Below are 54,487 nucleotides of genomic sequence, written 5' to 3'. Positions count from 1 at the left end.
ACCGACATATACGCCGCCGCCGCGCACAGCGGCATCAGACCCGGCACCCTCCGCCAGCGCCTCCGACGCGGCACGCTCACCCACCACGGCTACGACCGCCACGGCCGCGCCCTCATCGACCTCAACGAACTCGTCACCACCCCGACCAACGAGCAGCACACCGACGCTGCTTGACCACCGCCCCGACCTGCTGTAACACTTGGCCCACGTTCAGCGTGTCCACGCACCGCTGACACAAGGCCCCAGCCAATCACCGGCGGGGCCTTTGCCGTTGCAGCTCACGCCACGCGGAAGATCAACAGAACCATCGGGCGAGCGTGAGCCGCCAGCGCAGCCGCCTCCACCCGATCCAGATGCCACCCCCCGCTCTCCACCTGCTCGATCACGTCCGACAGATCAGGTGCAGCGCCTGCCCGCGCACTCTCCAACTCCACCACCACCGAGTACACGCGGCCGCCTCTCGCCCGCCGATCAGCCGCCTCCGACGCTGCCTGCCCTGCCGCTCGCGCACCGAACCGCATCGCCCCTCCTCCGCCTCGCTGAGGCGATCACCGTACGAGAGGAGGCAGGCCATGCCCAGACGTACGGCCTGGCGAGTGTGCTCCGTCCCCGGCTGCCCCGAGTACACCGACCAGGGCGGCAGGTGCGACGGCCACCGGCAGGAAGCCGAGCAGCGGCGCGGCACCGCACGGCAGCGCGGGTACGGGCGCGAGCACGAGCGCCGCTTCCGCCCCGCCGTCCTCGCCCGTGACCCGGTGTGCGTCCTGTGCGGCCAGGCCCGGAGCGTGCACGCCGACCACCACCCGCTGTCCCGCCGCGAGCTGGTCGAGCGCGGCCTCGACCCCGCCGATCCCCGGCACGGGCGCGGACTGTGCGGCCCCTGCCACAGCAGCCAGACCGCACGGCACCAGCCCGGAGGGTGGAACCAGTGAGGATCACAGTCGTCGCAGGCGAGCGGCAGGTAGCCATCCACATCAAGGGCAAGGGTGCCAAGGCACTGGCCCGAGCCGAGGCCGCCGCGGCCCGGCTGCTCACCGTCGGGCCCGAGCCCGAGGAGCGGCCGGCCTTCGGCTACGCCGTCACCTCCGACCACGAGGTGGCAGGTGAGGACACGTGAGCGTGGTGCTCGCCCTCTACCGCACCGATGACCTTCACGAGCATCGCGAGGCACTGTGCGAGTGGCTCAAGGCCAACAACGCCGCCCCCCACACCGTGGCCCTGCGCTGGATCAGCGTCGAGGACGACGGCAGCCAGCGCAGCATCCGCTTCCACACCTTCCGCACCACCGCCACCGGCAGTCGGCTCATAGACCCCGACGATCCCTCTCAGGCGTGGACCGAGGAGCGCACAGCTCCGCTCCGAACCGACCTCCCCAAGGTCGGTCACGGTCTGTGACAGGCCCTGGGGGGTGACCCCATGATCATGATCGACGCCGGACCGCCGGGGAGGTCGCTGCCAGGTCTGACGGGTTCAGAACCACCGGTGATCATGAACTCTCGTCGCGCAACGTGACGGAGTAGCGGCCGCGCAACGCGGCAGAAGAGAGATCAGCATGCCGAAGGGCGGAGCACGCGCACGGTCCGGCCCGGCCCCCGACCCGGACGCGCTGCGCAGGGAGCGGGACGCCGGCGAGTGGACGATCCTGCCGGCCGACGGGCGCGACGGCGAAACGCCGCAGTGGCCGCTGACCGAGGAATCGGTGCGCGAGGACGAACTGTGGGAGCGCCTGTGGCGGATGCCGCAGGCCCTGATGTGGGAGCGCTACGGCCAGCACCTCGAAGTGGCCCTGTATGTCCGCCGCCTGGCCGCGGCCGAGCAGCCGGACGCCGGTGTCAACCTGGGAACGCTGGTGCGACAGATGGCCGACAGCTTGGGGCTGACGACGCCCGGGATGCGGGCGAACCGCTGGCGGATCGACCGCGAGGCGGAACAGGGCCCGCGTCCGGCCGACGCCTCAGCGCCTGCTGCCGCCCCCACCTCGGCGCGGGCCCGGCTGAGATCGGTTTCCGGTGGTCGCGGCTGATGACGGCACCTGGCCGCTGGACTTCCCGACGCTGTACGTGGTGCCGGACTGGATTGCGCAGCACTGCCGGCTGGAGTCGGTGGGCGGTCTGGTGCGAGGGCCGCAGCCGTTCGAGATGTACGACTGGCAGCTGCGGTGCACGGCCCACTTCTACCGGGTGCGCACCGAGGCGCGGATCGGCCAGCTGTCAACGGCGTTCTGCTTCCGTCGTGGCCAGGTTGTCGCCCCGCAGAAGTCGGGCAAGGGCCCGTGGACGGCCGGGATCACGGCTGCCGAGGCGGTCGGCCCGGTGCTGTTCGCCGGGTGGGCCGAGGGCGGCGAGGTGCACGACTGCCGGTCGTACGGCTGTGGGTGCGGCTGGGTGTACGAGTATGAGCCGGGCGAGCCGATGGGCCGGCCGTGGTCGACGCCGCTGATTCAGATCACGGCGACGTCGGAGGACCAGACGGACAACGTCTACCGGCCGCTGCAGGCGATGATCCGCAATGGGCCGCTCGGCGAACTGATGCGGGTGGGCGAACAGTTCATCCGGCTGCCGAACGACGGCCGGATCGACGTCGTCACCAGCAGCGCACAGTCCCGGCTGGGCAACCCGGTGACCTTCGTCATCCAGGACGAGACGGGCATCTGGACCGAGACGAACAAGATGACCAAGGTGGCCACCACGCAGCGCCGCGGCCTGGCGGGCATGAGCGGCCGGTCCTTGGAGACGACGAACGGCTGGGATCCCTCGGAGAACTCGGTGGCGCAGAAGACGGCCGAGACGCAGGCCAAGGACGTCTACCGGTTTCACCGGCTGCCGCCCAAGGGCCTGTCGTACCGGAACAAGGCCGAGCGCCGGAAAATCCACGCCCATGTCTACGAGGGCAGCCGGCACATCGACCTGGACGCCATCGAGGGCGAGGCGGCGGAGTTGCTGGAGAAGGAGCCGGCCGAGGCGGAGCGGTTCTTCGGCAACCGCCTGGTGGCGGGAATGGGCACCTGGCTGCAGCAGGACCGGTGGGATGCGCGCACGCAGGTGCGGGAGCTGCCGGAGCGGGCGCGGGTGGTGCTGGGCTTCGACGGCTCCGACGTGGACGACTGGACGGGCATCCGGGCGGAGACCCTGGACGGCTACCAGTTCACGCCGACGTACGGTCCGGACGCGCGGCTGGCCATCTGGGATCCGCAGGACTGGCAGGGCCAGGTGCCGCGGCTGGAGGTCGACGCCGCGGTGCACGACCTGTTCGAGCGGTATGACGTGGTGCGTATGTACGCGGACCCGCCGTACTGGGAGACCGAGGTGGACACCTGGGCCGACCGGTACGGGGACAAGCGGGTGGTGCGCTGGTACACCCAGCGCGTGGTGCAGATGCACGCGGCGTGCGAGCGGCTGCTGACGGATGTGACGAAAGCGGCGAGCTCCTTCGGGCACGACGGGTGCGAGATCACTTCCCTGCACGTGCGCAACGCCCGCAAGGCGGCCCGGCCGTCGAACCGCTACGTGCTGCGCAAGGCGTCCGTGCTGCAGAAGATCGACCTGGCCGTGTGCTCCGTCCTGGCGCACGAGGCGGCCGGGGATGTGATCGCGGCGGGTGAGGCTAAGGCGAAGCGGCGCCGCGGGCGCGGATTCTGACCGGGAAGGGGGACCGATGCCGGCACCTGCTGTCCAGTCCCCGGAATGGTGGCGTGATCGCCTGTACACGGCGCTGTGCAAGCGCTCGAAGGACACGCAGCGCTTCGACGACTACTACGAGTGCGAGCACCCGCTGCCGTTCCTGCACGAGAAGGCGCGGGACCCGTTCCGGCGGCTGCTGCGCATGTCCCGGGCGAACTACATGGAGCTGGTCGTCGACGCCCTGGTGGGGCGCCTGGAGGTGGCGGGCTTCCAGTCGGATGCGGCTGGCGACGCGGACAAACGGGCGTGGGGACTGTGGCAGGACAACAACCTCGACGGCGGCTCTCAGCTGTGCTTCCTGGAGGCGGCGGTGCGCGGCGAGGCGTACCTGCTGGTGTCCCCGCCGACCGGCCGACGCAAGGAGTTCCGGATCACTCCGGAGCATCCGACGCAGGTCATCACGGAGGCCGTGCCGGGCGAGCCGGGTGAGCTGGCGGCCGCGCTGAAGCTGTGGCTGGACGACTGGACGGCGCGCCTGTGCTGCACGCTGTACCTGCCGGAGCGGATCTACAAGTTCGAGGCGCCGGAGCCGAAGACGGGCGGGAGCCCGCAGTGGGTGCGCCGTCAGGTGGCGGGCGAGGAGTGGGGCGGCCGCAACGCGCTGGGCGAGGTCCCGTTCGGGCAGCTGGCCAACCGGCCGCGGATGCTCAAGCCCGGCGCGTCCGAGCTGCGGTCGGTGACCGGGATCCAGGACCGGATCAACAAGACCATCGCCGACCGGATGATGACGCAGGAGTCCGCCGCCTTCCCGCAGAAGTGGGCCACGGGGATGGAGATCCCCGTGGACGAGCAGGGCCAGGACATCGAGCCGTTCGACGTGGCCGTGAACAAGATCCTGATCGCTGAGGAGGGGACCGCCCGCTTCGGGCAGTTCGCGGCCGCGGACCTCAGCGGCTACCTGAAGGCCAAGGAGGCGGACGTCCAGGACATCGCGGCGATCACCTCGACGCCGCCGCACTACCTGCTGGGCAGCATGGTCAACCTGTCGGCGGAGGCTCTCAAGGCTGCCGAGGCCGGGCTGATCCACAAGATCTACACCCGCAGGCGGTTCCTGGAGGAGGGGCTGGAGCGCACGATGCGGCTGGCCGGGTTCGGGGCGTCGTCGGCGCGGATCGTGTGGAAGTCCCCGGAGTGGCGCACCGAGGGCGAGCTGGTCGACGCCCTGGTGAAGATGTCGACGCTCGGGGTGCCGCGCGAGGTGCTGTGGGAGCGGTGGGGGGCGACGCCGCAGGAGATCGAGCGCTGGCGGCTGCTGAGCGAGGACGCGCTGAGCCGGGCCATCGGCGGGGACCTGGCGGCGGACTACGGCCCCAAGCCCGTCCCGGCCGGTGCGCCGGCCGAGGAGTAGCGGGTGGCGTCGGCGGAGCAGGTGGCGCACGAGCACTACCTGCGCCAGCAGCGGATCGTGCGGCGCTCCGTGGACCGGGCGCAGGGCTTGTGGGGCGGGCTGGATGTCGCCGACCTGGACGGGTCGTGGCAGGCGGTGGCGGGCGGTCTGGTGGCCGCGGTGACGGCCGGGCAGCGGGAGGCGGCGGCGCACGCGGACCCGTACGTGGCGGCGGTGCTCGCCGCCGAGGGCCTGGAGTCCGACCCGGACGGCAGCGTGGACGCCGCGGCGTTCGCAGGTGCGGCGGCCGACGGACGCCCGCTGAAGAGCCTGCTGTACGAACCGGTGATCGAGACGAAATGGCGGCTGCAGGAAGCGGGGCAGTCGGCCGTCGAGTCGCTGCTGGGCGGGCTGGAGAAGCTACTGAGGGCGGCGGCGACGCAGGTGGCGGACGCCGGCCGGACCGCGGCCGGCGCGTCGATCGCCGGGAACCGGACCATAAACGGCTATGTACGGGTGGTCAACCCGCCGGCGTGCGCCAGGTGCATCATCCTGGCCGGGACCGAGTACGGCTGGAACCGCGGCTTTCAGCGCCATCCGCGGTGTGACTGCGTGCACATGCCGACCAAGCTCGTGGCGCGCGGCCGCCATCACCGGGGCGCCTTCGATGCGCGCCGGTACTTCGACTCGCTGAGCGCCGCCGAGCAGAACCGCATCTTCACCGCGTCCGGGGCGCAGGCGGTGCGCGACGGGGCGTCGCTGACGAGCGTGGTCAACGCTCGCCGCGGCATGTACACCGCCAGCGCCTACGGCCGGCGGGTGCGGGCCACCCGGGACTCGGCGACCCGCCGGGGCCAGTGGTACCGGGCCGAGCGTCAGCGGGCCATCCAGCGGGGCCTGGTGCCCCGCTCGGGCCGGGGTTTCCGGCTCACCTCTCCGCGGCTGCTGCCGGAGGAGATCTACGACCTGGCCGGCAGCCGCAGTGAGGCGATCACCTTGCTGCGGCGCTTCGGCTACCTCCACTGACCGCGCGCAACGCGCGGCCGCCATCACCGGTCCCGAAACGGGAGATGCACATGTCCGAATCCAGCACCGAGCAATCCGCCGGGCCCGCCGAGGGCACCGCGCCGGACGACCAGCACCAGGCCGCCACCGGCACCGGCACGGGTCCCGAGCCGACGGTGGCCGAGCGCCTGGCCGCCGCGGAGGCCGACCGCGACAAGTGGCAGACCCTGTCCCGCAAGAACGAGGAGCGGGCGAAGGCCAACGCGGCGAAAGCCAAGCGGTTCGACGACCTCGAAGCGGCGTCCAAGAGCGACTTGGAGCAGGCCACCGACCGCGCCGCGAAGGCCGAGGGCCAGATTTCGGCGCTGACGCAGCGCGTCGTCCGCGCCGAGGTCAAGGCGCTCGCCGCGAAGACGTTTGCGGACCCGTCGGACGCCGCGGCCTTCCTCGACCTCGGCGCGTACATCGACGACGCGGGCGATGTCGACACCAAGGGCATCGAGAAGGCGCTCGCGGACCTGCTCAAGAGCAAGCCGCACCTGGCCCGCGCCGAGGCGGCCCCGTCCTTCGACGGCGGCGCGCGCACGACGGCGGCCAAGCCCACGTCCATGAACGACCTGATCCGCCAGGCGGCGGGCACCTCCTAGTACACGTCCGGCCCGGCGGCCGGCCATTTCCTGGAAAGGCAGGCGACAGCCGTGGCCTACAACAACGTCACCAGCCGCACCGATGCGGCGGCCCTCATCCCCGAGGAAGTCTCCAAGGAGATGCTCGGCAAGGCCGTGGAGGATTCCGCGGCACTGGCCATGTTCAAGCGGATCCCGGTCGCCCGCGGGCAGGTCCGGCTGCCGATCCTCTCGGCCCTGCCGGTGGCCTACTGGGTCGCCGGAGACACCGGCCTGAAGCAGACCACAGAGATCAACTGGAGCAACAAGTTCCTCAACATCGAGGAAATGGCGACGATCGCCCCCTTCCCCGACAACGTCCTGGCGGACACCGACGCGGACCTGTGGGACGAGGCCGAGCCGCTGGTGCGCGAGGCGTTCGGCCGGCTGCTGGACTCCACCATCTTCTTCGGCACCAACGCCCCCTCCAGCTTCCCGACGAACATCATGTCGGCGGCCGCCGCCGCGGGCAACAGCGTCAACGAGGGCTCCACCGCCGCCCAGGGCGGCTTCTTCGGCGACATCGACAACCTCTACGAGAAGGTGGAGGCCGACGGCTTCGAGGTCAACGGCTTCGTCGCCGCCACCTCCGCCAAGTCCAAGCTGCGCCGGGCCCGGGACACCCAGGGCCGCAAGCTCGACGTCGGCCGCACCAGCGGTGACCTGCGCACCCTGGACGGCTACCCGATCCAGTACGCCATGAAGGGCATGTTCCCCCTGGCCGGCGGCGCGGGCGTGGACGGCGTGCGGCTGTTCGCCGGGGACTGGAACGAGTTCGTGATCGGGGTCCGCTCCGACATCACCATGAAGGTGCTGGACCAGGCCGTCATCCAGGACAACACCGGAGCGATCATCTACAACCTCGCCCAGCAGGACATGACCGCCGTGCGCCTGACGTTCCGGGTGGGCTGGCAGGTCTCGAACCGCATCAACAACGAGCAGCCCACCGAGGCCAGCCGCTACCCCGTCGGCGTGCTCAAGACCGTTGGCGCCTGACGCGGAAGGAGGAACGTTCATGGCAGACACCGCCCCCTTCGTCCGGGTCGTCGAGGCCGACGTGCCGTCCGTGGCCACCGCGGGCAACGACGAGGACACCGTGGCCTTCCAGGCCCCGTTCGACTGCACCGTCACGGCGGTGGAGTACGTGCCGGAGGCGGCCGTCACCGGCGCCGACACCAACTCGCGCACCCTGTCCCTGGTGAACAAGGGCCAGGCCGGGTCCGGCACGGCCACGGTGGCCACGCTGGCGCTGACCAGCGGCGTCAACGCCGCGGCCTACAACGAGCGGGCCCTGACGCTGTCCGGCACGGCCGCCAACCTGCTCCTGGCCGCCGGGGACACCGTCCAGTGGCGGTCCGTCCACGTCGGCACCGGCATCACCGACCCGGGCGGCCTCGTCCGCGTCACCCTCTCCCGTAACTAGGAGGTGGCCCTCGTGGCCGCAGCACCGCGCACCAGCAAGCCGGCCGAGCCGGAGACCCCGGACGCACCCGCGGACGACCCGGCGGCCAGGGAGGTCCAGCACGCCACCGACAAGGCGCAGCAACGGGGCTTCTACGGCGTCGAGACCGACCCGACACCCAACGAGCACTACACCGTGGCCGGCGTGATCCAGGGCAGGCCGACCCCGGAGACGGACCCGGAGGCCGCCGAGGCCGCCCGGCGCGCCGCACGGGGACGGTAACGAAAGGAGGCCGCCGTGGCCCTTCCCCCGTTCGCGACGGCGGCCGAACTCGCCGCCGTCACCCAGTCGGAGATCAACGAGGCCACGGCCAACCTCGCCCTGGCCTCCGCCTCGGCCATCATCCGCAAGTGGACGCGGCAGACCATCACCCGCGTGACCGACGACATCGCCACCCTGCGGGTCCTGGACGAGTGCGAACTGGTGCTGCCGCAGCGACCCGTCGTCTCGGTGGCCCGGGTGCGGGTGCACGCCCTGGTCCTGCTGGACTGGGTGCTCTCCGGCGACCGGCTCCTGCGGACGGGCGGCTGGCGGCGCCTGCCGGGCACCACCACCTACCCGGACCCGGGCCTGGTGGAGGTGACCTACACCCACGGCTGGGCCGAGGTGCCCGACGACGTCCGCGCGGTCTGCCTGGACCTGGCCTCGATGTCGGTGACCAACCCCGGCTGGCTGCGCGAGTACGACGTCACGATCGACGACTACCAGCGCCGCAAGGTCTTCGCGTCGGAGTCGCTGGGCTCCGGCACCCTGTCAGCGGCCCACCGCGAAATGCTGGCCCCCTACCGGCGGCGCATCGGCACGGTGGCACTGCGGTGAACGAACTCGACGCAATCCTGGCGGCGGGCCGGGCGGCGGCCGCGGCACTGGCGCGCGAGACGGTGGCGATGTACCGGCCCGGCGCGGACGACTTCGACTGGTCGACGGGCACGACCACACCGGCCGCGTCGACCGCGCTCTACACCGGGCCGGCGCGGGTCAAGCCCTTGTCGGCCGAGGGCCGTGAGGTCGACGCAGGCGAACAGCCGCTGACGCTGCGCCGGTTCACCGTATCCCTGCCCTGGGCCGCCCCGGTACCGCCGCTCCGGCCCCGTCCAGGGGACGTGATCGACGTCCTGGCGTCGCCGGACGCGCGGATGGCGGGCCTGCGGCTGTGGGTGACCGGCGCGGACTACAGCAGTACGGCCACGGCGTGGCGGATCAGCGCGGAGGAGAGGTCATGACGGCAGATGTACGGGAGTTGCAGCGCACGGCGGTGGCGCTGCGGTCGGCGCCGGCGCGGGCGGAGCAGCAGATGACGAGCATCGTCACCCGCGGCGCCCTGAGCATCAAGAAGACGTGGGCCGCGACCGCCGCGGCGACGGCCGGGCGGCACGCGCGGCACTACCCGCGCAGCATCTCCTACGACGTGCTGCCCATCCCGGGCGGCGCGAGCGCGGAGATTGGCCCGGACAAGGCCCGCAAGCAGGGCGCGCTGGGCAACCTGCTCGAATTCGGGTCCGTGCACAACCGGCCGCACAACGACGGCGGCCGGGCCCTGGCCGCCGAGGCGCCGCGGTTCACCGCGCACGTGGTGGCCCTTACTCTCCGGGCGCCGTGGCAGTGACCTCGGTCCCGGACATCGGCCCGCACATCGAGGCGGTGCGGGCGGCGCTGGCGGGCGCGGGGCTGGCGGTGGGGCTGGGCGGAGCCCCATCGCCAGTGCCCTCCACCGGCCGGTACGCGGTCCTGTACCCGGACCCCGGCACCGTCGGGTGCGAGTCGCTGGCCGACCGCCGCACCGACCTCGTCGTCCTCTTCCAGGTCACCTGCGTGGGGCCGACCGCCGAGCAGTGCCTGTGGGTGGCTCAACAGGTCCGCCGCGCCCTGCATCCGCCGCTGGCGGTGCCGGGCCGCAGTACCTGGCGGCCGGAGGAGCTGGGTGGTCCGCCGGTCGCCCGCGACGACGACGTATCCCCGCCCACCTTCTTCCTGCCGGTGCAGTACCGGCTGAAATCCACTGCCTGACCGGGAGGGTCCATGGCCACGCTCACTGTCCAGCCGCTGCTGGCGGCCGGCACCACGTCCACTCTGTCCAACGCCGCGTCCGGCGGCGACAAGGTCAAGCCGGGCGGCGACCGGGTCTTCGTGGAAGTCGCCAACGGCGGCGCCTCGTCGGTCACCGTGACCATCGCCTCGTACGCCTCGGTACGCGGCCAGCAGGCCGCCGACCGCACGGTCACCGTCCCCGCCTCGGGAACGAAGAAGATCCCCATCTACGAGGACCTGAACACCAACCCGGCCGATGGCCTGGCATCCATCAGCTACTCGTCCACGACATCCGTGACCGTCGGAGCCTTCCGCAGCTGACACCGCCCCGCTCCGCCGCCCCGCCCGACGGGGCTTTCTTTATGCCCCGAGGAGGCACCTCATGTCCGATCTGATCTCCGATGGCAAGACGAAGGTGATCTGGCTGGCGTCGATCAGCTCCCAGAGCGCACCGCCGGCCCCCGAGCTGAACGCCGCGCCCGACATTACGTGGCGCGTCACCCCGGACGGCCTGAAGATCGACCCCGACACCGCCAGCGTCGACACGAACAGCCTCGCGAGCCGCTTCGACACGGCCGAGCCGGGCCGCGTGAAATACGACATCGAGGTGACGTGCAAGCGGGGTACCACCCCGCAGGAGGACCTGCCGTGGAAGACCTTCACCTACGGCACCCACGGCTACCTGGGCGTCCGCCGCGGCATCGACTACGAGATCGCGTTCGCGCCTGGCCAGGAGGTCGAGATCTACCCGATCGCCTGCGGTGAACCGGCCTCCGCGCCGCCCGCCGCGAACGAAGTCGCGAAATTCACCTCGAAGATGATGCTGACGACCGCCCCGACGACGCGAGCGGTGGTGGCCTGATGCCGGACATCACCGAGATCATCAAGCGGGCCAAGCCGCGTGAGAAGACCGTGCCGCTGTACCTGGCCGGTGACGAGGCGGCCGAGGTCGAGCGGCTGGAGGCGGAGCTGGCCGGACTGTCGGGCACCTGGCAGCCGGACAGCCTGGGAGCGAAGCACCCGGGCGAGAAGCTGGCCAAGCAGATCGCCGCCGCCCGCGAGCGGCTGAAGAAGTCCAAGGTCGACTTCCGGCTGCGGTCGCTCGGTCGGCTCGCCTACTCCGACCTCGTGGCCGCGCACCCGTCGAAGGACAAGAACCAGCTGTGGGACCCGGCCACCTTCCCGCAGGCCCTGCTCGCGGAGTGCTGCATCGAGCCCGTGATGTCCGCTGAACAGGTCGCCGAGCTGTTCGAGGTCCTCAACGAGGGCCAGCGGACCGAGCTGTGCCAGGCGGCGTACGACGTGAATGCTGAGGCGACGAGCGTCCCTTTCTCTGTCAGCGCCTCCTCGATCCTGGCCTCCCTCACCGACGGGAAGTAGAGACCGCCCGCGCCTGGGGCGTCCCGCGCTCGATCTTCATGGGGCGCCCCATGCCGCAGCCCGGGGAGCCGCTGTGGACGGAGGAGGACCGGGCCTGGGCTCTGGCGCTGGCCCAGGTGGAGGCCGACACCTGCCCGGACTGCGGGCAGCCGTGGTCCGAGGTCTCCGCGATCGATGCCGAATTCGCGTATGGCGCAGAGTTGCTGCGCTGCCATGCCTGCGCTACTGGTGCCCGTGCGGCGCACCGTTATCAGGAGTCGGGGGGTGATCCCCGCGGCCTTCACGTCTCGATCCTGAAGAGGTGATCGCCGTGGCTGACCGTACCGTCCGGGTTGTCCTGACCGGCACCGTTATGCCGTACCAGGCCGCGATGCGGCAGGCCGCCCGCGTCACCCAGCAGACGGCCGGGCAGATCGCGGCGAGCGCCCGCGCCGGCACCCAGCGGGCCGAGGCGTCGCTGACGTCGATGGCCCGCGCGGCCCAGGTGCAGTCCGGCCGGGCCAGCGCCGCGGTCAACGGCATGGCTCAGCGGGCCTCGGCGTCCATGAACCGGCTCGGAGCGCGGGGTGCGGCGGCGTTCTCGCCGATCAGCGCGGCCTCCAGCCGGGCAGCGGCGCAGGTGTCCGCCCGGTGGCAGGCGGCCACGCAGACGGTGCAGTCCCGCATCGCCCGTACGGCGGCCGCCGCCCGCACGGGCGGGGCGCTGATGGGCGCGGGCCTGGCGTCCGGCGCCGACCGGGTCACGCTGCGGTGGAACGCGGCGCTCACCGCGACGCAGGCGCGGTTCCCGCGGCTGGCGGCCCTGGCCACCGCCGCGGGCTCGCGCGCGGCGGCCGGCCTGTCGGCCGGGGCGGGCGCGGTTGCTTCGCGATGGTCCGCCGCGTCATCGGCGGTGGCCGCGCGCTGGCAGGCCGCGATGGCGGCGGTGGGCCGAGGCGCTGCAGGCGTGCAGGGCGCGGCTGGGGCTGGTGCGGCGGCGGTGTCGGCGCGCTGGTCGGCGGCGGCCGGGGCCGTGGCGGCCCGCTGGCGGGCGACGTCGGCGGCGGTCACCGGGTCGATGGCGGCCGCGCGTACGGCGGCCGGGTCCGCGGCGGGCTGGGTGGCGGCCCGCTGGTCGGCCGCTGCCGCGGCGACCGGCCGGGCGCTCGGGTCCATGCACCTGGCGGCCGTCGCGGCGGGCGCCGGCATCATGGGCGTCGCCAACAACGGCACGAGGGCGCTCAAGGCTGTCCGGATCGCGAGCCTTGGGCTGGTGGGCGCGTTCGTCGCTGCGGCGCTGGCCGCCGCGTCCTTCGAAAAGGGCATGTCCGAGGTCCGGGCCGTCACGGACGGCTCGGCGGCCGAGATGCGACAGCTCTCCCAAGCCGCACTGGACGCGGGCAACGCCACCAAGTATTCCGCCTCCGAGGCGGCGAACGCGGAAGCGGAGCTGGCGCGCGCGGGCGTCTCGACGGCCGACATCATCGGCGGCGCCCTGAAGGGGAGCCTGGACCTCGCTGCTTCTGGACAGCTGGAGTTGGGCGAGAGCGCCATCATCTCGGCCCAGGCGATGAACGCCTTCCACTTGAAGGGCGCGGACGTCGCGCACATCGCCGACGTCATCTCGGCAGGCGCGGGCAAGAGCGCCACGAACGTGCACGACATGGGCATGGCGTTCAGACAGACCGCGCTGCTGGCCAACCAGACCGGCTTGTCGCTGGAGGACACGGTCGGCACTCTGGCGATGTTCGCTCAGAACGCTCTGACCGGCTCGGATGCGGGCACGTCGCTGAAGGTCATGCTGCAGCGCCTCACCCCGCAGTCCAATGAGGCTCAGGCCGCGATGGATGCCGTGGGTTTTTCGGCGTACGACTCGCAGGGGAATTTCGTCGGCCTGAGCGAGATGGCGCAGCGGTTGCACGACTCGTTCGGGAACCTGACTCCCGAGGCGAGGAACGCGGCCTTCGCGACGATCTTCGGCAGCGACGCGGTGCGCGCGGCCACGATCCTCTACCAGGCCGGCGCGATCGGCGTCGACACCTGGCGGAAAGCGGTCTCCGACTCCGGCTACGCGACCAGGGTCGCGGCCACGATGACCGACAACCTCGCCGGAGACTACGAGCGGTTGACGAGCGCACTGACGACCGGACTGATCTCGTCCGGCTCCGCCGCGAACGGGATGCTCCGCAACATGACGCAGGCCCTGACCAGCGCCGTGAACTGGTACAACAACCTTTCGCCTGCCGCCCAGCGCAGCGTGACGGCCGTCGTCGGCATCGTGGGCGCGGTCGGTCTGGCCGGCACGGCGCTGCTGCTGATGTTGCCGCGCATCATGGCCGTACGCCGTGAACTGGTGGCGATGGGGCTGACGGCGGCGCGTGCACGGGCCGCGATGATAACGCTCGGCAAGGTCGGCCTGGTCGTTGGTGCTCTCGCCGCGGTGAAGTTCGGCGTGGACGCGCTCGGCCGGAAGCTGCTGGAAGCCCCGCCCAACGTCACCAAGCTGACGAACTCGCTGGTCGACCTCGCGGTGCGGGGCAAGGCGGCGGGCGAGGTCAGCAAGGCGTTCGGTAAGGATCTCGACGGCTTTGGGGACGCGGTGAAGCGCATCACCGATCCCGAGGGGCTGACGGCGTTCACGGACGCGCTGGGCAAGGTGCCGCTGATCGGCGGTGAGGCCGGCGGGCTGACGGAGGCCAAGGACAAGGTCAACGCCCTTGATGAGGCCCTGACTCAGATGGTCCAGTCCGGCAGCGCGGACGTGGCACAGAAGGCGTTCTCCCGGTTGGCCGCAGAGGCCGAGAAGCAGGGCGTATCCACGGACAAGGTCAAGGAGCTGCTGCCGCAGTATGCCGACGCATTGGCGGGCGCGGACACGCAGGCCAAGCTGTCGGCCCAAGGGCAGAAGCAACTGAGCAACCAGGCCGCGATGACGAAGGAGCAGTTCGAGGACCAGCGCACCGCGGCCGAGAAACTGACCGACGCGCTGTCCGCGCTCAACGGCGTGAACATCTCGGCGGGCCAGGACGAGATCGCGTTCCAGTCGTCACTGCACTCGCTGACGGAAGCCGTCAAGGAGAACGGCCGCAGTCTCGACGTGACCAGCGAAAAGGGTCGCGCGGTCAAGGGCGCGTTCCTGGACGCGGCCAAGGCGGCGATGACGCATGCCCAGTCGGTGGCCGAGCAGAAGAACAGCATCGCCGCGGGCAACGCCGTTCTGGAGCAGGACATCGCGGCGCTGAAGCGCACGATGCACGCTGCGGGGTTCTCAACGGATGCGATCAACCGGCTGACGGCAGCCTACGCTCAGCTGCCGGCGTCGAAGACGACCGACGTCAAGGCGGAGACCAAGGCCGCGGTGGCGGATCTGCAGCAGCTCCAGAGCAAGATCCGCAACACCAAGGGCAAAGAGATCCCGATGCACGCGCTCACCGCTACCGCCGAGCAGGCCCTGAAAGCGCTCGGGTACCGGGTCACGCACATGCCGGACGGCTCGGTGACCGTCTCCATCCCGACCGGCCCTCCGTCCGCGCAGGCCGCCCGCATCCAGGGCGCGATCGACAACATCCAGAACCACAAGCAGGTCACTGTCAGCATCTTCAAAACCGAGTACCTCCGCAGCCTGCCCGGCCCCTACGCCCCCGGAGTCAACGGGCGCGCCCGCGGCGGCCCAGTGGGCTACGCGGGCGGCGGCGACGTGCAGGTGCGCCCGCGGGGTTACGTGCGGGGGCCTGGCACCGACACGTCCGACTCGATCCTCGCGCTCATGGCGGCCGGGCCGGTCCGGCTCTCCGACCGCGAGTACGTGGTCAGGGCGTCGGCGGTGCGGCGGTACGGGCTGCCGTTCCTCGACGCGGTCAACAGCGAGCGCCTCCCGAAGTTCGCGCGGGGCGGCGTGCAGGGCTTCGCGGGCGGTGGGTTCACGTACACGCCGACCGGCGGGGTGACCATGTCCGGCCTGGGCGGCGACCCCAAGCAGCGCTACGACGAGCTGATCAGCAAGCTGCGGGACGCGTACGCCGAGTACCAGACGGCCGTCAACGACCTGACCAAGATCAAGAAGGGGAAGCACACCAAGGCCGAGCTGCGGGCGGCGCAGAACAAGGTCAACAAGGAGTACGCCGACGTCAAGTGGTACAACCAGCAGTTGGGCCTGCCGTCCGGAGCCAAGCCGCCGTCCGGCTTCAGCCTGGCCGCTTACCAGAAGCAGCTCAACGACTCCCTCGCGGCGACGAACTGGTGGAAGCGCAACCTGGACATCATCTCCAAGCGCGGGGGCCAGGACATCCGCGAGCTGCTGGAAGGCATGGGCTCGGAGGGCTACGCGCTCGTTGAGCAGCTGGCGAAGGCGTCCGACAAGCAGTTCAAGGACATCATCGGCAAGCTGCAGAAGGTCGGGGGCATCGCCAAGGCCACGCTGAGCGATTTCACCAAGCAGCTGGGCAACAGCACGGCGAAAAGCGAGCAGTTCGCCGCCGACCTGCAGACCCTCGCCAGCCGGGGCTTCGGGGACCTGGCCGCGCAACTGGCGGCGCAGGGCGACGCCACAGCGATGGACCTGGCCCACCAGGCCGTCACCGGCAAGGCCAGCGACGTGGCCGCGGCGAACAAGGCCGTGGGCAAGCACAACCGGGCCTTGACCGGCGAGGAGCTGACCGCGTCGCTGACCGTGCTGACCGCACTTCGCTCGAAGCCGGGCGCGGGCATCGCCGACGTCATCGGCGCGGGCGTCGACTTCAGCACGCTGAAGACGCTGGTGCCGAAGATGCTCGCGCAGATCAACAAGCTGCCCGACACGTACAAGCGCACCTTCCTGGCGCAGTGGACGGGGCAGGGCGGGGTCACCGCGATGGCGCGCGGCGGCATCCTCACCCGGCCCACCGCCGTCCTCGCCGCCGAGGCCGGAAAGGTCGAGTCGTGGATCCCGGTCGACGACTCGACCCGCTCGCGCGGCCTGCTGTCGCGGACGGCCGGGCTCATGGGCTACCAGCTGGTGCCCGCCGGCCGGTACGGGGCCGCCCGTACGGAGCAGCGGCCGGTGGTGCAGGAAATCGCCCGGCACACCACGGTCAACCTCGACGGCGCCAAACAGAGCACGGCCGAGCAGGCCGCCGACATCGCGCGCCATCTGGCGTTCGTGGGATAGGAGGTGCGCGGTGCCGTACGCCGCGGGCGACAGTCTCGGCGGGCTGCGGGCCGATCTCGGCCCGCTCCCGCTCGGGGCCGTGGACAGCTCGGGGGTCGCTTGGTCCCTGATGAAATTGGACGGCTGGGGCTCGGCGGCAGTGCGGGCGGAGTACCAGCCGCGCGAGGGAGATCACGGCACGTGGGCGTCGCCGGTCTACCTCGGGGAGCGGCCAGTCACGCTGGCCGGCACCATCACCGCGCCGGACCTGGCCGCGCTGGACGATGCGATGGAGCGGCTGCGGTCCGCGGCCGCGCTGACCGACACCCCTCTGGTCGTCCACGAGAGCATCCCGAAACTGGTCACGGTCCGGCGTGCGGGTGAGCCGCTGCTGGAGTACCTGACGGACCAGATCGCGTCCTACTCGGTGCTGGTCACGGCGGCGGACCCGCGGCGGTACGCCACCGTCCTGCAGCAGGGCAGTACGGGCCTGCCGGTCACCACCGGCGGGCTGACGCCGCCGTACGCCGTGCCGTACACGCTGGCGGCGACGACCGTGGCCGGGCAGGTCGACGCCTACAACGAAGGCAGCATGGACACCCGGCCGACGATGACGATCACCGGTCCGGTCAGCAGGCCGACGGTGTTCGGGCAGATGCCGGACGGGTCGGTGCGGATGCTGATGTACGGCCTGGACCTCGCCGACGGCGACCAGCTCGTCATCGACACCGACGCCCACACCGCGATCCTCAACGGCAACGTCAGCCGGCGCCGCTACCTGACCACGCCTCAGGGCTGGCCCACCATCCCCGCCGGCGGGGCCGTCAGCTACCAGTTCAGGGCCGCCGCCTACTCCCCTACCGCTCTGCTGACCGTCCGCTGGCGCTCGGCCTGGATGTGAAGGAGGCCCGCGTGCCCTTCGATCCGCTCGACATCAACACGCTCACCTACGACGAGGGCGAGCTGCGGCGTGCCGCGCTCCTGGGCGTGATGAGCAACGGCCTGGCGTTCGGGGGCCGTTCCGGCGTCCGGCCGGGCGACCCGGGCCTGACCACCACCCTGTCCGGCACCACGATCAACGTCAGCCCCGGTGTGGCGTGGGTCTGGTACACCGGGCAGGGCACCTACCGGGCGGCGCTGCCCACCGCCTGGTCCGGCACCCTGCAGGCCGCGCACGCCACCCTGTCCCGCATCGACCTCGTCTACCTGCGGGTGTGGGACACGACGGTCGACGGATCCGGGCTGCGCCAGGCCGACATCGTCTACCTGCCCGGCACACCGTCCTCGACGCCGGTGATGCCCACCCCGACCGGCACGGTCATCGGGGTCACCCTGGCCACGATCACCGTGCCGCCCGTCGGCGGCGGTGCCCCCTCGGTATCCCTGGCCATCCGGCCGTACACCGTGGCGCCCGGCGGCATCCTGCCGGACGCAACCGCCGCGGGCCTGTACACCGGCATGTACCGCGACAACGGCACCGACCTGCAGCGCTGGAACGGCACCGGCTGGGACACCTACCAGAAGGTACAGACCGTCGGCTGGACCACGCCCACGCTCGGCACCGGCTACACGCAGGGCAACACCACCGACTCCGGCAATCTCAACGGTCCCATCCGCTACCGCAAGTACAACGACCGCGGCACCGACTACATGGAGTGGGACGGCGGCGCCAACAGGGCCAACGGCGCCCAGGTCGCCAACATCCTCTCCGCCGCGCTGCCGCCCCTGCTCCGGCCGACCGGGCGCGCGTCCTTCACCATCGCCCGCAACGCCACCTCGGCCTCCGGGGAGCTGATGGCGATCAACAATTGCAAGATCGATTTCCATCAGGACGGCACTGTCGCGCTGGTGAGCGCCACCGCGGGACCGACTGAGGTGAACTGGTTCAGCCTGCGCGGCATCCGGTACCCCCTCGCATGAGCACGCCGACCGTGCTGCCCGCCGCTCCTCTCGGCCAGCCCGACCCCCAGGTGCCCGTCACCCTTGCCTGGTACGGCTGCGACCTGCGCACCGGCTCCATCATCGAGGACCTGCGCGGCCTCAAGCCCAGTGGCGCGCTCACCCGCAAACTGGGTGAGGCGACCACGCTCAGCGCCAGCCTCGGCCTGGCCGGGGCGCCGGCCGACTGGGAGGCCGCCACCGCGGGCGGCAGGTCCATGCTGGTCGCCGTCGACACAGCGACCGACACCCCCATCTGGCCGGGCATCGTCCTGACCCGCGACGGCGGCAGCGCCACCGACATCAGCCTGCAGTGCGCCACCCCCGAGCGGTACCTCGACGGCCGGTACACCGGCACCGTCACCGCTGTCCAGCAGGACCAGGCCGCCGTCCTGACCAGCCTCCTCAGCAACGCGCTCGACGGGGGCCCGCCGTTCGTCCTGGACGCGCCGCCGACCGGCCGGCCGCTGGACTACTCGGTGCTGGACGGCGATGACCGGACGATCCTGTCGGCCGTGCAGGAGATCATGGGCATGGACGGCGGGCCCGAGTGGACGATCGATGTCGCCTGGAACGCCGACCACAGCGGCTTCGTGCTGCCGATCCGCGTCCGGCCGGCCATCGGTGCACAAGCCGCAGCACCGGAGGCGGTGTTCGACTTCCCGGGCTGTGTCAGCTCCTACACCCTCGCCGAGTCGTACGAGGCGGGGAAGGGCGCCACGGTCGTACAGGCCCGCGGTGAGGGCGAGTCCGCCGGCCGTCTGACCAGCCAGGTCTACACCGCCGACGCGCTGATCGCGGGCGGGTGGCCGCGCTGGGTGCACCGCTTCACCCCCGCCTCCGGCATCACCGACCCCGTCCAGCTCAACGCCCATGCGTCGAAGGCCCTGGCGATGATGCAGACCGGGGCCAAGGTGTGGAGTGTCGAGGCCGTCGCCTCCGTCGCGCCGCGCATCGGCCGGGACTGGGGCCTGGGCGACACCGTCCGCATCGCCGTCGAGTCCTCGCCGCGGCACCCGCGCGGCGCCGAGACCGTGGCCCGCGCCTGGGCGTGGGAGCTGGACCCCGGCGCCGACCGAATCCGCCCGATCCTCGTGGAGGACTGATGCCCACCCCCGCCAGCCAGCTGCCGCCCGACGCGACCACCCTCGCCCGCCGCATCGCAACCCTGGAACGCGAAGTGCGTGAACTGCGCGCGGCGCGGCGCCTGGAGGCCGCGACCGTCGGTGCCGGTGGCGTCCGCGTCACCGCCGGCGGCCGCCTCGCGATGGACACCCCGCCCGGCGTCCGCGTCGTGGACGTCGGGGCGATCCGCGACGAGCGGTTCAACCACTCCGACGGCACCCCGCAGCAGGCGATCTGGATGCGCCGCGAGGACGGAACCGACGTGTTTACCTGCTTCGGGGGCATCGGCGACGCGACGCAGGCGTGGGCATTCTGGGACCGCCAGGACAACCCCGTGATCGCCGACGACACCGTGTCCGGGTCCGGCCTGGCCCGCCCGTACCTGCCGGTGCCGATGGCTCCGGCGTACCAGGGGGGCTGGGATTACTGGCCCCGCACGTCATCCACAGCCGCGCAGGAGCTGTGGATCGGGCGCATCTACAAGCAGCAGCCGAGGCTCGTCGTGGTCATCCGGGCCGCCATGGACACCTCGGGCGCGACCGGCGTCGTAGACCTGATCGTCGGCAACAACGTCGCCAACAGCTTCCCGGTCGCGTTCGCCGCGGACTGGTTCACCTTCGGCCCCGTCGACCTGACCGGCTACGCGCACATGCAGCAGGTCGACATCCGCGTGCGCGGCCGGCGCGTCAGCGGCACCGGAACCCTCCGCGCCTCACTGATCTCCGCCTACACCCTCCAGAGCTGAGGAGCAGCCCGTGAGCACACCGATCGAGGAGCGTCCGCCGGACACCCCGCAGCCCGAGGGGCCGCTCCTGCCGACCCCGCCGCCGGGCCCCACCATGCCGTCCCAGCCCCCGCCGGACCGCCCGGCCGACCCCGACGGCCCCCCGGCCACCTGACCCACCCCACCAAGGCCCCGCTCGTGCGGGGCCTTGCACATGACTGGAGGACCACATGTCCGACCCGCTCCCCCGCCTATTCACTCTGCAACGTGAGCGGGACGTAACCGGCATCTCTGGTACCGGCACCATCGCTGACGGAGTCGTATGGCCGGACGGCTCCGTGTCCGTCCGCTGGCGCGGTGACCGCCCGTCGACCGTGTTCTGGGGGTCTCTCGACGACGCCGAGGCGGTCCATGGCCACGGCGGCGCCACCCGCATCGTCTGGGACGACCGCACCCCCGAGGAGAGCTGACCGTGGCCCCGCCCCTGTCCGCGGATCGGTTCCTGGCGGCGCTCAGAGCCGAGGGCGTCCGTGTCGTTGAGTTCGGCTCCTGGCGCACCCACAACCGCAACAGCCGGGGCGCCTGGGGCCCGGTCCACGGTGTCATCGTCCACCACACCGTGTCCTCCGGGACCGCATCGTCCGTGCAGCTCTGCCGCGACGGCTACAGCAACCTCCCGGGCCCACTGTGCCACGGTGTCATCGCCAAAGACGGCACGGTGTACCTCGTCGGTTACGGCCGCGCCAACCACGCTGGTGGCGGCTGCCCTGCCGTGTTGCGGCAGGTCACCGACGAGTCGTACGGCACGGCACCGTCCCGCCCGACCCGGGGCAACCTCGACGGCACCGACGGCAACCACGCCTTCTACGGCTTCGAGTGCATCAACCGCGGCGACGGCGCGGACCCATGGCCCGCCGCCCAGCTCGACGCGATCGAGCGCGTATCGGCCGCCATCTGCCGGGCCCACAGCTGGGGTGCCAAGAGCGTGATCGGCCACTTGGAGTGGTCCAAGGACAAGATCGACCCGCGCGGTTTCACCATGCCAGCCATGCGCGCCCGGGTCGCCAATCGCCTGGCCGGCAAGCCCGGCACCCCCAACCCCGAGGAGGACGACGTGTCCCTCACCCCCCAGCAGGCTCAGCAGCTCGCCGAGATCCACCGAGAGCGCGCGATAGCGCCGTGGACGTACAAAGGCACCGACGAGCCGCGCGACGCCTACGCCTACCTCCGCGACACCAGCGCTGCCATCAAGGCGGTCGACGCCAAGGTCACCAACCTCAAGCCCATCGACCTGACCGACGAGCAGATGACCAAGCTCGCCGAGAAGGTGGCCAGTGCCCCCGGCCTCGCCACCGCGATCGCCGAGGCCGTCGCTCAGAAGATCGCGGATCGCCTCGCCGAGTAACTGCGATCGCCTACCTCCCCAACTACAACAGAACGGACCCGCACGATGACCGAGCCGATATCTCTTCCGTCCGCCGAGACCGTCTTCAAGACCGGCAAGACCTTCGCCCGTGACCTGGGGGAACGGGTGCTGAGTACGTTCCTTCAGTCATTCGTCGGCGGCATCGTTGTGACGACTCCTCTGGATGCCTCGATGTGGTACGCCGCCGCTGCGGGCGGAGTCGGCGCCGTGCTCGCCTTCGGCAAGGGCCTGCTCGCCAGGCTCTCCGATGTGAAGAACTCCGCGTCGCTGGCCAAGGGCGTCTGACCGGAGGTTGCCGTGCCCGACGAGCTATCTGTGGGCGAACTCGGGCGGGCCGTTTCTGCCCTGCGCCAGGAGATCCAGGCGATGGCGCAGGGCATCAACTCGCGCCTGGACAAGGTCGTGTCCACCGAGGTCTACAGCCTGCAGTCCGCGTACACCGACCAGCGCATCACCGCTCTGAGCCAGGATTTGCAGAAGGCCGAGGATGCGCGGGAGACGCTGGAGCGGGCCTTCGAGCAGTACCAGTTGGCCGAGCGTGACCGACGGGAGCGTGAACGGCAGGCTCGTCTCTATCAGATGATCTTGCCTGTACTGATGGGCCTGTTGGCCGCGGCAATCTCGGTGTGGGCGGTGATCGCGAAATGAGCACCCAGCACAAGGCCACCGGGCTGCCGCGCGCTGAGTGGCTCGCCGTGATCACTGTTCTGCTGTTTCTCAGTGGCATGGCCTGGTTGGCCGTGCAGGTCGTCGACTTGCACGGTGAGCTGCAGACCGCGAACGGGGCGCGCGATGCGCTCGCCCGGCAGGTTCAGGCGCTCGGCGGCCGGCCGGTCGCGGGCCCGCCCGGCAACCGCGGCGACCCGGGCCGGACCGTACATGGACCGACCGGTCCCCGAGGTGCTCCCGGCCCGGTCGGCTCTGCGGGCTCCCCCGGGCCCGCGGGGCCGACCGGTGTGAAGGGTGCCTCCGGCACGGCCGGGAAGGCGGGCGCCTCGGGAATCGACGGCGCGGACGGTGCTGCGGGCACGGACGGCGATGCTGGTCAGCCCGGGCCCCAAGGGCCGCAGGGCCAGCCTGGCCCGGCCGGACCGGCGGGCAAGGACGGCGCAACCGGGCGCGACGGCCAGACCTGCCCAGCCGGCTACTCCCTCCAGGCCCCGCTCGGCGACCCGGACGCGCTCGTATGCCGCCGCGACGGAGCCCCTACGCCAGAGCAGACTCAGTCCAGCACTTCTACCGCGCTCGAACCTGACCGGAAGAAGAAGTGAATACGCCCCGCCCCTGCTCCGGCAGGGGCGGGGCGCTTCGTCGTGTCGGCGAGGTCGGAACAGTGGCGATCTTGTGCATACTCGGCGGAGGATGCAGCATGGCCGAACGGTGCTGGACACCCCGATATCGCGTTCTGCAGGCCGATGCTGATGAGCCACTGTCGCCGAACCGCGAAGCCCGCATCCGGCAGCTCGACGAGGAGCTTGCCCGGGAGGGCAGCCTAGCCGCGGAAGGTACGCGTGCTGCGTTGCGGGACCTTCTCGCGGAGGTCAGCCGCCTTCGCCGCCTGATCGACTCGGTGGGTGGAGATCCGGATAGTCGGCCGCCGGTCACGCGCTGAGGCTGGGCCCACCGTAGTCGTGCGGTTGTCCGCCGCGCCATTCGACCCACGCCGGGTCGTCGAGCAGCGGCTCGGCGTCGGGCAGCCCGGCCCGCCGCAGGAACTCGACCACATCCCGGTCGCTGTGCGCGAGGCCGAGGATCTGCCCGTCGGCGCGCACCCGCCGGCCGCCCGTCGGGCTGGGCTCCTGGATGACGATGCGCGCGGCCATACATCCAGCCTGCGGGAGGGCGCAGCGGGGCGCATCCGCACGCTGCCCGCGCGAGTGCCGCCGCGTCGTCTGAATAGGCCCGGGGGTGGTTTCTCCGGTGTGGGCTACTCACCCTCGGGTTCCGGGTGCCGGACCTTGCGCTTCAGCTCGCGCTCGACCTCGTAGCGGCTCTGCTCGGTCGCCTCGGCGTGGGCGGTGATGGCGGCCTGGACGGCTTCCGCGGCCGTGCGCCAGGCGTCCCACTGCTGTTGCCAGGCCGTGTGCTGGGCATCGGTCCAGCCGTCGCCGTCGGCAGGCCGGCCGTGCCCGGCCTGGATGGCCAGCACTTTCGTGTGCTCCGCGATGGCGGCTTCTTCCAGCTTGATCAATTCGTCTGTGAGTTCGATGGCCACTGGCTGATATTACGCGGTCGTGGCTATATCCCCTCGTACCGCCGCAGCCCACTCCCTGAGGAGTTGCTCGTACTGCATCTGCTCCTCCGGCCACAGCGGGCGTCCTGACCTCGCCTGCATGTAGGCGCGTATCTCCTCGTTCACCTCGGCCACGGACCGCGGAGCGGCGGGGGCGGGAGCGCAGAGGCTGGGCATGCTGCCGATGCTACGGGCAGGCGCTGACAATCTCCCGGTAATTCGGGGGCCGTAGGATGCGCGCATGATTCGCGCTGTGGTCTTCGATGTCGGTGAGTGCCTGGTCGACGAGACGCGGGAGTACGGGACGTGGGCCGATTGGCTCGGTGTCCCGCGTCATACGTTCCACGCGATGTTCGGGGCGGTGATCGCGCAGGGCCGCGACTACCGCGAGGTGTTCCAGGAGTTCCAGCCGGGCTTCGACCTGTACGAGCAGCGTCAGGCACGCGCGGACGCTGGCCAGCCGGAGCACTTCGACGAGGGCGACCTGTACCCGGACGTGCGCCCGGCACTCGCCCAGCTCCGAGCCGACGGACTGTGGCTCGGCATCGCCGGCAACCAGACCGTACGGGCAGGCAGCATCCTGCGGGAGCTGTTCACCGAGGACGTGGACCTGATCGGCACCTCGGACGACTGGGGCGCGAGCAAGCCGGACCCACTGTTCTTCGAGCGGGTCGCCGAGGTCGTGCCGTACGAGAACAACGAGATCCTGTACGTCGGCGACCGCGTCGACAACGACCTGCGACCGGGCGCCGCGTGCGGGATGCACACGGCGCTCATCCACCGCGGCCCGTGGGCGACGATCCAGTGGAACACCGCGGAAGCGCGCGAGCTGCCCACGTTCCGGATCGAGTCGCTCGCCGACCTGTCGGAGGCGATCAAGAAGTTCAACGCGCGAGAGCGCTGACCGTCGTTGTCCATCCGTACAGCCGCTCGTCCAGGTCCCGTACGCACTGCTCGTGCTGGTGCGGGGCCAGGGCGCGGCGGACCTCTCGTATGCGGTCCATGCCCGTCGCGTACCAGGTCGTCTCCAACTGTTCGAGGGCTCGGCGCGCGAACTCGCACGCCGCCTCAGGTCGGCCAGCCGCCGCCTCAACGGCAGCTAGGTCGCCGAGAACCACAGTGGCCTGCTTCGCTTCTGTCGGCGGAAGCTCATCCAGCACGCCGAGGAGCGTGGTGCGCGCCTGCGGAAGATGGCCTGCCCGCAATTGGGTGTTCCCCTTGAACGCGGCCAACCGCGTACGGCTGAACCAATCCATCCACTCGGGCATCGCCTCGCCGTCGGCGTGGGAGGCTGCGGCGAGAGTGTCCTCTGCGTGTTGGAGCAGGTGCAGGGCCGTCCGGACGTTTCCGCAGCGGGTCTCGCACTCAGCCTCTACGGCGTCGAGCCACGCCATCAACGGAGGCGGAGCGGAACCGCGCCGGGCGTAGGTGCGGGCCGCGACCATGCGCTCTACGGCGGCTTCCCGGTCTCCGGACCATCCGGGGATGAAGGCGGTGTGCGCCAAGATGGCCGCGCCGAGGAGGTGGTCATCTGCCTCGCCAGCGGCCTGCAGGGCCCGCAGCAGTGTCGGGCCAGCGCTGTCGGGCAGGCGGAGGTCGAAGAATTCGATGCGCCCGGCGAGCAGATACGTCTCTGCGAGCGCGGCAGCCACGGCCCGTCGTGTCTCCCCAGCGGTCTCGGACAGGAGCGCGCACCCGAGGGTGGTGTGTGCGAGAGCTGCCGGATGAAGGGTTGCCGGCGCGACAGACCAGTACATGCGGCGGTGCGCTCGTGTCACGGCGGCGAAGTCCTCGGCCACGCTCGGAGGTTGCATGGTCGTGGGCGGATGCGACGGCACGACTGGCAGGCTGCCTTCGACCGGGATGTTTGCCGGGCTCTGGCGCCTCGGCGAGGCGGGTTCGTGTCCCTCGGGTGGGGTGAAGCCCAGGGCCCGCATGTCCTGTCCCAGAAGGCGCGTGAGTTCCTTCTGGATGGGAGCCTGCGGCCATGGTGGGTTGTCCGACTCCCACCTACGTACCTGGCGCGGGTCGACGCCGAGCGCGTCGGCCAGTGCGCGCTGTGAAGCGTACCCCGCTGCCACGCGAGCGGACTTGAGGCGAACGTTCCCCGGCACGGTGACCTCTCTTCCGAAGGTTGGCGCCAGTGTCCCCCGAAAGTCCCTGTGCGGGCCAGCCATCACCCGCGCGACTGTAAGAAAGTCCTCTTTGGCGCCGTAAGAAGTCCTCTGTAAGTCCTCGTCAAGCGGCAGCGGTGCGTCCATTCTTGGCCACATTCCACTTCCGAGTGCTGAGGTCGAGGAGCCGCGATGTCACCGCCGAGCTGTCTGGGGCCGGACAAGAGCTTGTCAGAGGTCGGCGCCAGTTGGGACGCGGTCCGCGTACCGCATTCCATCGGCGGGCCCGCCATCGGGATCCTCGGTACGCGATGCGGCGCCGTCATCGACGATCCCCAGTGCGCTCTGTACTGGTTCATCGCGCCGGGCTCCGTTGACCAGTGGGACGTCCCTGGTACGCGACTCCTTTCGACGGGGGCTGTTCTCGCGGTACCGCCTGCGCGGCGTACGGCTGGTCCGGGGGTGCACTGGAGGGTTTGTCCTGGAGATGGTGACTGGCTCACTCAGGCGGAGGCCCTGCGCGCGGCACTGGAGGACTCGATCAACCTGCGATCCCGAACGGGGATGCCATGAAGCCCCTCGCCCTCATCTACGACCGGAACGCTACGCGGTCCCACGCCATCCTCGACATGCGGCTCGAAGGCTGCCGTACCTACGCCAGGCGTCACGACTGGCAGATCGCGGACGAGTGGGTCGACCGCGGGGATGACGCGCTGAGCCCCGAACGCCCTCGACTCACGGCCCTCTTGGAGATCATGCGGACGCAGGCCCCGCGGCGGCCGGTGATCTGCCTGGTGCACACGTGGGACCGCCTCGCCCGCGACGGCGATCTGCGCCTCGCACTGCAGCAGCGCGTCGCCAAGGCCGGCGGCTACGTGGCGACGACATTCGACGAGTCCGACGAGCGGTCTCACGCCGCGCTCGTCAACCGGTCCGATGGCTGACCGGCGGCGCCAGGCCGTGTACGTCCTCGTTGTCGTGGCGCTGCTCGGAGCCCTCGTGTATGGCGTTGCCTCGGGAGGCCCCCGTGGCTGATACGTGCAGCAACCGCTGCTCGGCGACCGATGACCTGGCCGAGGTGCACGAAGCTGATCTTTCTGGCCCCGGCTGGGTGCTGCTCCTGTGCCAGCCCTGCGCGGAGCAGCCGCCATGGTCGCTCACCGAGGGCGAGTGGCAGCAGTTCCTCTCGAAGAGCCGGAGGTGACCGACATGAACGAGCCGTGGACGGCTCCGCCGGGCGACGGCACAGCCGTGGTGCCGATCGGAGACGTCTGGGACGTGGTCGAGGCCCCGGCCGAGACGGCCGCCTGGGTCCGCCAGTTGCGGCGCGTAGAGGCGCCCGCGATCGTCGACCCGCGGCAAGGCCGGGCATGGTGGCTGATCCCTCGGGGCAGCGCCAACCCGACCGCCTGGTTGTGGCATCAACTCCAGCCGACGGTCGTGGTGCGCACGTCCGGGTCTCTGATCGTGCCGCATGCCGCCCGTAGCGATGGGCTGCGGTGGGTGAAGCCGCACCCTTGGGGCGGCACCTACCTGGCACAGCCGGAGCGCCTCGCGGCGGTGCTCACCCTCCTCCGCAGCGCGACTGCAGCGCGCAGAGCTTCCGTGTCGCCTTTCTACGCTCGGGGCGACACGGACGCGGGGCCCGGTTGACGGCTACGGATAGCCCTGGCCCCGCGGCGGCTGCTCGGCGCACTTCCGACCGGGCAGCCGCGTCCCACGTCCCTCGCCACAGCGAACGCCCCATGGGGTGGGCGAGGGACGGGCGGGCCGACCGCCGCTCGTGGCGGTCGGCCCGCACCCTTTGGGCGGTTCGTCACCCTGGCCACGTACGGCCCGGTGACCTCCCGAAGGTGTTCCGGACCCCAGCCCTGGGGATACCGCACAGACGTTCGGCATATGACAATCGGCCACACCGACACGAGGGCAGGTGCCATGAGCAACCCAGCCGGGGCGAAAAGGTTCGGAGAAGTTCTGAGAACCCGCAGATCAGCGGCAGGGTACTCGTGCCGCGGCCTGGCGCGCGCCCTGTCCTACACGCCTGGCTGGATCAGCCGCGTCGAGAACGGCAAGGTGCCTCCCGGCCACGATTTCGCCACCCGCTGTGACGCCCTACTTGGCACGGGCACGGAACTCGTCACGCTTGCCCAGGCGGCTCAGCCCGATGTCCACGGCCTCCTTCGCCCCGCCCAGCTCCCTCCTCGCGCGAGCCACTTCGTCGGCCGCGACCGCGACCTGTTCGCCCTGGACAGCTCCCTGAAGACCCCGGCCACCGCCGACGGCTCGTACATCATCGCCATCGATGGGCCAGCCGGTGTCGGCAAGAGCACGCTCGCCGTGCAGTGGGCACACAAGATCGCCCATAAGTTCGCTGGCGGCGTGTTCTTCGCCGACCTGCAGGGCCACGCGCTGGATGGCAGGCCGGTCGCTCCAGCTCAGGTGCTGGAACGCTTCTTGCTCTCGGTAGGCGTCGCCGCAGACCGCATCCCGCCCGGCCTCGAAGAGCGCGCCGCCATCGTGCGCACGCTGGCAGAGGGCCGCCCCACCCTATTCGTCCTGGATAACGCGGCCGACGCCGACCAGGTCGAACCGTTGCTGGTCGGGGCACCCGCGAGCGTCGTCATCGTCACGAGCCGACGCCGCCTCACCCGCCTCACCGTACGGACCGGCGCGCACCGCGTCTGCCTCGGCCCGATGGACCCGGCCGAGTCGGCTGACCTTCTTAGCGCGGTCATCGGCCCCAGAGCCGACTCGGACCCCGAGGCCGTACGCGCGCTGGCTGCGAGGTGCGCTCACCTGCCGCTCGCGCTGAGGATCGCTGCGGAGCGCCTGGCCGGGCACCCGTACCGCACTGTGGCCGGCTCCGTCGCCGAGCTGGATGCTGGCCGACTGGACGCTCTCGCGGACGCGGGGGACCCGCATCTGGCGATCCGGCCGATACTCGCGGGCTCCTACCAGGACCTGGAACCCGAGGCCGCGCGGGCATTTTGCCTGTTCGGCCTGTACCCCGGCGCCACGATCAGTACCGACGCCGCGGCGGCACTGCTCCGTCGTGAGCGGGGCCGCGCTCGGCGCCTGCTGGACGCGCTGGTGGCGGTGCATCTGCTGGAGGAAGTCGGCGCGGACCGGTTCCGCGCACACGACCTGCTGCGCGAGTACGCGGCAGAGTTGGCCGCCGAGCTCAGCGAGGAGTGCCGTACGGCGGCGGTGGCTCGGCTCGTGGGCTGGTATGCGCACACCGTGGACCGGGCCAACTATGTCATCGCCCCGCAGCGCCCGATCGAACTGCTCGTGGACCCGCCCATCGGTACGCATCCTCTCGGGTTCACCACGCCCGAGGACGCCTCCCAGTGGTGCGACGATGAGGCCGAAAATCTGTTGCCCATCATCCGCCTCGCCACGCGTCACACCCTCTCGGCCGCCTGGCAGATTCCGACGCGGCTGTGGAATTGGCTCTTGGTCCGTAAGCCCTGGTCGCTGTGGATCGACAGCCACGAGGTGGGCCTCCAGGCCGCGGTCGCCAGCGGCGACCGCGAAGCGGAAGCGTGGGTCTCCCTGAACCTTGCCGATGGGTGGCGGCAGACCGGCGATACCGACCGTGCCCGGCACTACGCCCAGGACGCGCTCCGCATCCGGGAGCAGCTCGGCGACCACCATGGACAGGGCTGGTGCGAAGCCTGCCTCGGGTTCATCGCCACCGACGAGGCCGAGCTGGAGCAGGCCCGTAGCCACTTCGATGCGGCACTCGGGCACTTCCAGATGTCCGGTGACCGTCACGGCCAGGGCGTGCTTCTGGCCTGCCTCGCCGAGACGCACGCCCACCTCGGTCACCCTGACCGCGCCCAAACCGCGTTCGACGCTTCACTCGCTCTCGCCCGGGCGCTGGGGGACCACTACGGCGAGGGAATGCTCTGGACCCGGCGCGCCGGCGCCCACCGGGCCCGCGGCGAGTTGGACGACGCCCTCACGTGCCTGGACCGCCGAATCACCAGCGGCCAGGCCGCGGCGGACGAGTGGGGCATCGCGGACGCGTACGAGCAGCGCGGTGACATCCTCGCCGAGCTGGGGCGAGAGGGCGAAGCACGGGCGGCGTGGCAGCGCGCACTCCAGATTTTCTCGGCGCTCGAAGATCCCCGGGCGGCCGCGCTCCGGGAGCGGCTCGGGGCTACGAGGCCGCCGGAGCCGTGAGGGCCTGACGGACCCGTTCCATCGCGGTGGCCGCGTCTGCGGTCACCGCGATTCGTATTGGGCGGCGCCCGTCGGTGATGCTGGACATCTCCGGCGGGAAGCCCACCCTCGCGTCGATGAGGGTCGCGCCACGGCAGTGGCCGACGAGCTCGACGACGACCTGGCGCTCCTCGTACGTGGCCAGCGCCGGGTCCAGCATGATGGCGGCGGTGAGCGGGTCGTGCATCACGCAGCCGCGGCGTCCGCCGTTGACCCTCGCGTGCATGGCCAGGTAGTCGTCGAGGATCTGCGTGGCGTACCGGGCCGCGGGCGTGCCGGACGAGGCGACCTCGTCCAGCCAGGTCCCGTCCACCCACGCGCCGGCCGTGGTCCCCATCGGCACCAACGTCAGATTGAAGCCGGCCCGCAGGACCGCCTCTCCGGCCTCGGGGTCGTGGCCGATGTTCGCGTCCGCCCACGCGGTCAGATTCCCGGGGCTGCCGATGGCGCCGCCCATGACGACGACCTGACGCAGCAGCACGGGCAGCTGCGGCTCCAGCCTCAGTGCGAGCGCGATGTTCGTCAGCGGGGCAAGCGCGAGCAACGTCAGCTCCCCCGGCCTCTGGCGGGCGAGACGCACCAACTGCTCGGCGGCCGACTCGGCGACCGGGCGTCGGGCGGACGGCGGGCCGGCGTGTCCACCGAGCCCGTCCTGCCCGTGTACGAACTGCCCGGTGCTCAGAGCCTGCTGGAGCGGCGTCGGCGCCCCCGCGGCCACCGGCACGTCGGTGCGCCCGGCTATGTCGAGTATCCGCAGCGCGTTCTCTGCGGCCATCTGCGTGGGCACGTTCCCGTGGATCGCACCGACGGCGACGAGTTCGATGTTCGGCTGGGCGGCGAGGTAGAGGAGGGCCCAGCAGTCGTCCACGCCGGGGTCCGTGTCGATCACGACGGGCAGGCGTGCGGGTGTGGGCTGGGGCATGGGGGGACTCCTCAAGATCGTTTGATCTGTGGACCCCGCGAGTCTTACGCACGGTGAAAACCGGCGCCAGTGTTTCTTACGTTGCTCAACACGTAAACACTGCCGTTCGTGCTTCCGGTTCGACACAGTGGACGTGTGCCACCCGGACCCGGTCGGCATGGTCGTTGGGAAGCGCGCCACACTGATCGGGTCCGGCAGGCAGAACTGTGCCGCCTCGCGCTCCGAGAGCGCGAGGCGGTTCTGTTATGTCCAGCAGCGCGTTGAGCCTGCTCGGGGCGCGTTTCTGAGGCGGTTCTGAGGGGGTTGGGCCCTGAGGGGGCGCCCAGGCGGGATCCACGCGGAAGGTCGCGGAAGACGGTGAAAGAAAGTGAAAGGCGGCTCGTGCGCAGGTCAGCCTTCCTGCCTGCCGAAGCGGGAGGAAGGGGCGGACGAGTCGACCTGTACGCCGGGTTCTGTCACCGACGGCCCTTGCGGCCCGTCGGGAGACGGCCATCCATCTAGGGCTGTCGTTGCCGGCAGCCTCGTGCGGTCTACCCGCGGACTCGGGCGGGCAGCCCTCGAACGTCCGCGCAGGGCCGTCAGCCGACGGCCCCTCTTGACCTTGCTCCGGGTGGGGTTTACCTAGCCCTCCGAGTCACCTCGGAGGCTGGTGGTCTCTTACACCACCGTTTCACCCTTACCGAGGACCTGGGTCCCCGGCGGTTTGCTTTCTGTGGCACTGTCCCGCGGGTCACCCCGGGTGGGCGTTACCCACCACCCTGCCCTATGGAGCCCGGACGTTCCTCGGGGGGATGCGGTGCACCCCCACGCGGCCGTCCGGCCGGCTCGTCCGCCGTGCGGACCATGGTACCCGGCGGCCGGCTGAGCCTTGACCTTGCCGTAGCGGCAACGTTTCTACTGTCCCTATGAGGATCGGAGAGCTCGCGGCGCTGGCCGGCGTCACCACGCGGACCGTGCGGCACTACCACCACCTGGGGCTGCTCCCGGAGCCCGCGCGGCGGGCGAACGGGTACCGGCAGTACGGGCTGCGCGACGCGGTGACGCTGGCGCGGGTGCGGCGGCTGACCGAGCTGGGGCTCGGGCTGGTCGAGGTGCGCGATGTGCTCGCGGACGACGCGGGGCGGGAGCTGCGGGAGGTGCTGGCCGAGCTGGACGCGGATCTGGCGCGGCAGGAGGAGGAGATCCGGCGTCGGCGGGAGCGGCTGGGGGCCCTGTTGGGGCAGGTGGAGGAGGGCGGGCAGCTGCCCGCCGAAGGGCCGTACTCGGAGCAGTTGACGGAGCTGTTCGGCGAGATGCGACGGGTCTCGGGCACGCTGCCGGGTCCGGAGCCCGCGATGGCCGCGAAGGAGCGGGAGATGCTGGAGATGCTGGAGCTGGCCGCGGGCTCCGGGAACGGCGAGCGGATGGTGTCCCTGGTGCGGGAGGCCGTCGCGCCGCCCGGGGCGATGGAGCGGATCTACGAGGTCTACGCCCTGCTGGACGAGCTGGCGGAGGCCGGCCCGGACGATCCGCGGGTGGCGCAGGCGGCCCGCGCGCTCGCCGCGTGCATCCCGGTGAAGATGCTGGGCGCGGTGCGGCTGGACCGGGACGAACCGGCCGTGACGGTCTTCGAGGACTCGTATTTCGCGGATCTGGCACCGGCGCAGGAGGAGGCCGTGCGGCAGGCCCTCCGGTTGGTGCTGGAGCCTGGCGAGGGAACGACGTAGGGAGGGGTGTGGCGTGGGTGCGGGACGGGAGACGGGCAGAGGGCGGCGGCTGCTGGCCTACGAGGGGAGGTGGATGACCAGTCTGGGGCTGTGGGTGACGCGGCGGCGGCACGGGGTCGGGCCGGGGCATCGGTCGCTGGGGTACGCGCGGGCGCAGGCGCCGATGATGTACGGGTTCGCGTTCGTGTGCACGGTGGAGACGGTCGGCGTCGGGTTCCTGCTGGCGAAGATGCCGGTCGTGCACTGGATCATGCTGGTGCTCGACGTCTATACGGTGCTGATGGTGCTGGGTTTCCAGGCTGCCGCCGTGACCCGGCCGCATGTGCTGGGGCCGGAGGGGCTGCGGGTGCGCCAGGGTGCCGCGCTGGACGTGTGGATACCGCTGAAGAGGATCGCTTCCGTACGGTACGACCTGCGCTTTCCGAAGGCGGAGGCGGCCGGGCGGCAGGCCCAGGAGCGGGATGGGGTGCTGGAGATGGCGGTGGCGGCGCAGACCTGCGTCACCGTCGAGCTGATCGAGCCGGTCACGGCCGTGAAGCTGCTGGGGCAGCGGGTGACGGCCCGTACGGTGCGGTTCCACGCGGACGAGGGGCGGGCCGCGGTCGCCGCGATCAAGGCCGCCCTGGAGGAGGCGCGGGCCCGCCAGGGCGAGGAGGACAAGGAGGAGGACAAGGGCGACAAGGGCCTCGCCATGCCGGTGTGAACAGGGGCCTCATCACGCCGGTGTAACAGGGGCCCCATCACGCTGGCGTGACATGGACGAAGACGTGACCGGAGCCCGCAAGCGGACGAGGGCGTGACCGGAGCCCGTATCACGCCGGTGTGAAGCGCACCGGAGCATGCCCCGGGTCCGCTTCCGTGAGGCGGACGCGCAGGGGCTCGCCCAGTGGCAGCGCCGGGACCTGCTCGCCCCCGTCGATCCGGCCGATCACCGCCGGGTCGTACAGGTGCACCGTGCCCCCGTCCGGCCGCTCCTCCTGGACGTCGACCACATACCCGTCGAAGACCTCGCCGAGCCGGTTCTGCATCAGGGCCGCCTCGACGAGGTCGACGCATTCCCGCTCGACCCGGTGGGCCCGGCGGCTGCCTTCCGCCATCTCGGCGGGCAGCGCGGGCAGCGCCGTACGGACCCAGTCCGGCGGCTCCTGGCCGGCCGAGGCGGCCAGGCACAGTTCCGCGCCGTAGCGGTCGGCGAGGCGCCGCAGCGGGGCGGTGACGTGGGCGTACGGGGCGGCGACGGCGGCGTGCCGGGCGTGTTCGGGGGCGGGCGGGTCGCCGTCGAAGACGGTGTAGCCGGCGCCGCGCAGCAGGGACGTGCAGTCCTGGAGGAAGGCGGCGTGCGCGGCGCGGGCGGGGTCGAGGGTGCGGACGAGGGCGGCGTACGAGGTGTGGGCCGGCCAGTCGATGCCGAGGGCGCGGGCGGTACGGCGCAGCCGGGCGACCGCGCCGTCCGGGGCGGTGGGGAGCGTCCGCAGGACGCCGGTGCCGGAAGCGAGCATCAGGTCGGCCGCGGCCATGCCGGTGAGCAGGGAGAGCTGCGCGTTCCAGCCGTCGGCGGGGCGGGGCGCGCGGTAGGCGAGGGCGTAGCCGTCGGGGCGCTCGATGATTTCCTGCTCGGGAACGTTGAGGGAGATGCCGCCGCGGGCCACCTCCAGGTCCTCGCGGAGGCGGCCGATCTCGCGCAGGAGGGCCGGCGGCTCCTCGGCGGTGCCGGTGTCGATGGCGCGCTGTACGCCCTCGTAGTCCATCCTGACGCGCGAGCGGACGAGGGCGCGGCGTACGTCCGTCGAGCGCAGCGCGCCGTCCGCGTCCAGGTCGAGCCGCCACAGGACGGCCGGGCGGTCCTCGCCGGGGAGCAGGCTGGCGGCGCCCTCACCGAGCACGGGCGGGTGCAGCGGGACGCGCTCGTCGGGGAAGTAGAGGGTCGTCACGCGGCGGTGCGCCTCGGCGTTCAAGGCGCCGCCGGGGGTGACGAAGGAGGCGACGTCGGCGATGGCGTAGTGGACGCGGTAGCCGCCGCCGGGGCGCCGGGCCAGGAACATGGCCTGGTCGAGGTCCATCGAGCCGGGCGGGTCGACGGTGAACATCGGCAGGTCGGTCGCGTCGGTGGCGGCGGTTTCGGCGGGCGGGTGCGGCCAGCGCGCGGCACTGTCCGCCTCGGCCTGCGCGGACAGCGGGAAGGTCTGCGGGATGTCCGGCCGCGCCCGCAGCTCGCGCAGCGCCGCGCGCAGTGGTGCCTCGGCTGCGGCGGTCACGCGGAGGTGGCGGCGGGGCATGTTTTGAGCGTAGGGGGCGCGCGGGGCGCCCGCCCCTTGATGGGGTGCCCGCCCCGGTCCTGGCCCGACCGTAAAGTGGCACAGCCATTGCACAGGAGGTTAAGGAGAAGCGCGTGCTCGTGTTGTTGCCGCCGTCCGAGGGGAAGGCCGCGTCCGGGGGCGGGAAGCCGTTGGACCTGGGGGCGCTGTCCCTGGCCGGGCTGAATCCGGCCCGGGAGGCGGTGCTGGACGAGCTGGTCGGGCTGTGCGCGGCGGACGAGACGAAGGCGCAGGAGGTCCTGGGGCTGAGCGACGGGCTCCGGGGCGAGATCGCGAAGAACGCGGGGCTGCGCGAGGCCGGGACGCGGCCGGCCGGGGAGATCTACACGGGCGTGCTGTACGACGCGCTGGGCCTGGCCACGCTGGACGCGAAGGCGCGGCGGGCGGCCGAGGCGTCGCTGCTGGTGTTCTCGGGGCTGTGGGGCGCGGTGCGGATCGGCGACCGTATCCCGTCGTACCGCTGCTCGATGGGCGTGAAGCTGCCGGGGCTGGGCGCCCTGGGCGCGTACTGGCGGACACCGATGGCCGAGGTGATGCCGCAGGCCGCGGCGGACGGTCTGGTGCTGGACCTGCGGTCGGCGGCGTACGCGACGGCGTGGAAGCCGAAGGGCGAGGTCGCGGGCCGTACGGCGACGGTGCGGGTGCTCCAGTCGAAGATCGTCGACGGGGTGGAGAAGCGGTCGGTGGTCAGCCACTTCAACAAGGCGACGAAGGGGCGCATGGTGCGGGACCTGCTGACGGCGGGGCGCGCGCCGGAGGGCCCCGCGGAGCTGGTCGAGGCGCTGGGCGATCTCGGATACGTGGTGGAGGCCGAGGCCCCGGCCAAGGCGGGCAAGGCGTGGGCGGTCGATGTGGTGGTGACGGAGCTGTAAGCACGCACACGGGAGAGCGTTGCAGAATCTGCAACGATCGTTGCGGATGCTGGAGTCCCGCAGCACTATAGGCAGCGTGACTACCGCTGCCGCCTCCTCCCCCGCCACCCCGCCGTCCGTGCTGGGACTCGCCCCCGTGATCCCCGTCGTGGTGCTCGACGACGCGGCCGACGCCGTGCCGCTCGCCCGCGCGCTGGTGGCGGGCGGGCTCCCGGCCATCGAGGTGACGCTGCGCACGGCCGCCGCCCCGGACGCGATACGGGCGATCGCCGACGCGGTCCCGGAGGCGGTCGTCGGCGCGGGCACCGTGCTCACCCCCGAGCATGTGGACACCGCGGTCGCGGCGGGTGCCCGCTTCCTGGTCAGCCCGGGGTGGTCGCCGCGGCTGCTGGCCGCGATGCGCGGCTCCGGCGTGCCGTTCCTGCCGGGCGTCTCGACGGCGTCGGAGGTGGTGACGCTGCTGGACGAGGGCGTCACCGAGATGAAGTTCTTCCCGGCACAGGCGGCGGGCGGCACCGCGTACCTGAAGTCGCTCGCCTCGCCGCTCCCCCGGGCCCGCTTCTGCCCCACCGGCGGCATCGGCCTGTCCTCGGCGCCCGCCTATCTGGCGCTGCCGAACGTGGACTGCGTCGGCGGTACGTGGATGCTGCCGGCGGACGCGCTGCGCGCGAAGGACTGGGCCCGGGTGGAGCGGCTGGCGCGCGAGGCCGCGTCGCTGGCCTGAGCCCACGACGCGGCCGGGCGCCCCCTTCGCGGACGGACGTTACGGCGCGACGATCGCGAACATCGGGTCCGGCACCGTCAGATACCCGAACACCGTGTCCGCCGCCGTCCGGTCGTCGACGCGGATGGCGCCCGCCTTGACCGCCGCGTCGAAGTTCCGCTGGAACAGCGGCCCTTCGAGGAGGAGCGAGTCGAACGTCTCCCTGGTCAGGGCGATGGTGGCCTGCGGCTTGCCCGCGTACAGGTCCGTGCCCGCCACGTACACCAGGACGCCGTTGCGCAGCGTCGTGGTGCACTCCTGCTGCGTGTCGGTGAAGTTCCAGTGCAGCACGATCGCGGCGCGCTGCTCCTGTGCCGCCTTCGGGCCGTCCACGCTGCGCGCCATCGCCGCGAAGACCTGCTCCAGGGTCATGCTGTGGACCAGGTCGGGCGCGCCCTTGCCGGCGGGCCGCTGCGGTCCGGTCCGCAGTTCCTCGGCGCCGGTCAGGTAGAAGTTGCGCCACGGCCCGTTCTCGGCGCCGTAGCCGAGCTGCGCGAAGGTCTTGGCCTGGAGGGCCTTGGCGTCCTGGACCGCCTTCTCGGAGACGGTGGCGGGGTCGGCGAAGATGACGTGGTTGAGCAGTTCCACGACCCAGCGGTACGCGTCCGGGTCGCCCTCGCGCCCGTCGTACGTCTCCTGCGCCTTCTGGACGACGGCCTCGGCGCCGCCCATCGCCGCCACGTAGCGGGTGCCGGCCGCGGTCGGCGGCAGATTCCACAGGTGGGCCGGATTTCCGTCGAACCAGCCCATGTAACGCTGGTAGACCGCCTTGAAGTTGTGGCTGAGGGAGCCGTAGTACCCCTGGTTGTAGTAGTGGTCGGCGAGCCCGGCCGGCAGGTGCTGGAGTTCCTCGGCGATCTCGATTCCGGTGTATCCGCGGTTGATGAGCCGCAGCGTCTGGTCGTTCAGGTACGCGTACATGTCCCGCTGGTTGCTCAGGAATTCGAGGATGCTTTCCTTGCCCCAGCGCGGCCAGTGGTGCGAGGCGAATTCCACTTCGGTGTGCTCGCCGAAGGTCTGGATCGCGTCGGTGAGGTATTTCGCCCAGGCGTGCGCGTCCCGTACCTGGGCGCCGCGCAGGCTGAGAATGTTGTGCAGGTTGTGGGTGGCGTTCTCCGCCATGCACAGGGTGAGGAGTTCGGGGAGATAGATGTTCATCTCCGCGGGTGCCTCGGTGCCGGGCGTCAGCTGGAAGAGCAGCCGTACGCCGTCGATGACGCGGCGGTGCAGCCCCTCGCGCCACGGGATGACGTCGGCGGGCGACCAGTCGTCGGCGGTCACGGCCTGGGCGCTGCCGATGTAGTCGGTCGGCGGCAGCAGGGTGACCTCGCCGGTGGAGACGGTCAGGCCGAGGCCCGAACCGACCTGCGCGTACGGGCTCTTGTCCAGCTCCGCCGCGTACATGTACTCGGCGCGGCGCTGCATCGCCGGGCCCGCGTAGACGTTCTCGCTGACGGCGTGCTCCAGGAACCCGTCGGGCGCGATGACCGTGAGGTCGGCGGGCACCTCGTCGTCGCGCTCGGCAAACAGGCCGCGGGCGCCGCCGAAGTGGTCGACGTGGCTGTGGGTGTAGATCAGCGCGCGGACCGGGTTCCGGTTCCCGGTGGTGTCGCGGTACAGCTTCAGGGCGGCCTGCGCGGTCTCGTAGCAGGCCAGCGGGTCGATGACGATGATCCCGCGGTCCCCCTCGATGATCGTCATGTTGGACAGGTCGTAGCCGCGCACCTGGTAGACGGCCCCGCGCGTGCCGGAGGTGACCTGGAACAGCCCGGCCACCGCGGTGAGCCGCCCCTGGCGCCACAGGCTCGGGTTGACGGTCGGCGGCGCCTGCTCGTCGCCGTCGGTCAGGAAGTCGTACGCGGTGAAGCTCCACACCACCTTGCCGCTGTCGGTCCGGGAGTGGATCGCCGGGACGTCCGGCTGCGCCAGCAGCCCCCGCTGCGCGTCCTCGAAGTCCTGCGAGCCGCCCTCCCGGAGCCGCTCGGCGGCCTTCCGGTTGGCTTCCGCGACGGACGCGGATATCTCGACGGGCCCGGTGTACTCGCTCGGCATTCCAACCTCCGTAAGGGCATGCGGAATTCACGCATACGGCGAGGGAAGGGCGCTGGTCGCGCCCCGTGCCAGCGACGCTAGGAAAGCGGGCTGCGCGCTACAAGGAACCAATCAAGCCAGTGGCACGAACCGCCCCGGCTCCGGTGAAAAGCGCAGGGTTCACGCCAGTCGAAGGTGGGCCGGAAAAGGGTCGGTAAGTGACGGGAAACGGCCCGCGCGGACGCGGAAAAGGCCCGCGCGTCACCGCGCGGGCCTTTTCCGTGGCGTGAAGCCCGGGCCGGTGGCGGGAAAGCCCGCCCGCCGCCCCGTAACTCCGCCGCAGCTCAGCGCAAATGCGCCGTCTCGTTCACCAGCCGCACCGAGGCGTTCCCGTCGCCGTAGTACGCGACCGCCGACAGCGACGCCGCCGACAGCTCCATGCGGAACAGCGACTCCGGCGGCGCGCCGAGGGCGAGCCGTACCAGCGTCTTGACCGGGGTGACGTGGGTGACCAGCAGCACCGTGCGGCCCGCGTACCGGGCCAGCAGCTTGTCGCGGGAGACGGCGACGCGGCGGGCGACCGCGGCGAAGGACTCGCCGCCGGTGGGCGCCGCCTTGGCGGAGCCGAGCCAGGCCGCCAGGTCCTGCGGATAGCGCTCCTGCACCTCGGCGAAGGTCAGGCCCTCCCAGGCGCCGAAGTCGGTCTCGCGCAGGCCCTCGTCGACGCGTACGTCCAGGCCCAGGCGGGCCGCGACGGTCTCGGCCGTCTGCCGGCAGCGCTTGAGGGGCGAGCTGACGACGGCCTGGACCGTGCCGCGCGCGGCGAGCGCGGCGGCGACCGCTTCGGCCTGGCGGTGTCCGGCCGGGGACAGCTCCGGGTCACAGCCGCCGCTGCCGGAGAACCGCTTCTGGGGGGTGAGGGCCGTCTCGCCGTGCCGCAGGAGGACGAGCGTGGTGGGCGCGCCGAGGTCGGCGGACGCCCAGCCCACCGGGGGCGCCTTCGGCTCGGCGGCTTCCGCGGCCTCCGCCGCCGCGTCGGCCGCCTGGGCCGCGGCACTGCGCGCCGCACCGCCCGCGTCAAGCTCGGCCCGCGAGTCGCGCGGCTCCCACTGCCGCCCCGCCTTGCCCGCGTCCATCGCCTCGTTGGCGAGCAGGTCGGCGTGCTTGTTCTGCTCGCGCGGAATCCACTCGTACGTGACCCGGTCCGGCGGGAAGACGGTCCGGGCCTCGGCCGCCAGCGGACGCATGTCCGGGTGCTTGATCTTCCAGCGGCCCGACATCTGCTCGACGACGAGCTTGGAGTCCATCCGCACCCGCACCTCGGCGTCCGGGTCCAGCGCGTGCGCGGCGCGCAGCCCGGCCAGCAGGCCGCGGTACTCGGCGACGTTGTTGGTGGCGGTGCCGATGTACTCGGCGGCCTCGGCGAGCGGCTGCCCGGACTCCGGGTCGATGACGACCGCGCCGTAGCCCGCGGGCCCCGGGTTGCCCCGGGACCCGCCGTCGGCCTCGACGATGAGCGTACGGGCCACGGTTTACAGGCCCGAGTCGGGCGTGCGCACCAGGATGCGGCTGCAGTTCTCGCAGCGCACGACCTTGTCGGCGGGCGCGGTGCGCACGTCGTTCAGCTCGGTGATGTCCAGCTCCAGGCGGCAGCCCTCGCAGCGGCGCTGGTAGAGGCGGGCGGCGCCGAGGCCGCCGTGCTTCTCGCGCAGCTTGTCGTAGAGGGCCAGCAGGTCGGCCGGGATGTCGGCGACGGTCAGCTCGCGCTCCTTGCGGACCGTCTCGGCCTCGGCGTCGATCTCGCCCCACACGGCGTCCCGGCGGGCGATCGCGTCGTTGACCTTGGCCTGTACGGACTCCACGCGCCCGGTCAGCTCGGCGACCCGCTCCTGGGCGGACTCGCGGCGCTCCATGACCTCCAGGACGACGTCCTCCAGGTCGCCCTGGCGCTTGGCGAGGGAGGCGATCTCCTTCTGGAGGTTCTCCAGGTCCTTGGGCGAGGTGATGGTGCCGGAGTCCAGGCGCTGCTGGTCGCGGGCGGCGCGCTGGCGCACCTGGTCCACGTCCTGCTCCGCCTTGGTCTGCTCGCGGGTGGTGTCGCTCTCCTCGGTCTGCGCGGCGACCAGCAGGTCGCGCTGCTGGGTGAGGTCGCCCTCCAGGGTCTGGATCTCGGCCAGCTCGGGGAGATTCCTGCGCTTGTGGGCGAGCTGGCTGAGCCTCACGTCCAGGGCCTGGACGTCGAGGAGGCGGATCTGGTCGGCGGGCGCGGCGTTCAGCGGGGGGCTCCTGATGTATTCGTCGGGGTCGTGCGGGCGTCGGACGCCGCGTGGGCGGTCCAGGGGTCGGTGACCGTGCGCGAGACATGGGTGCGCAGGTTCCAGCCGTGCCGGTCGGAAATCTCGTCGAGCTGGGCCGCCGCCTGCTCGCACCAGGGCCACTCGGTGGCCCAGTGGGCGGCGTCCAGCAGCGCCAGCGGGCTCTTCTGGGTCGCCTCGGAGGCGGGGTGGTGGCGCAGGTCGGCGGTGAGGAACGCGTCCACGCCCGCCGCCCGTACGTCGTCGAAGAGGCTGTCGCCGGAGCCGCCGGAGACGGCGACCGTGCGGATCGTACGGTCCGGGTCGCCGGCGATCCGGACGCCCTGCGCGGTCGCGGGGAGCCGGGCGGCGGCGTACGGGCCGAACTCGGCCAGCGTCATCGGGTGCGGCAGTTCGCAGATCCGGCCCAGGCCGCGGCGGCCGTGGGCGTCGGTGGCGTCCGGCACCAGGGGGCGCAGGACCCGCAGGTCCAGCGCGCCCGCGAGGGCGTCGGAGACACCGGGGTCGGCGGTGTCGGCGTTGGTGTGCGCGACGTGCAGCGCGATGTCGTTCTTGATCAGGGTGTGCACGACGCGGCCCTTGAAGGTGCCGGCCGCGACCGTGGTCGTACCGCGCAGGTAGAGCGGGTGGTGCGTGACGAGCAGGTCGGCGCCGATCCTGACCGCCTCGTCGGCGATCTCCTGTACGGGGTCGACGGCGAACAGGACCCGGCGCACCTCGGCGTCCGGGTCACCGCAGACCGTGCCGACGGCGTCCCACGATTCGGCCCGCTCGGGGGGCCAGAGGGCGTCGAGCGCGGCGATGACTTCAGACAGTACGGGCACGGGGGAAGGTTACCTCCCAGCCGTGCCCCCGTGCCGGGCCGCTCGGTGGCCGGGGCCTCGGCGGGCGGCCGCCGGGCGGCCCGGCCGCGGGATCGGCTCCGCCGCGGCCCCCACCCGCCCCCTGCGTTCCCCGAAGCACATCCTCCCCCGCCAGATCAAGGCGAACCGGACATCCGCCACACTTTTGCGTGAACTGCCGCAACCTTCGCCGATCGTTTGGGCGTGCGAAAACTACCTTCGGGCGCACTGACAGGAGGTGAGCACTCGATGACGGCTTGTGTCACCGAGGACGCCGCGAAGCCGGACGCCCGGCCGGACCCCACGGCGCTGACCATCGCCGCCGACGGCTCGTACGCCGCCCGGCTGGCCTGGCACGAGAGCAGCGGCAAGTGGTTCCCCGAGCGCTGGACGCTGGCGGGCCCGGAGCCGTACGCGGTCCCGCTGCCCGGCCGCCGGCCCGAGGAGGCGGACACCCGGCTGCTGCCCCTGGCGGACGGCCGGGTGCTGATCCGGCGCCGGGCCGCCGACCGCCACGCGCTCGGTCTGCTGTACCCGACCGGCCCCGGCACCGGCGAACTCCCGCTCGGCACCGTCGAGGCCGCGGAGCTGGCCCTGCTGCCCGCCGCGCCCTGCGGCAGCCGCGCCTACGCCCTCGCGCCCGGCGCGCGCTCCACGGTGCTGTGGCTGGTGCACGACGGCCGCCACTCCCCCGTCCCCGGCCAGGCGCGCACCGTCCCCACCTGCGTCGCCGAGATCGAGGGCCACTGCACGGGAGGCGTCTGGCTGGACCGTACGGGACGGCTGCTGGCGCTGGACCAGGAGCTGGACGGCCGCACCAAGACGGTGGTGGTCGACCTGGAGCGCGGCGGCGAGGTGAGCCCGCTGCTCCAGATCACCGAGGAGAGCAACGACCGGCTGCTGCTGGCCGATCCGGACAGCGGCCTGCTGGTGCTGCGGTCGGACGCGGCGGGGCACGACCGGCTGGGCTGGGGGGTGCTCGGCAGCGCGCTGCCGGTGCGCTTCCCGGAGTGCCTGCGGCTGCCGGACGCCGCGCTCCGGCCGTTCGCCGTGCAGCCGGGGCAGGCGCTCGCGCCGGAGAGCAGCGCGGTGGCGTTCCGGATCGACGCCGTGACCGGCACGTGGCTGGGCGTGTGGCGGCCCGCGGAGCGGCGGCTGCGGCAGCTGCCCGCCCCGCGCGGCTGGCTGGCGGGTACGGGCCTGTGGACGGCCGACGGCGAGCTGCGGCTGCCGTGCGTGACACCGTCCGTACCGTGCGGGCTGGCCCGGCTGCCGGCCTCCGCGACGGGGGCACGCCCCCAGGCGGAGCCGCCCGGCGGCCTGCCCGCCGAGACCCGTACCGGCGCGGGCGCGACCGCCGAAGGAGACCTCGTGCCCGCCGGCATCCCGGACAGGCGCCCCGCACGATGGGTACGGGTGCCCTCGACTCCCCTGCCGGCGACGGCGCCCACGCAACCGCCGCCGCCTCCGTCCGCCGTCGCCTCCACAGCATTCGCACAAGCGGAATCCGTGACCCGGGAACCGTACGGCGTGCTCGCGCATCCCTCTCCGTACAGGCCGGTGCCGTTGCAGCAAGCACCACTGCAACAGGCCCCGCCGACGGCCCGGGAGGCCCGGTAGAGCAAGATCGTTCGCTTCGTTAGTATCAGCGGTCGACCGGCCACCGACGGCCTGCCGCGGCGCATCCCAGCCGCCGCGGAACGGGCCCCGCCGCGTACAGCCGCAAGCGATCCGACGGAGTGACTCCCCACATGTCCGAAGCCCGTACCGACACGACCCAGGCGTGCCCGCAGGACGCCGGCCGGGCCGCCACGGCGGCAGGCTCCGGCAAGCACCGTGGCCCGGCCGCCTCGGAGGACGCCGACGCGTCGCCGAACGGCCGGCACCGGCGGGCCAAGGAGCCGCAGGACGCCTGAGGCAAGCGGGAGTTCCCGTTGGGCAGGACGCCTGAGCGAAGCCGGAGTTCCCGTTAGCGGCAGGACGCCTGAGAGAAGCGGGAATTCTCGGTGGCGTCCGGGCCGTGACCGTTGGCAGGCTCTTGCCATGAACTCCCCGCTCCCCCAGGACCCGCGCCACACGTGGCTCGGCGCCCCGATCGACGCCCGCCCGCTGTTCGCCCCCGAACACGCCGCGCTGATGGCCACGGTGCGCGGGCTGGCACCCGCCGACTGGGGCAGGGAAGCGGTGCCGGGCTGGACCGTCCGCGATCTCGTCGCCCACCTGTTGGGCGACTTCTACGGGCGCCTCTCCCGCGACCGCGACGGCCACCGGGAAGGCCCCGCCTTCGCGCCGGGCGAGACGCTGGAGGCGTTCATCCACCGCATCAACCAGGAGTGGGTGGACGCCTTCTCCCGGGTGAGCCCGGCCGCGCTCACCGACACTCTCGGCCTGGTGGGCGGGCGGGTGGCCCGGTTCTTCGAAGGCGCCGATCCGCACGCGCCGTCGCTGGGTGTGTCGTGGGCCGGTGCCGACCCGGCGCCGATGTGGCTGGACAGCGCCCGCGACCTGACCGAGTTCTGGACGCACCGCCAGCAGATCCGGCACGCGGCCGGGCAGGGCACCGACCCCGATCCGCGGCTGCTGTCCGTGGTGCTGGACACGTTCCTGCGGGCGCTGCCCCACACCCTGCGCGAGGTCGCCGCCCCGGCCGGTACGCAGATCCAGGTACGGATCGACGGCCCGGCCGGGGGCACCTGGACCGCGACGGCCACCGGGACCCGCTGGTCGCTGGCCGAACCGGCCGGCGCACGTTCCGCCGTACGTCCTGCCGCGCTGGTACGCCTGGACGCGGAAACCGCCTGGCGCCTGTGCACCCGCGGCATCCAGCCGGACACCGCCCTGGCCCGTGCCCGCATCGAAGGCCGCCGCGACCTGGCGGAAGCCGCCTGCCAGATCGTGTCGATCATCCACTGACCGGCTCGGAGCCTCAGCGCCTCTTCAGCCTCAGCGCCTCTTCAGGCCCAGCACCTCCGCCGCCGCGAACGTCTCGTTCGGCGGGCGTTCCTCGTAGTACGGCGTCAGCAGGCCGTCCAGTTCGGCGTACGTGAACGCGTCCTTCGCCGTGTCGAACTGGGCCGCCACCTTGGGCCGTTCGACCACCGCGACCATGCCGCCGTGCACCACGAGCAGCTGCCCGTTGAGCCGCGCCGCGGCGGGTGAGGCCAGGTAGCCGACCAGCGGCGCGACATGCTCGGGCGCCAGCGGGTCGAGGGCCCCGTCCGCCGGGACCTCGAACCCGGCGAACACGTCCTCGGTCATCCGGGTGCGGGCGCGGGGACAGATGGCGTTGACGGTGACGCCGTACTTGGCCAGCGCGAGGGCCGAGGACGTGGTGAGGCCGACGATGCCGCCCTTGGCCGCCGCGTAGTTGGGCTGGCCCGCCGAGCCCGCGAGGAACGCCTCGGAGGAGGTGTTGACGATCCGCCCGTACACGGCGGCACCGGCGGCCTTGGAGCGCTCGCGCCAGTGGGCGGCGGCGAAGCGGGTGGTGTTGAAGTGCCCCTTCAGGTGCACGCGGATCACCGAGTCCCACTCGTCCTCGGTCATGGAGAAGACCATCCGGTCGCGCAGGATGCCCGCGTTGTTGACCAGGATGTCCAGTTTTCCCCAGCGTGCGACGGCCTGTTGGACCAGGTCGCGGGCCGTCTCGTGGTCGGCGACATCGCCGACGTGCGCGACGGCCTCGCCGCCCGCGGCGCGGATCTCCTCGGCGGTCTCCTCGGCCGGGGCCGCCGACGCCGCGCCGGAGCCGTCGCGGCCGGGCTGCCCGTAGTCGTTGACGACGACGGCCGCGCCGAGCCGCGCGAGTTCGCGCGCCTCCGCCCGGCCCAGGCCGCGGGCGGCGCCGGTGACGATCGCGGTCAGTCCGTCGAGCGGCCGTTCAGTGGGAGCGCTCACGTGGTCGGCTTCCTCTCGTTCGTCGGGGCGTCGCGCCCACGCCGGGGCGGATCACATCTCGCGATCACATCTCGATGCACGTACGGAGCGCCACGCCGGTCCGCATCTGCTCCAGCGCCTCGTTGATCTCGGTGAGCCGCACCCGGTGGGTGATCAGCCCTGCCAGGTCGATCCGGCCAGCCCGCCACAAGGAGATGGCCCGCTCGTACGAGCGCAGCACGTCCCCGCCCCCGTACAGCGACGGCAGGATGCGCTTCTCGTCGAAGAACAGCTCGAACATGTTGACCTGGAAGTGGTCGTCCATCGCGCCCGCGCCGACCACGCAGAGTGTGCCGCCGCGCCGCGTCGCCTCGTAGGCGGTCCGCGCCGTGGCGGACCTGCCGACGACCTCGAAGACGTAGTCGAAGCCCTCACCTGCGGTGACCCGCTGTTTGGCGTCGGCCAGCTCCTCCGGGGCGACCGCTTCCGTGGCGCCGAAGCGCAGCGCCGCCTCGCGGCGCGCGGCCACCGGGTCCACCGCGACGATCTGCGCGGCCCCGCACACCCGCGCGCCCTGGACGGCCGAGATCCCGACGCCGCCGCAGCCGATCACCGCGACGGACGCCCCGGGCTCGACCCGCGCGGTGTTCATGGCGGCGCCCAGCCCCGTCGTCACCCCGCAGCCGATCAGCGCCGCGATCTCGTACGGCACGTCGTCCGGGATCGGTACGGCGCAGTTGGCCGCGACCACCACTTCCTCGGCGAAGGTGCCGGTGCCCGCGAAGCCGAAGACGTCCGACGGGTCGGCGCCGGGGCGGCGGAAGTTGGGGGTCCCGGCGTTCATGAACCCGGCCAGGCACAGCCGGGTCTGGCCGCGCTTGCAGGACGGACACGTACCGCAGGCGGGCAGCCAGCACATCAGCACCCGGTCGCCGGCCGCGAGCCCCTGGACGCCCTCGCCCACCTCCGTGATCTCGCCCGCGCCCTCGTGCCCGGGGACGAACGGCGCGGGCTGCGGCAGCACCCCGCTCATCGCGGACAGGTCCGAGTGGCACAGCCCGGTCGCCCGGATGCGGATGCGCACCTTGCCCGGCCCGAACCCCACCGCCTCGATACCGTCGAGGACTTCCAGCTTCTCCTGCCCTGTCTGGTGCTGAATCGCTGCGCGCATGGTGCGCTCCCTTCGCGGGGCGGCGGGGTCGGATGATCAGCTGCCGGGCCGGGCCGGCCCGGGAATGTCCTTACACGCCCGACGGGCTGATGGTGACGGCGGTGTCCACCAGAACCGGCGCGTCGTCCCGGTCGGCCGCCGTGACCGACACCAGGACCCGTCCGGGCTCCTGCCACATGCGTACGCGCAGCGTCTCGCCGGGGAAGACCACCCCTGCGAACCGGGTCGAGTACGCGGCGACGCGCGCCACGTCGCCGTCCAGCACCTCGTCCACCACCGCCTTCAGCGTGATGCCATACGTGCAGAGTCCGTGCAGGATCGGCCGGTCGAAGCCGGCGAGCTTGGCGAAGTCGGGGTCGGCGTGCAGCGGGTTCCAGTCGCCGGACAGGCGGTAGAGCAGCGCCTGGTCCTCTCGTACGTGCCGCTCGACGGTACGGTCCGGCGCGCGCTCGGGCAGCGTCGGCCGGCTGGACGGCCCCCGCTCCCCGCCGAACCCGCCCTCTCCCTTGACGAAGATCTGCGTGTCGCACGTCCAGAGCGGCCCGTCGTCGTCGGCCGTCTCGGTACGCAGCACGATGACCGCGGCCTTCCCCTTGTCGTACACGGCCGGGACGGTGGACGTCTGGACGGCCCGCCCCCGTACGGGAATGGGCCGGTGCAGCGTCACGGTCTGGCCGCCGTGCAGGACGGCGGCCAGGTCCACGTCGATACCCGGCGCGCCGAGGCCGCCCGCCAGCGCCATGCCGCCGCCCGCCACCGTGGCGAAGCTGGGCAGTACGTGCAGCTTGCTCTCCAGGGTGTAGCGCAGCTCGCCGGGGTCGGTGGCGGGCACGCCGGCGCCGATGCCGAGGTGGTAGAGCAGGACGTCCTTGGGTTCCCAGGCGAGGTCGGTGGTCCGCGGCTCGGCGGAGGTGGCCTGGGCGGCGTCGATGGGCATGGGGCTGCTGCTCCTTCACCACGGTGTGAAGACCCCGACGCGGCCGTCCGCACCGTCGGCCGTGCCGGGGTCGCCTGCGGTCGGCGGTCCGGGGTCCGGTGCGGCCATGGCCGGCGACCGTACCCGGGCGTCCCGTTCTAGAACGCGTTCTATCCGACGGTTTCCATGTATAGCCGATCCGGCAGGAGCCGGGAACCCCTGACGCCCCGTCAGGTGACCGCGCTGTTCCGACCCGCCCGCGTCCATGACATTTGTCCCCGTCGGCCGCGTACATTCACCACTGCCGGGCCGGCGGCAGCCTCGGTAGCGTCGGGAACAGAGCGCGGCGGAGTGCGGCGGAGCACGGAAAGCGGCGCGGAACAGGGAAGAGGCAGTACGGAACGTGCGCAGGAACCGGCAGACCGACAAGAACGGGCGCGACGAGCGGGACGGCGGGTGGGGCGGCGGACCGGACGACGGTTGCGGCGGTCCCGGCCGGTTCCGCACCCGTCTGCGTACCCGTAGCCGTACCCGCAAGCCCGCCGCCCCGGGCTGGAGCGGCCTGCTCGACCCGGGCGAGGTCGCGGTGGCCACGGACCGCCGCGGCCGTGAGTCCTCCCGGTACCCCAAGGGCAGGGGCCCGCGCCCCCAGACCTTCCTGCCGTGGCTGCTGATGGGCATCGGCGCCCTGTCCAACATCGTCAGCGGCAAGGACCAGAACACCTGGCTGGCCGGTCTCGGCCTGCTCGCCTTCAACTCGATCTACATCTTCGTCGTCTTCTCGGCCTTCAACCCGCGCTACCGCGACTCCCGGGTCCCCCTGTACGGCTTCGCCGCCCTGACCGCGGTCACCTACGCCATCGCGCTCACCTTCGGCCACGCCTGGATGCTGTTCTTCCCGCTCCTGTCGCTGGCCTCCGGTGCGGTCCGGTCGCTGCGCGGCAAACCTCACTTCATCGTGCTGATCGTCATCAGCGGCTCGGCGGGCACCATCGCGGGCTGGCGCTTCGGCGACCACTGGATGTCCACCGCCATCGGCTACGGCACCTTCTTCTCCGGCATGATCGCCGCCACTGTCCTGAGCCTCTTCGACACCATCAAGCAGCTCGACGCCACCCGCCAGGAACTGGCCCGCACCGCGGTGGAGAAGGAGCGCCTGCGCTTCTCCCGCGATCTGCACGATCTGCTCGGGCACACCCTCTCGGTGATCGTCGTCAAGGCGGAGGCGGTACGGCGGCTGGCGCCGCGCGACGTGGACGCAGCACTGAGCCAGGCCGCCGACATCGAGGCGGTGGGCCGCCAGGCGCTGACCGAGATCCGCGAGGCGGTGACCGGCTACCGCGAGGGCAGTCTCGGTACGGAACTGGACCGCGCCCGCTCCGCCCTCCAGGCCGCCGGCATCGAACCCGTCGTCCGCGAGTCCGGCCCGCCGCTGCCCCCGCAGGCGAGCGCGCTGCTCGGCTGGGTGGTGCGCGAGGGCGTCACCAACGCCGTGCGCCACAGCGGCGCCACGCGCTGCGAGATCGAGGTCCGTACCGACGCCTCCGCCGGGCGTGCCCGCCTGACGATCACCGACGACGGCCGTGGCCCCGCCGCGCCGTCCGCGACGCCCGCCACCTCCGGAGGCACCGGCCTCAAGGGCCTGACGGAACGCCTCGCGGCGGCCGGGGGCACGCTGGACTCCGGGCCGGACGGGCGGCGGGGGTTCCGGCTGGTGGTGGAGCTGCCGGTGGACAGTGAGGAGGTGGAGGGGGAAGAGGTGACAGCGCGTCAGTGATCATGGTTGGCATCAGGTGCTCGCCGTGAGCCAGGATGATCGCGTGAACGATGACACCCCACAGCCCACTGCGCACCCCGCTCTGCAGCCCGTCCGGGGCGCGGCCGGTACCGCGATCACCGGCTTGATCCTCGTCGGCGCCGCCTGGGTGGTCCGGGCCGTGTGGCAGGTCCGGCTCGCCACGACGGGGCAGCCGTCCTCCGGGCCCCCGGACCAGGGCAACGGCCGGCACCGCCCGCTGACCGGGCTGGAGGACGCGTACCACATCATCACCACGCTGGGGGACGTGGCCACGCTGCTGTGCGCGATCGCCTTCCTGGCGTGGCTGCTGCGCGTACGGGACAACGCGCGCGTCCTGTCGGGACAGCCGCCGCGCTACTCCGGGCCGTGGGTCTACCTGGGCTGGATCGTGCCCGTCATGAACCTGTGGGTGCCGCGCGGAATCGTCGCGGACGTCCATCAGCAGAGCGCCCCCGGAGAGCGGCTGCCGCGCGCCGTGAACTGGTGGTGGGGGCTGTGGCTGGCCGGAATGCTGAGCGGGCTCGGGCTGATGTACACCAACTCCACGACGGACGACGTCATCGCGCGCGCCTACACGGACGTACGGCTCCTGCTGGTGGCCGACGCGGCGGTCGTGGGCGCGGCCGTGGCCGGTGTCCTCGTCATACGCGCCCTGACCGCGGTGCAGCAGCGGCCGCGTCCGTGTTAGCCAGGTGTTAGCGGAGCGCCAGTCCTGCGATAGCGGCCCCGGACAAGATCGGTGACGTACCGAGGAGAGAACGTCACCGACCACCCCTGGGGGACCCGAAATGAGCTCCAGCGCCACCGCCCGCACCGCCCGCCGCCGCACCCTGCGCGTCGCCGCCGCGGCCCTGATCGCCACCGCCGGCCTGACCCTGACCGCCTGCTCCGGCTCGGACTCCACCGGCACCAAGGCCGCCGCCACGAGCCAAGCCACCACGAACCAGGCCGCCACGAACCAGGCCGCCACGAGCGGCACCGACATGGGCATGGCCGCCGCCGAGTCCAAGGCGGGCGTCACGGCCAAGAAGTCGTCCCCGGTCCGCACCCAGCCCCTGCCGGACGGCAGCAAGGCCCAGATCTCCAAGCTCGGCGAGCAGCACTACCGCGTCAAGATCATCAACCGCGGCGCGGTCCTGGCCACGCTGGAGGCCAACGGCAAGGACACCGGCCTCGACGCCAACGGCATGTACGTCGTGCTCACGCTCGACGGCCAGGTCCACGCCTGGATGGGCGGCGAACACCAGGGCCCGGGCACCTTCAAGCTCGCGGGCGGCTGGACGGCCAAGGTCACCAAGGTCGGCGAACTCCACTACCGCGCACAGATCATCGGCCACGACGGCGTGGTAGGCACGCTGGACGCCAACCAGCACGACACCGGCGGCGTCGCCAACGGCGTGTACATCGTGCTCAGCGCCGGTGGCGTGATCAGCTCCCACCTCTGAGCACTAGACCTTGAGCAGCGGCCGGGCCCGCTCGTACAGCGCGCGGGCGGCGGCGTTCTTCCGGTACGGACGGATGAACGCGGCCATGCGCCGCATACGGTCGTCGGCTCGGCCTGACTTCACCAGGGGGTAGTCGTCCAGGGCCAGGTTCCAGGTGTGGCAGGCGGCTTCCAGGTGGCCCAGCTGCAACTGGCGTTCGGCGAGTAGGCCACGTCGGTGAACGCGACTGCGCCGGAACACGCTGAGGCGTACGCGGTCCGACTCCTCCAGCGCCTTGACGGCCCCGGCCCTGTCGCCGAGTTCGTAGCGCACCTGGCTGACGTGGTACTGGAGCGACGCGGGATCGTACGAGCGGAACGTCTGGGCCCGCGACTCGGCCTTTTCCATCGCGACTTCCGCCTCGCGGATGTGACTCAGCGCGCCTGCCCGGTCCCCCGTCTGCGCCGCCGCATGCGCCTGCTGCCCTGCCAGGAACGCCCGCATCCGCGGCCCGACCTCCGGTGACGCGGCGGCAGCGGCATCCGCGAGCCGCATGGCTTCGGCGCCGTGGCCGAGGTCGACGGCCTGCACGCTCATGCCACGAAGGGTCGTGCTGTACGTGAGGGGGTCGTTCGCCGCCCCGGCGAGCTCCAGTGCTTTGACGTAGTACCGCTGGGCCAGGTGCTGTTCGCCCTCGTCCACAGCCATGTAACCGGCGAGATAGCACAGGTCCGAAGCGGCGGACCGCATGGCCTTTCGGACCTCGTCCGAGCCACCCGCGCCAAGGGCCGGCACCACTGTATTGATCAGGAAAGACGCCGCCAAAGGCCGTGCGTAGCGCCCGCCGAATTCGTCGTCCAACTCCGACAGCCGCTCCGTCATGGCGATGACCATCCGCACGTCGTTCATGCCGATGTGGGCGCTTGCCCCGGTCTGGATTCCTTCCGCTCTGGCTACGACGTCCTGCCAGCCGGGAATGGTCAAGGCGACGGAGAAGAGCCCAGCACCCAGCAGTCCACGTCGCGATGGGTCCACGTCCATGCTCCCCAGTTCGACCAGCCCTTCCACCGTACCCACGAATTCGGACGTTTGACCGGCCGGTACGGGAAAACCCGCCTGCGCATGGGTGACGGGGCGGTTGAGCCGCCGGGAGAACGCTTCGAGGATGATGCGGCGCACGGGCTCTCGCGGCAGGGTCCCGCCGAGCCAGTGGTGCACGGCGGATTCGTTGTACCGCAGGCGTCTGCTGACCTCGGTGCCCACCCGGTTCACCGCTCGCGCGCACTGATCGAGGGTCCAGCCGCTCTCTGCGAAGAGACCTTGCAACGCGCAGTTCGGTGTCCGCTGCGTCATGGCCGCTCAACTCCATTTTAAAGGCATTAAAACCGCGCCTGCGTGAGCACCGTACCGCCGCATTACGTACCGGAGTTGGCTGGTCGGAAATCCGTCACACGCAAGGAGCGGAACATGACCTCGGAACAGCCCGCCACCTACCGCCTGGAATGCGTACACGAAGACGTGTCCGGTCCCTGCTGGGCCCGCTCGCCCCGGGTCAGCGACCCGCGGGCGCTGGACGTGTGGGCGGCGAAGCACGCGCGGGAGACGTGCGGGGCGCACGTCCGGTTCGACGAGCTCGTCCGACGGCCGCGCACCATCCGCGCGCCGAAGGCCTGACCGGAAGGGACCGGCACCGTGGAACCCTGCTCACCCTGCCCCCTCCCGCGCGGCGTGGCCGTGGCCCTCACCCCGACCGGGGTGCGCCTGGTGACCAATCGCCGCGGGTCCACCGTCTGGGACGTACGGACCGCGGCGGAGCGGTACGCCGTGAAGGTCGGGCGCCCCGTACCCGAGACGGACGAGCACCCCGGACAGGACTGGACCGGTGTGGCCCCGGCCCGCGAGGCCGTGGTCCTCCAGCTCCTGGATATGTTCGCGGTCTACGGGACGTGGCCGTACGGAACCTGGAACGCGCAGCCGTGGCACGAGGGCACCAGCCTCTACGAATTGTGGGAGCCGCAGCGCGACGGCGGGAGCCCCGCGCCCCTCGACGCCGCGCACGCGTGTGCCGACGCGCTCGCCGTGCTGCACGGGGCGGGGTGGGTCCACGGGGACATTCATCCGGCGCACGTCGTCATCGGCCCCGACGGCACCGCCACGCTCATCGGCTTCGCCCTGGCGCAGGGCGGGCCGGTGCCGGACGCGGTCGATTTCCCGTATCCGGGAAGCGTCATCCCTTACGAGAGCCCGGAAATGTCCCGGAGCATTCTGGAAACGGGAACAGCGGTGCCCACCATCGCATCGGACGTTTACGCGCTGGGCGTCGCTTTCCTCGTCAGCGCGACGGGACGGCGGCACGTGGCCTGTCCGGGCGACGCGCCGCGCGCCGTACAGCGGAAGGCCGTGGCCACCGCCCCGTACCACCCGGTGAGCGTCCCGGGCCTGTTCGGCAAGCTGATCGAGGCCATGCTGAGCCCCGTACCGGGCGACCGGCCGACCAGCGCCGAGGTCCGTTCCGTCCTCGCGTGTCAGCGCTGAGTCTTCACGCTCACGCCTCGTGACGCCTTTGCCCACACTCTGCTGGACGGGGTGCCGCCACGGTGGACGATGACGACGGCCACGAGGCCGACGGCCAGGCCCAGGGCGGCCTGCGGGCCGAACGGTTCGCCGAACATGAGGGCTCCCCAGACCGCGGTGACCGGGGCCATGAGGAACATGAGCGTGTTGACCTTGGTGACTCCGGAGCGCCGCAGGATGAGCCAGTACAGCCCGTACCCGCCGAAGGTCGACAGGACCACGAGCCAGGTGATCGCCGTCCAGAACGAGAGCTCGGCGGGCGGGCGTGCGGCTCCGGTGGCCACCGCGAGCGCCGTGAAGACGACGGCGCTGGTGACGCAGTGGACCGTCATCGACACCGCCGGCGCGACCCGCGAGCCGCCGCGGCTTTCCAGGAACGTGGCCGCCACCAGCGAGAACATGCCGAGGAAGGGTACGAGGTAGGCCCACCAGGCCGCGCCGGTGCCGGCCGTCGCGTCGGCCGTGGTGACAATGGCGACGCCGGCCACCCCCAGGCACAGGCCGAGCCACTGCCCGCGTGAGAC

63 protein-coding genes and 1 other RNA gene (2 of these 64 only partly in view) are annotated in these 54,487 nt (G+C 71.9%); 48 read left to right on the top strand and 16 right to left on the bottom strand.

Features of this window, described 5'->3' with window-relative positions; genetic code table 11:
• From CP984_RS28985 to CP984_RS28840, 31 genes are all read left to right on the top strand, one after another.
• On the top strand, positions 1-174 hold the 3' portion of the coding sequence (locus tag CP984_RS28985; RefSeq protein WP_100246533.1) for a hypothetical protein. Its footprint begins 15 nt before the window's first position; the window shows 174 of its 189 coding nt (coding positions 16-189); the start codon falls outside the window, past its left edge; it ends in the stop codon at positions 172-174.
• 398 nt (positions 175-572) lie between these two features.
• A complete protein-coding gene (locus CP984_RS28980; RefSeq protein WP_003981215.1) occupies positions 573-932 on the top strand; it encodes a hypothetical protein in 360 nt (119 codons plus the stop codon).
• A complete protein-coding gene (locus CP984_RS28975) occupies positions 929-1,117 on the top strand; it encodes a hypothetical protein (RefSeq protein WP_003981216.1) in 189 nt (62 codons plus the stop codon). Before CP984_RS28980 ends, CP984_RS28975 begins: the two co-directional genes overlap by 4 nt.
• Positions 1,114-1,395, top strand: a complete 282-nt coding sequence (locus CP984_RS28970; protein WP_003981217.1) for a hypothetical protein — start codon at positions 1,114-1,116, stop codon at positions 1,393-1,395. Before CP984_RS28975 ends, CP984_RS28970 begins: the two co-directional genes overlap by 4 nt.
• A 157-nt stretch (positions 1,396-1,552) precedes the next feature.
• Positions 1,553-2,023 carry a hypothetical protein gene (locus CP984_RS28965; protein ID WP_003981218.1) on the top strand — a complete coding sequence of 157 codons (471 nt, stop codon included), beginning with the start codon at positions 1,553-1,555 and terminating at the stop codon, positions 2,021-2,023.
• A complete protein-coding gene (locus CP984_RS28960; RefSeq protein WP_003981219.1) occupies positions 2,010-3,638 on the top strand; it encodes a hypothetical protein in 1,629 nt (542 codons plus the stop codon). Before CP984_RS28965 ends, CP984_RS28960 begins: the two co-directional genes overlap by 14 nt.
• 16 nt (positions 3,639-3,654) lie before the next feature.
• Positions 3,655-5,028: a phage portal protein gene (locus tag CP984_RS28955; protein ID WP_003981220.1), complete on the top strand. Its 1,374-nt coding sequence runs from the start codon at positions 3,655-3,657 to the stop codon at positions 5,026-5,028.
• Between the two features lie 3 nt (positions 5,029-5,031).
• Entirely contained in the window at positions 5,032-6,033 is a 1,002-nt protein-coding gene (locus CP984_RS28950) for a hypothetical protein (RefSeq protein ID WP_003981221.1), read from the top strand.
• A 50-nt stretch (positions 6,034-6,083) separates the two neighbouring features.
• Entirely contained in the window at positions 6,084-6,659 is a 576-nt protein-coding gene (locus CP984_RS28945; protein ID WP_003981222.1) for a hypothetical protein, read from the top strand.
• A 51-nt stretch (positions 6,660-6,710) separates the two neighbouring features.
• On the top strand, positions 6,711-7,673 hold the full coding sequence (locus CP984_RS28940) for a phage major capsid protein (protein ID WP_003981223.1): 963 nt from the start codon (positions 6,711-6,713) through the stop codon (positions 7,671-7,673).
• Positions 7,674-7,692: 19 nt separating this feature from the next.
• A complete protein-coding gene (locus CP984_RS28935) occupies positions 7,693-8,100 on the top strand; it encodes a hypothetical protein (protein WP_003981224.1) in 408 nt (135 codons plus the stop codon).
• 12 nt (positions 8,101-8,112) lie between these two features.
• Positions 8,113-8,361 (top strand): hypothetical protein, encoded by a 249-nt coding sequence (locus CP984_RS28930; RefSeq protein WP_003981225.1) that lies wholly within the window; start codon positions 8,113-8,115, stop codon positions 8,359-8,361.
• A gap of 15 nt (positions 8,362-8,376) precedes the next feature.
• Positions 8,377-8,958 (top strand): hypothetical protein, encoded by a 582-nt coding sequence (locus CP984_RS28925; RefSeq protein ID WP_003981226.1) that lies wholly within the window; start codon positions 8,377-8,379, stop codon positions 8,956-8,958.
• A complete protein-coding gene (locus tag CP984_RS28920) occupies positions 8,955-9,362 on the top strand; it encodes a DUF6093 family protein (RefSeq protein WP_003981227.1) in 408 nt (135 codons plus the stop codon). The genes CP984_RS28925 and CP984_RS28920 overlap by 4 nt, the downstream gene beginning before the upstream one ends.
• Positions 9,359-9,745, top strand: coding sequence for a hypothetical protein (locus CP984_RS28915; protein WP_003981228.1), 387 nt, complete (start codon positions 9,359-9,361; stop codon positions 9,743-9,745). The genes CP984_RS28920 and CP984_RS28915 overlap by 4 nt, the downstream gene beginning before the upstream one ends.
• Positions 9,736-10,146, top strand: a complete 411-nt coding sequence (locus CP984_RS28910) for a hypothetical protein (RefSeq protein ID WP_226048713.1) — start codon at positions 9,736-9,738, stop codon at positions 10,144-10,146. The genes CP984_RS28915 and CP984_RS28910 overlap by 10 nt, the downstream gene beginning before the upstream one ends.
• A gap of 12 nt (positions 10,147-10,158) precedes the next feature.
• A complete protein-coding gene (locus tag CP984_RS28905) occupies positions 10,159-10,488 on the top strand; it encodes a hypothetical protein (protein ID WP_003981230.1) in 330 nt (109 codons plus the stop codon).
• 61 nt (positions 10,489-10,549) lie between these two features.
• Complete coding sequence (locus CP984_RS28900) at positions 10,550-11,029, top strand: phage tail tube protein (RefSeq protein ID WP_003981231.1); 480 nt, start codon at positions 10,550-10,552, stop codon at positions 11,027-11,029.
• On the top strand, positions 11,029-11,547 hold the full coding sequence (locus CP984_RS28895; protein WP_003981233.1) for a hypothetical protein: 519 nt from the start codon (positions 11,029-11,031) through the stop codon (positions 11,545-11,547). Before CP984_RS28900 ends, CP984_RS28895 begins: the two co-directional genes overlap by 1 nt.
• Positions 11,548-11,597: 50 nt before the next feature.
• Entirely contained in the window at positions 11,598-11,852 is a 255-nt protein-coding gene (locus CP984_RS28890; RefSeq protein ID WP_003981234.1) for a hypothetical protein, read from the top strand.
• A 5-nt stretch (positions 11,853-11,857) separates the two neighbouring features.
• Positions 11,858-16,672 carry a phage tail tape measure protein gene (locus CP984_RS28885; protein WP_139679702.1) on the top strand — a complete coding sequence of 1,605 codons (4,815 nt, stop codon included), beginning with the start codon at positions 11,858-11,860 and terminating at the stop codon, positions 16,670-16,672.
• A 10-nt stretch (positions 16,673-16,682) separates the two neighbouring features.
• Positions 16,683-17,552 (top strand): phage distal tail protein, encoded by an 870-nt coding sequence (locus CP984_RS28880; protein ID WP_003983843.1) that lies wholly within the window; start codon positions 16,683-16,685, stop codon positions 17,550-17,552.
• Between the two features lie 11 nt (positions 17,553-17,563).
• Entirely contained in the window at positions 17,564-18,571 is a 1,008-nt protein-coding gene (locus CP984_RS28875) for a hypothetical protein (protein WP_003983844.1), read from the top strand.
• Positions 18,568-19,695, top strand: a complete 1,128-nt coding sequence (locus tag CP984_RS28870) for a hypothetical protein (RefSeq protein ID WP_003983845.1) — start codon at positions 18,568-18,570, stop codon at positions 19,693-19,695. Before CP984_RS28875 ends, CP984_RS28870 begins: the two co-directional genes overlap by 4 nt.
• Positions 19,695-20,459 (top strand): hypothetical protein, encoded by a 765-nt coding sequence (locus tag CP984_RS28865; protein ID WP_003983847.1) that lies wholly within the window; start codon positions 19,695-19,697, stop codon positions 20,457-20,459. Before CP984_RS28870 ends, CP984_RS28865 begins: the two co-directional genes overlap by 1 nt.
• A gap of 10 nt (positions 20,460-20,469) precedes the next feature.
• Positions 20,470-20,613: a hypothetical protein gene (locus CP984_RS41485; RefSeq protein ID WP_003983848.1), complete on the top strand. Its 144-nt coding sequence runs from the start codon at positions 20,470-20,472 to the stop codon at positions 20,611-20,613.
• Positions 20,614-20,668: 55 nt separating this feature from the next.
• Positions 20,669-20,908 carry a hypothetical protein gene (locus CP984_RS28860; protein ID WP_003983849.1) on the top strand — a complete coding sequence of 80 codons (240 nt, stop codon included), beginning with the start codon at positions 20,669-20,671 and terminating at the stop codon, positions 20,906-20,908.
• 2 nt (positions 20,909-20,910) lie between these two features.
• On the top strand, positions 20,911-21,843 hold the full coding sequence (locus tag CP984_RS28855) for an N-acetylmuramoyl-L-alanine amidase (RefSeq protein ID WP_003983853.1): 933 nt from the start codon (positions 20,911-20,913) through the stop codon (positions 21,841-21,843).
• Between the two features lie 45 nt (positions 21,844-21,888).
• On the top strand, positions 21,889-22,149 hold the full coding sequence (locus CP984_RS28850; protein ID WP_003983854.1) for a hypothetical protein: 261 nt from the start codon (positions 21,889-21,891) through the stop codon (positions 22,147-22,149).
• Positions 22,150-22,161: 12 nt separating this feature from the next.
• Positions 22,162-22,512, top strand: a complete 351-nt coding sequence (locus CP984_RS28845) for a hypothetical protein (protein WP_003983855.1) — start codon at positions 22,162-22,164, stop codon at positions 22,510-22,512.
• Positions 22,509-23,135 (top strand): collagen-like domain-containing protein, encoded by a 627-nt coding sequence (locus CP984_RS28840; protein WP_003983856.1) that lies wholly within the window; start codon positions 22,509-22,511, stop codon positions 23,133-23,135. The genes CP984_RS28845 and CP984_RS28840 overlap by 4 nt, the downstream gene beginning before the upstream one ends.
• Before the next feature lie 330 nt (positions 23,136-23,465).
• Here the strand turns inward: CP984_RS28840 and CP984_RS28835 are convergent, their stop codons facing one another.
• The 3 genes from CP984_RS28835 to CP984_RS28825 form a co-directional block, all read right to left on the bottom strand.
• Positions 23,466-23,687 carry a hypothetical protein gene (locus CP984_RS28835; protein ID WP_003983857.1) on the bottom strand — a complete coding sequence of 74 codons (222 nt, stop codon included), beginning with the start codon at positions 23,685-23,687 and terminating at the stop codon, positions 23,466-23,468.
• 104 nt (positions 23,688-23,791) lie between these two features.
• Positions 23,792-24,079 carry a hypothetical protein gene (locus CP984_RS28830; protein WP_003983858.1) on the bottom strand — a complete coding sequence of 96 codons (288 nt, stop codon included), beginning with the start codon at positions 24,077-24,079 and terminating at the stop codon, positions 23,792-23,794.
• A 9-nt stretch (positions 24,080-24,088) separates the two neighbouring features.
• Positions 24,089-24,274 (bottom strand): hypothetical protein, encoded by a 186-nt coding sequence (locus CP984_RS28825; protein WP_003983859.1) that lies wholly within the window; start codon positions 24,272-24,274, stop codon positions 24,089-24,091.
• Positions 24,275-24,338: 64 nt separating this feature from the next.
• Between CP984_RS28825 and CP984_RS28820 the strand changes: the two genes are divergently transcribed.
• Positions 24,339-25,001: an HAD family hydrolase gene (locus CP984_RS28820; RefSeq protein ID WP_030180977.1), complete on the top strand. Its 663-nt coding sequence runs from the start codon at positions 24,339-24,341 to the stop codon at positions 24,999-25,001.
• Here the strand turns inward: CP984_RS28820 and CP984_RS28815 are convergent.
• Positions 24,982-26,211 (bottom strand): helix-turn-helix domain-containing protein, encoded by a 1,230-nt coding sequence (locus CP984_RS28815; protein WP_030180975.1) that lies wholly within the window; start codon positions 26,209-26,211, stop codon positions 24,982-24,984. The genes CP984_RS28820 and CP984_RS28815 overlap by 20 nt on opposite strands.
• Positions 26,212-26,780: 569 nt before the next feature.
• Here CP984_RS28815 and CP984_RS28805 point away from each other — a divergent pair.
• From CP984_RS28805 to CP984_RS28795, 4 genes are all read left to right on the top strand, one after another.
• Complete coding sequence (locus CP984_RS28805) at positions 26,781-27,155, top strand: recombinase family protein (RefSeq protein WP_003983865.1); 375 nt, start codon at positions 26,781-26,783, stop codon at positions 27,153-27,155.
• Between the two features lie 83 nt (positions 27,156-27,238).
• Positions 27,239-27,415, top strand: coding sequence for a hypothetical protein (locus CP984_RS41480; protein WP_156100247.1), 177 nt, complete (start codon positions 27,239-27,241; stop codon positions 27,413-27,415).
• Complete coding sequence (locus CP984_RS28800) at positions 27,412-27,864, top strand: hypothetical protein (RefSeq protein WP_003983867.1); 453 nt, start codon at positions 27,412-27,414, stop codon at positions 27,862-27,864. Before CP984_RS41480 ends, CP984_RS28800 begins: the two co-directional genes overlap by 4 nt.
• A 246-nt stretch (positions 27,865-28,110) precedes the next feature.
• Positions 28,111-30,399, top strand: a complete 2,289-nt coding sequence (locus tag CP984_RS28795) for a helix-turn-helix domain-containing protein (protein ID WP_078575614.1) — start codon at positions 28,111-28,113, stop codon at positions 30,397-30,399.
• On the opposite strand, the gene CP984_RS28790 is transcribed toward CP984_RS28795, so the two are convergent.
• Together CP984_RS28790 and rnpB are read right to left on the bottom strand one after the other, a co-directional pair.
• Positions 30,377-31,360, bottom strand: coding sequence for a nucleoside hydrolase (locus CP984_RS28790; RefSeq protein WP_003983869.1), 984 nt, complete (start codon positions 31,358-31,360; stop codon positions 30,377-30,379). The two genes, CP984_RS28795 and CP984_RS28790, sit on opposite strands and share 23 nt — an antisense overlap.
• A 425-nt stretch (positions 31,361-31,785) precedes the next feature.
• Positions 31,786-32,188, bottom strand: an RNA gene (gene rnpB, locus CP984_RS28785) — RNase P RNA component class A.
• Positions 32,189-32,265: 77 nt separating this feature from the next.
• Here rnpB and CP984_RS28780 point away from each other — a divergent pair.
• The gene (locus CP984_RS28780) at positions 32,266-33,066 is read left to right on the top strand and encodes a MerR family transcriptional regulator (RefSeq protein ID WP_003983870.1); all 801 of its coding nucleotides are present in this window, start codon (positions 32,266-32,268) and stop codon (positions 33,064-33,066) included.
• 73 nt (positions 33,067-33,139) lie between these two features.
• Positions 33,140-33,769 (top strand): hypothetical protein, encoded by a 630-nt coding sequence (locus tag CP984_RS28775; RefSeq protein ID WP_003983871.1) that lies wholly within the window; start codon positions 33,140-33,142, stop codon positions 33,767-33,769.
• Positions 33,770-33,878: 109 nt separating this feature from the next.
• On the opposite strand, the gene CP984_RS28770 is transcribed toward CP984_RS28775, so the two are convergent.
• Positions 33,879-35,342: an RNB domain-containing ribonuclease gene (locus CP984_RS28770; RefSeq protein WP_003983872.1), complete on the bottom strand. Its 1,464-nt coding sequence runs from the start codon at positions 35,340-35,342 to the stop codon at positions 33,879-33,881.
• Positions 35,343-35,455: 113 nt separating this feature from the next.
• On the opposite strand from CP984_RS28770, the gene yaaA reads away from it, so the two are divergent.
• Positions 35,456-36,253, top strand: coding sequence for a peroxide stress protein YaaA (gene yaaA, locus CP984_RS28765; protein ID WP_003983873.1), 798 nt, complete (start codon positions 35,456-35,458; stop codon positions 36,251-36,253).
• Positions 36,254-36,320: 67 nt separating this feature from the next.
• Positions 36,321-36,977, top strand: a complete 657-nt coding sequence (gene eda, locus CP984_RS28760; RefSeq protein WP_030180972.1) for a bifunctional 4-hydroxy-2-oxoglutarate aldolase/2-dehydro-3-deoxy-phosphogluconate aldolase — start codon at positions 36,321-36,323, stop codon at positions 36,975-36,977.
• Between the two features lie 39 nt (positions 36,978-37,016).
• Here eda and CP984_RS28755 read toward each other — a convergent pair whose 3' ends face one another.
• The 4 genes from CP984_RS28755 to CP984_RS28740 form a co-directional block, all read right to left on the bottom strand.
• Positions 37,017-39,068 carry an alkyl/aryl-sulfatase gene (locus CP984_RS28755; RefSeq protein WP_003983876.1) on the bottom strand — a complete coding sequence of 684 codons (2,052 nt, stop codon included), beginning with the start codon at positions 39,066-39,068 and terminating at the stop codon, positions 37,017-37,019.
• A gap of 323 nt (positions 39,069-39,391) precedes the next feature.
• Complete coding sequence (locus CP984_RS28750) at positions 39,392-40,576, bottom strand: bifunctional RNase H/acid phosphatase (RefSeq protein ID WP_003983877.1); 1,185 nt, start codon at positions 40,574-40,576, stop codon at positions 39,392-39,394.
• A 3-nt stretch (positions 40,577-40,579) separates the two neighbouring features.
• Entirely contained in the window at positions 40,580-41,323 is a 744-nt protein-coding gene (locus CP984_RS28745; RefSeq protein ID WP_185836607.1) for a zinc ribbon domain-containing protein, read from the bottom strand.
• A complete protein-coding gene (locus CP984_RS28740) occupies positions 41,320-42,186 on the bottom strand; it encodes a Nif3-like dinuclear metal center hexameric protein (RefSeq protein ID WP_003983880.1) in 867 nt (288 codons plus the stop codon). Before CP984_RS28740 ends, CP984_RS28745 begins: the two co-directional genes overlap by 4 nt.
• 267 nt (positions 42,187-42,453) lie before the next feature.
• Here CP984_RS28740 and CP984_RS28735 point away from each other — a divergent pair, with 267 nt between their 5' ends.
• The 3 genes from CP984_RS28735 to CP984_RS28730 all read left to right on the top strand — a co-directional run bounded on the left by CP984_RS28735 (position 42,454) and on the right by CP984_RS28730 (position 45,117).
• Positions 42,454-43,824, top strand: coding sequence for a hypothetical protein (locus CP984_RS28735; protein WP_030180968.1), 1,371 nt, complete (start codon positions 42,454-42,456; stop codon positions 43,822-43,824).
• A gap of 131 nt (positions 43,825-43,955) precedes the next feature.
• Complete coding sequence (locus CP984_RS41475) at positions 43,956-44,120, top strand: hypothetical protein (RefSeq protein ID WP_003982924.1); 165 nt, start codon at positions 43,956-43,958, stop codon at positions 44,118-44,120.
• Positions 44,121-44,247: 127 nt separating this feature from the next.
• Positions 44,248-45,117: a maleylpyruvate isomerase family mycothiol-dependent enzyme gene (locus CP984_RS28730; RefSeq protein WP_003982925.1), complete on the top strand. Its 870-nt coding sequence runs from the start codon at positions 44,248-44,250 to the stop codon at positions 45,115-45,117.
• A gap of 30 nt (positions 45,118-45,147) precedes the next feature.
• Here CP984_RS28730 and CP984_RS28725 read toward each other — a convergent pair whose 3' ends face one another.
• From CP984_RS28725 to CP984_RS28715, 3 genes are all read right to left on the bottom strand, one after another.
• On the bottom strand, positions 45,148-46,101 hold the full coding sequence (locus tag CP984_RS28725; protein WP_003982926.1) for a 3-oxoacyl-ACP reductase: 954 nt from the start codon (positions 46,099-46,101) through the stop codon (positions 45,148-45,150).
• 64 nt (positions 46,102-46,165) lie between these two features.
• Positions 46,166-47,251: a Zn-dependent alcohol dehydrogenase gene (locus CP984_RS28720; RefSeq protein ID WP_003982927.1), complete on the bottom strand. Its 1,086-nt coding sequence runs from the start codon at positions 47,249-47,251 to the stop codon at positions 46,166-46,168.
• Positions 47,252-47,321: 70 nt separating this feature from the next.
• Positions 47,322-48,188 (bottom strand): MaoC/PaaZ C-terminal domain-containing protein, encoded by an 867-nt coding sequence (locus CP984_RS28715; RefSeq protein ID WP_003982928.1) that lies wholly within the window; start codon positions 48,186-48,188, stop codon positions 47,322-47,324.
• Between the two features lie 382 nt (positions 48,189-48,570).
• Here CP984_RS28715 and CP984_RS28710 point away from each other — a divergent pair, with 382 nt between their 5' ends.
• The 3 genes from CP984_RS28710 to CP984_RS41470 all read left to right on the top strand — a co-directional run bounded on the left by CP984_RS28710 (position 48,571) and on the right by CP984_RS41470 (position 51,410).
• The gene (locus CP984_RS28710) at positions 48,571-49,944 is read left to right on the top strand and encodes a sensor histidine kinase (protein WP_003982929.1); all 1,374 of its coding nucleotides are present in this window, start codon (positions 48,571-48,573) and stop codon (positions 49,942-49,944) included.
• 43 nt (positions 49,945-49,987) lie between these two features.
• Entirely contained in the window at positions 49,988-50,653 is a 666-nt protein-coding gene (locus tag CP984_RS28705; protein WP_003982930.1) for a DUF4328 domain-containing protein, read from the top strand.
• 100 nt (positions 50,654-50,753) lie between these two features.
• The gene (locus CP984_RS41470) at positions 50,754-51,410 is read left to right on the top strand and encodes a hypothetical protein (RefSeq protein ID WP_003982931.1); all 657 of its coding nucleotides are present in this window, start codon (positions 50,754-50,756) and stop codon (positions 51,408-51,410) included.
• Between the two features lie 3 nt (positions 51,411-51,413).
• Here CP984_RS41470 and CP984_RS28700 read toward each other — a convergent pair whose 3' ends face one another.
• Complete coding sequence (locus CP984_RS28700) at positions 51,414-52,742, bottom strand: hypothetical protein (RefSeq protein WP_030180964.1); 1,329 nt, start codon at positions 52,740-52,742, stop codon at positions 51,414-51,416.
• A 114-nt stretch (positions 52,743-52,856) separates the two neighbouring features.
• On the opposite strand from CP984_RS28700, the gene CP984_RS28695 reads away from it, so the two are divergent.
• Both CP984_RS28695 and CP984_RS28690 read left to right on the top strand, forming a co-directional pair.
• Positions 52,857-53,063, top strand: a complete 207-nt coding sequence (locus CP984_RS28695; protein WP_003982933.1) for a DUF7848 domain-containing protein — start codon at positions 52,857-52,859, stop codon at positions 53,061-53,063.
• A 90-nt stretch (positions 53,064-53,153) separates the two neighbouring features.
• A complete protein-coding gene (locus tag CP984_RS28690) occupies positions 53,154-53,924 on the top strand; it encodes a serine/threonine-protein kinase (RefSeq protein ID WP_226048712.1) in 771 nt (256 codons plus the stop codon).
• Here the strand turns inward: CP984_RS28690 and CP984_RS28685 are convergent.
• Positions 53,915-54,487, bottom strand: the 3' portion of a protein-coding gene (locus tag CP984_RS28685; protein WP_003982935.1) for a DMT family transporter. 348 nt of this gene lie beyond the right edge of the window; only the last 573 of its 921 coding nucleotides appear in the window; the start codon falls outside the window, past its right edge; the stop codon is at positions 53,915-53,917. The genes CP984_RS28690 and CP984_RS28685 overlap by 10 nt on opposite strands.

Source organism: Streptomyces rimosus, assembly GCF_008704655.1.
GTDB lineage: Bacteria > Actinomycetota > Actinomycetes > Streptomycetales > Streptomycetaceae > Streptomyces > Streptomyces rimosus.
The sequence above is the reverse complement of the archived record's forward strand: the minus strand, read 5'-3'. Positions and strand labels throughout refer to the sequence as shown.

What these genes read in the sequence shown, in the direction of transcription:
- CP984_RS28980 (WP_003981215.1), top strand. Translation starts at nt 573, where the DNA reads ATGCCCAGACGTACGGCCTGGCGAGTGTGCTCCGTCCCCGGCTGCCCC.
- CP984_RS28965 (WP_003981218.1), top strand. Translation starts at nt 1,553, where the DNA reads ATGCCGAAGGGCGGAGCACGCGCACGGTCCGGCCCGGCCCCCGACCCG.
- CP984_RS28955 (WP_003981220.1), top strand. Translation starts at nt 3,655, where the DNA reads ATGCCGGCACCTGCTGTCCAGTCCCCGGAATGGTGGCGTGATCGCCTG.
- CP984_RS28945 (WP_003981222.1), top strand. Translation starts at nt 6,084, where the DNA reads ATGTCCGAATCCAGCACCGAGCAATCCGCCGGGCCCGCCGAGGGCACC.
- CP984_RS28935 (WP_003981224.1), top strand. Translation starts at nt 7,693, where the DNA reads ATGGCAGACACCGCCCCCTTCGTCCGGGTCGTCGAGGCCGACGTGCCG.
- CP984_RS28915 (WP_003981228.1), top strand. Translation starts at nt 9,359, where the DNA reads ATGACGGCAGATGTACGGGAGTTGCAGCGCACGGCGGTGGCGCTGCGG.
- CP984_RS28905 (WP_003981230.1), top strand. Translation starts at nt 10,159, where the DNA reads ATGGCCACGCTCACTGTCCAGCCGCTGCTGGCGGCCGGCACCACGTCC.
- CP984_RS28900 (WP_003981231.1), top strand. Translation starts at nt 10,550, where the DNA reads ATGTCCGATCTGATCTCCGATGGCAAGACGAAGGTGATCTGGCTGGCG.
- CP984_RS28895 (WP_003981233.1), top strand. Translation starts at nt 11,029, where the DNA reads ATGCCGGACATCACCGAGATCATCAAGCGGGCCAAGCCGCGTGAGAAG.
- CP984_RS28890 (WP_003981234.1), top strand. Translation starts at nt 11,598, where the DNA reads ATGCCGCAGCCCGGGGAGCCGCTGTGGACGGAGGAGGACCGGGCCTGG.
- CP984_RS28870 (WP_003983845.1), top strand. Translation starts at nt 18,568, where the DNA reads ATGAGCACGCCGACCGTGCTGCCCGCCGCTCCTCTCGGCCAGCCCGAC.
- CP984_RS28865 (WP_003983847.1), top strand. Translation starts at nt 19,695, where the DNA reads ATGCCCACCCCCGCCAGCCAGCTGCCGCCCGACGCGACCACCCTCGCC.
- CP984_RS28860 (WP_003983849.1), top strand. Translation starts at nt 20,669, where the DNA reads ATGTCCGACCCGCTCCCCCGCCTATTCACTCTGCAACGTGAGCGGGAC.
- CP984_RS28850 (WP_003983854.1), top strand. Translation starts at nt 21,889, where the DNA reads ATGACCGAGCCGATATCTCTTCCGTCCGCCGAGACCGTCTTCAAGACC.
- CP984_RS28840 (WP_003983856.1), top strand. Translation starts at nt 22,509, where the DNA reads ATGAGCACCCAGCACAAGGCCACCGGGCTGCCGCGCGCTGAGTGGCTC.
- CP984_RS28835 (WP_003983857.1), bottom strand. Translation starts at nt 23,687, where the DNA reads ATGGCCGCGCGCATCGTCATCCAGGAGCCCAGCCCGACGGGCGGCCGG.
- CP984_RS28825 (WP_003983859.1), bottom strand. Translation starts at nt 24,274, where the DNA reads ATGCCCAGCCTCTGCGCTCCCGCCCCCGCCGCTCCGCGGTCCGTGGCC.
- CP984_RS28820 (WP_030180977.1), top strand. Translation starts at nt 24,339, where the DNA reads ATGATTCGCGCTGTGGTCTTCGATGTCGGTGAGTGCCTGGTCGACGAG.
- CP984_RS28805 (WP_003983865.1), top strand. Translation starts at nt 26,781, where the DNA reads ATGAAGCCCCTCGCCCTCATCTACGACCGGAACGCTACGCGGTCCCAC.
- CP984_RS28795 (WP_078575614.1), top strand. Translation starts at nt 28,111, where the DNA reads ATGACAATCGGCCACACCGACACGAGGGCAGGTGCCATGAGCAACCCA.
- CP984_RS28790 (WP_003983869.1), bottom strand. Translation starts at nt 31,360, where the DNA reads ATGCCCCAGCCCACACCCGCACGCCTGCCCGTCGTGATCGACACGGAC.
- CP984_RS28780 (WP_003983870.1), top strand. Translation starts at nt 32,266, where the DNA reads ATGAGGATCGGAGAGCTCGCGGCGCTGGCCGGCGTCACCACGCGGACC.
- CP984_RS28775 (WP_003983871.1), top strand. Translation starts at nt 33,140, where the DNA reads ATGACCAGTCTGGGGCTGTGGGTGACGCGGCGGCGGCACGGGGTCGGG.
- CP984_RS28770 (WP_003983872.1), bottom strand. Translation starts at nt 35,342, where the DNA reads ATGCCCCGCCGCCACCTCCGCGTGACCGCCGCAGCCGAGGCACCACTG.
- CP984_RS28755 (WP_003983876.1), bottom strand. Translation starts at nt 39,068, where the DNA reads ATGCCGAGCGAGTACACCGGGCCCGTCGAGATATCCGCGTCCGTCGCG.
- CP984_RS28735 (WP_030180968.1), top strand. Translation starts at nt 42,454, where the DNA reads ATGACGGCTTGTGTCACCGAGGACGCCGCGAAGCCGGACGCCCGGCCG.
- CP984_RS41475 (WP_003982924.1), top strand. Translation starts at nt 43,956, where the DNA reads ATGTCCGAAGCCCGTACCGACACGACCCAGGCGTGCCCGCAGGACGCC.
- CP984_RS28730 (WP_003982925.1), top strand. Translation starts at nt 44,248, where the DNA reads ATGAACTCCCCGCTCCCCCAGGACCCGCGCCACACGTGGCTCGGCGCC.
- CP984_RS28720 (WP_003982927.1), bottom strand. Translation starts at nt 47,251, where the DNA reads ATGCGCGCAGCGATTCAGCACCAGACAGGGCAGGAGAAGCTGGAAGTC.
- CP984_RS28715 (WP_003982928.1), bottom strand. Translation starts at nt 48,188, where the DNA reads ATGCCCATCGACGCCGCCCAGGCCACCTCCGCCGAGCCGCGGACCACC.
- CP984_RS41470 (WP_003982931.1), top strand. Translation starts at nt 50,754, where the DNA reads ATGAGCTCCAGCGCCACCGCCCGCACCGCCCGCCGCCGCACCCTGCGC.
- CP984_RS28700 (WP_030180964.1), bottom strand. Translation starts at nt 52,742, where the DNA reads ATGACGCAGCGGACACCGAACTGCGCGTTGCAAGGTCTCTTCGCAGAG.
- CP984_RS28695 (WP_003982933.1), top strand. Translation starts at nt 52,857, where the DNA reads ATGACCTCGGAACAGCCCGCCACCTACCGCCTGGAATGCGTACACGAA.